This window comes from Micromonospora sp. NPDC049559, from assembly GCF_040676675.1.
GTDB lineage: Bacteria > Actinomycetota > Actinomycetes > Mycobacteriales > Micromonosporaceae > JBFAPK01.
This window is the reverse complement of sequence record NZ_JBFAPK010000023.1, coordinates 1-56326: the sequence shown is the minus strand read 5'-3', so window position 1 is coordinate 56326 and position 56326 is coordinate 1. Positions and strand designations below refer to the sequence as shown.

Annotated in this window: 53 protein-coding genes (1 of these 53 cut by a window edge); 25 read left to right on the top strand and 28 right to left on the bottom strand. The window is 73.3% G+C overall.

Annotation, left to right across the window (positions count from 1 at the left end):
- The 9 genes from cydC to deoC form a co-directional block, all read right to left on the bottom strand.
- Nucleotides 1-1366: the 5' portion of a thiol reductant ABC exporter subunit CydC gene (gene cydC / locus AB0J86_RS23455; protein WP_363859733.1), read on the bottom strand. It extends 572 nt beyond the left edge of the window; only the first 1366 of its 1938 coding nucleotides appear in the window; the start codon lies at nt 1364-1366; its stop codon lies beyond the left edge, outside the window.
- A complete protein-coding gene (gene cydD / locus AB0J86_RS23450; protein WP_363859732.1) occupies nt 1363-3063 on the bottom strand; it encodes a thiol reductant ABC exporter subunit CydD in 1701 nt (566 codons plus the stop codon). Before cydD ends, cydC begins: the two co-directional genes overlap by 4 nt.
- Nucleotides 3060-4067 carry a cytochrome d ubiquinol oxidase subunit II gene (locus tag AB0J86_RS23445; RefSeq protein ID WP_363859731.1) on the bottom strand — a complete coding sequence of 336 codons (1008 nt, stop codon included), beginning with the start codon at nt 4065-4067 and terminating at the stop codon, nt 3060-3062. Before AB0J86_RS23445 ends, cydD begins: the two co-directional genes overlap by 4 nt.
- 15 nt (nt 4068-4082) lie before the next feature.
- Nucleotides 4083-5342, bottom strand: coding sequence for a cytochrome ubiquinol oxidase subunit I (locus tag AB0J86_RS23440; RefSeq protein WP_363859730.1), 1260 nt, complete (start codon nt 5340-5342; stop codon nt 4083-4085).
- A gap of 316 nt (nt 5343-5658) precedes the next feature.
- Nucleotides 5659-6564 (bottom strand): M56 family metallopeptidase, encoded by a 906-nt coding sequence (locus tag AB0J86_RS23435; RefSeq protein WP_363859729.1) that lies wholly within the window; start codon nt 6562-6564, stop codon nt 5659-5661.
- A 3-nt stretch (nt 6565-6567) separates the two neighbouring features.
- Nucleotides 6568-6945, bottom strand: a complete 378-nt coding sequence (locus AB0J86_RS23430) for a BlaI/MecI/CopY family transcriptional regulator (RefSeq protein ID WP_363859728.1) — start codon at nt 6943-6945, stop codon at nt 6568-6570.
- Nucleotides 6946-7116: 171 nt separating this feature from the next.
- Nucleotides 7117-7941 (bottom strand): aldehyde dehydrogenase family protein, encoded by an 825-nt coding sequence (locus AB0J86_RS23425; RefSeq protein WP_363859727.1) that lies wholly within the window; start codon nt 7939-7941, stop codon nt 7117-7119.
- Nucleotides 7934-9409 carry an aldehyde dehydrogenase family protein gene (locus tag AB0J86_RS23420; protein WP_363859726.1) on the bottom strand — a complete coding sequence of 492 codons (1476 nt, stop codon included), beginning with the start codon at nt 9407-9409 and terminating at the stop codon, nt 7934-7936. Before AB0J86_RS23420 ends, AB0J86_RS23425 begins: the two co-directional genes overlap by 8 nt.
- 2 nt (nt 9410-9411) lie before the next feature.
- The gene (deoC, locus tag AB0J86_RS23415) at nt 9412-10371 is read right to left on the bottom strand and encodes a deoxyribose-phosphate aldolase (RefSeq protein ID WP_363859725.1); all 960 of its coding nucleotides are present in this window, start codon (nt 10369-10371) and stop codon (nt 9412-9414) included.
- 127 nt (nt 10372-10498) lie between these two features.
- Between deoC and AB0J86_RS23410 the strand changes: the two genes are divergently transcribed.
- The gene (locus tag AB0J86_RS23410; RefSeq protein ID WP_363859724.1) at nt 10499-11833 is read left to right on the top strand and encodes a glycosyltransferase; all 1335 of its coding nucleotides are present in this window, start codon (nt 10499-10501) and stop codon (nt 11831-11833) included.
- Nucleotides 11834-11844: 11 nt separating this feature from the next.
- Nucleotides 11845-12477: a uracil phosphoribosyltransferase gene (upp, locus tag AB0J86_RS23405; protein ID WP_363859723.1), complete on the top strand. Its 633-nt coding sequence runs from the start codon at nt 11845-11847 to the stop codon at nt 12475-12477.
- 140 nt (nt 12478-12617) lie between these two features.
- Here the strand turns inward: upp and AB0J86_RS23400 are convergent, their stop codons facing one another.
- On the bottom strand, nt 12618-13106 hold the full coding sequence (locus AB0J86_RS23400; protein ID WP_363859722.1) for an 8-oxo-dGTP diphosphatase: 489 nt from the start codon (nt 13104-13106) through the stop codon (nt 12618-12620).
- A 170-nt stretch (nt 13107-13276) separates the two neighbouring features.
- On the opposite strand from AB0J86_RS23400, the gene AB0J86_RS23395 reads away from it, so the two are divergent.
- Nucleotides 13277-13954 carry a GPP34 family phosphoprotein gene (locus tag AB0J86_RS23395; RefSeq protein ID WP_363859721.1) on the top strand — a complete coding sequence of 226 codons (678 nt, stop codon included), beginning with the start codon at nt 13277-13279 and terminating at the stop codon, nt 13952-13954.
- A 67-nt stretch (nt 13955-14021) separates the two neighbouring features.
- On the opposite strand, the gene AB0J86_RS23390 is transcribed toward AB0J86_RS23395, so the two are convergent.
- Both AB0J86_RS23390 and AB0J86_RS23385 read right to left on the bottom strand, forming a co-directional pair.
- Nucleotides 14022-15692, bottom strand: a complete 1671-nt coding sequence (locus AB0J86_RS23390) for a phospho-sugar mutase (RefSeq protein ID WP_363859720.1) — start codon at nt 15690-15692, stop codon at nt 14022-14024.
- Nucleotides 15693-15775: 83 nt separating this feature from the next.
- Entirely contained in the window at nt 15776-17914 is a 2139-nt protein-coding gene (locus tag AB0J86_RS23385; RefSeq protein ID WP_363859719.1) for a protein kinase, read from the bottom strand.
- Nucleotides 17915-18121: 207 nt separating this feature from the next.
- Between AB0J86_RS23385 and AB0J86_RS23380 the strand changes: the two genes are divergently transcribed.
- Nucleotides 18122-19705, top strand: coding sequence for a methylmalonyl-CoA mutase family protein (locus AB0J86_RS23380; RefSeq protein ID WP_363859718.1), 1584 nt, complete (start codon nt 18122-18124; stop codon nt 19703-19705).
- Between the two features lie 529 nt (nt 19706-20234).
- Nucleotides 20235-21488, top strand: coding sequence for an amidohydrolase (locus AB0J86_RS23375; protein WP_363859717.1), 1254 nt, complete (start codon nt 20235-20237; stop codon nt 21486-21488).
- A gap of 52 nt (nt 21489-21540) precedes the next feature.
- Here AB0J86_RS23375 and AB0J86_RS23370 read toward each other — a convergent pair whose 3' ends face one another.
- Nucleotides 21541-22383, bottom strand: a complete 843-nt coding sequence (locus tag AB0J86_RS23370) for a PhzF family phenazine biosynthesis protein (protein ID WP_363859797.1) — start codon at nt 22381-22383, stop codon at nt 21541-21543.
- A gap of 252 nt (nt 22384-22635) precedes the next feature.
- Nucleotides 22636-23733 (bottom strand): DUF4349 domain-containing protein, encoded by a 1098-nt coding sequence (locus AB0J86_RS23365; protein ID WP_363859716.1) that lies wholly within the window; start codon nt 23731-23733, stop codon nt 22636-22638.
- A 184-nt stretch (nt 23734-23917) separates the two neighbouring features.
- Between AB0J86_RS23365 and AB0J86_RS23360 the strand changes: the two genes are divergently transcribed.
- Both AB0J86_RS23360 and AB0J86_RS23355 read left to right on the top strand, forming a co-directional pair.
- Entirely contained in the window at nt 23918-24547 is a 630-nt protein-coding gene (locus AB0J86_RS23360; RefSeq protein ID WP_363859715.1) for an MBL fold metallo-hydrolase, read from the top strand.
- Between the two features lie 17 nt (nt 24548-24564).
- Nucleotides 24565-25596 (top strand): hypothetical protein, encoded by a 1032-nt coding sequence (locus tag AB0J86_RS23355; RefSeq protein ID WP_363859714.1) that lies wholly within the window; start codon nt 24565-24567, stop codon nt 25594-25596.
- A gap of 96 nt (nt 25597-25692) precedes the next feature.
- On the opposite strand, the gene AB0J86_RS23350 is transcribed toward AB0J86_RS23355, so the two are convergent.
- On the bottom strand, nt 25693-26148 hold the full coding sequence (locus AB0J86_RS23350) for a gamma-glutamylcyclotransferase (RefSeq protein WP_363859713.1): 456 nt from the start codon (nt 26146-26148) through the stop codon (nt 25693-25695).
- Nucleotides 26149-26254: 106 nt separating this feature from the next.
- Between AB0J86_RS23350 and AB0J86_RS23345 the strand changes: the two genes are divergently transcribed.
- The 3 genes from AB0J86_RS23345 (at nt 26255) to thrS (ending at nt 29848) form a co-directional block, all read left to right on the top strand.
- Nucleotides 26255-27658 (top strand): NAD(P)H-quinone dehydrogenase, encoded by a 1404-nt coding sequence (locus AB0J86_RS23345; protein ID WP_363859712.1) that lies wholly within the window; start codon nt 26255-26257, stop codon nt 27656-27658.
- Between the two features lie 217 nt (nt 27659-27875).
- Nucleotides 27876-28154 carry a hypothetical protein gene (locus AB0J86_RS23340; protein WP_363859711.1) on the top strand — a complete coding sequence of 93 codons (279 nt, stop codon included), beginning with the start codon at nt 27876-27878 and terminating at the stop codon, nt 28152-28154.
- A gap of 479 nt (nt 28155-28633) precedes the next feature.
- The gene (thrS, locus tag AB0J86_RS23335) at nt 28634-29848 is read left to right on the top strand and encodes a threonine--tRNA ligase (RefSeq protein WP_363859710.1); all 1215 of its coding nucleotides are present in this window, start codon (nt 28634-28636) and stop codon (nt 29846-29848) included.
- Nucleotides 29849-29895: 47 nt separating this feature from the next.
- On the opposite strand, the gene AB0J86_RS23330 is transcribed toward thrS, so the two are convergent.
- Entirely contained in the window at nt 29896-30339 is a 444-nt protein-coding gene (locus AB0J86_RS23330; protein ID WP_363859709.1) for a DoxX family protein, read from the bottom strand.
- 90 nt (nt 30340-30429) lie between these two features.
- Between AB0J86_RS23330 and AB0J86_RS23325 the strand changes: the two genes are divergently transcribed.
- Nucleotides 30430-31020, top strand: coding sequence for a TetR/AcrR family transcriptional regulator (locus AB0J86_RS23325; RefSeq protein ID WP_363859708.1), 591 nt, complete (start codon nt 30430-30432; stop codon nt 31018-31020).
- Between the two features lie 20 nt (nt 31021-31040).
- Here AB0J86_RS23325 and AB0J86_RS23320 read toward each other — a convergent pair whose 3' ends face one another.
- Nucleotides 31041-32480, bottom strand: a complete 1440-nt coding sequence (locus AB0J86_RS23320; RefSeq protein ID WP_363859707.1) for a GuaB1 family IMP dehydrogenase-related protein — start codon at nt 32478-32480, stop codon at nt 31041-31043.
- Nucleotides 32481-32568: 88 nt separating this feature from the next.
- On the bottom strand, nt 32569-34326 hold the full coding sequence (locus AB0J86_RS23315) for a biotin carboxylase N-terminal domain-containing protein (protein ID WP_363859706.1): 1758 nt from the start codon (nt 34324-34326) through the stop codon (nt 32569-32571).
- 350 nt (nt 34327-34676) lie between these two features.
- Between AB0J86_RS23315 and AB0J86_RS23310 the strand changes: the two genes are divergently transcribed.
- The 4 genes from AB0J86_RS23310 (at nt 34677) to AB0J86_RS23295 (ending at nt 38573) form a co-directional block, all read left to right on the top strand.
- The gene (locus AB0J86_RS23310) at nt 34677-35375 is read left to right on the top strand and encodes a PadR family transcriptional regulator (RefSeq protein ID WP_363859705.1); all 699 of its coding nucleotides are present in this window, start codon (nt 34677-34679) and stop codon (nt 35373-35375) included.
- A gap of 125 nt (nt 35376-35500) precedes the next feature.
- Complete coding sequence (locus AB0J86_RS23305) at nt 35501-36457, top strand: ATP-binding cassette domain-containing protein (RefSeq protein ID WP_363859704.1); 957 nt, start codon at nt 35501-35503, stop codon at nt 36455-36457.
- Between the two features lie 25 nt (nt 36458-36482).
- A complete protein-coding gene (locus tag AB0J86_RS23300; protein WP_363859703.1) occupies nt 36483-37238 on the top strand; it encodes an ABC transporter permease in 756 nt (251 codons plus the stop codon).
- Between the two features lie 99 nt (nt 37239-37337).
- Nucleotides 37338-38573 carry an MFS transporter gene (locus tag AB0J86_RS23295; protein ID WP_363859702.1) on the top strand — a complete coding sequence of 412 codons (1236 nt, stop codon included), beginning with the start codon at nt 37338-37340 and terminating at the stop codon, nt 38571-38573.
- A 120-nt stretch (nt 38574-38693) separates the two neighbouring features.
- Here AB0J86_RS23295 and AB0J86_RS23290 read toward each other — a convergent pair whose 3' ends face one another.
- The 7 genes from AB0J86_RS23290 to AB0J86_RS23260 all read right to left on the bottom strand — a co-directional run bounded on the left by AB0J86_RS23290 (nt 38694) and on the right by AB0J86_RS23260 (nt 44729).
- A complete protein-coding gene (locus AB0J86_RS23290) occupies nt 38694-39869 on the bottom strand; it encodes a glycosyl hydrolase family 28-related protein (RefSeq protein ID WP_363859701.1) in 1176 nt (391 codons plus the stop codon).
- A gap of 210 nt (nt 39870-40079) precedes the next feature.
- Nucleotides 40080-40733: an O-methyltransferase gene (locus AB0J86_RS23285; protein ID WP_363859700.1), complete on the bottom strand. Its 654-nt coding sequence runs from the start codon at nt 40731-40733 to the stop codon at nt 40080-40082.
- Nucleotides 40734-40742: 9 nt separating this feature from the next.
- Nucleotides 40743-41411 (bottom strand): nucleoside triphosphate pyrophosphatase, encoded by a 669-nt coding sequence (locus AB0J86_RS23280; RefSeq protein ID WP_363859699.1) that lies wholly within the window; start codon nt 41409-41411, stop codon nt 40743-40745.
- 31 nt (nt 41412-41442) lie between these two features.
- Nucleotides 41443-42627, bottom strand: a complete 1185-nt coding sequence (gene mycP, locus AB0J86_RS23275; protein ID WP_363859698.1) for a type VII secretion-associated serine protease mycosin — start codon at nt 42625-42627, stop codon at nt 41443-41445.
- A complete protein-coding gene (locus tag AB0J86_RS23270) occupies nt 42624-43958 on the bottom strand; it encodes a hypothetical protein (RefSeq protein WP_363859697.1) in 1335 nt (444 codons plus the stop codon). The genes mycP and AB0J86_RS23270 overlap by 4 nt, the downstream gene beginning before the upstream one ends.
- Nucleotides 43958-44413: a hypothetical protein gene (locus AB0J86_RS23265; protein WP_363859696.1), complete on the bottom strand. Its 456-nt coding sequence runs from the start codon at nt 44411-44413 to the stop codon at nt 43958-43960. Before AB0J86_RS23265 ends, AB0J86_RS23270 begins: the two co-directional genes overlap by 1 nt.
- 88 nt (nt 44414-44501) lie before the next feature.
- Entirely contained in the window at nt 44502-44729 is a 228-nt protein-coding gene (locus AB0J86_RS23260) for an acyl-CoA carboxylase subunit epsilon (RefSeq protein WP_363859695.1), read from the bottom strand.
- Nucleotides 44730-44820: 91 nt separating this feature from the next.
- Between AB0J86_RS23260 and AB0J86_RS23255 the strand changes: the two genes are divergently transcribed.
- The 7 genes from AB0J86_RS23255 (at nt 44821) to AB0J86_RS23225 (ending at nt 50786) form a co-directional block, all read left to right on the top strand.
- Nucleotides 44821-46878 carry a serine/threonine-protein kinase gene (locus tag AB0J86_RS23255; RefSeq protein WP_363859694.1) on the top strand — a complete coding sequence of 686 codons (2058 nt, stop codon included), beginning with the start codon at nt 44821-44823 and terminating at the stop codon, nt 46876-46878.
- Between the two features lie 153 nt (nt 46879-47031).
- Nucleotides 47032-47349, top strand: a complete 318-nt coding sequence (locus tag AB0J86_RS23250; RefSeq protein WP_363859693.1) for a type VII secretion target — start codon at nt 47032-47034, stop codon at nt 47347-47349.
- Nucleotides 47346-48551, top strand: coding sequence for a hypothetical protein (locus AB0J86_RS23245; RefSeq protein WP_363859692.1), 1206 nt, complete (start codon nt 47346-47348; stop codon nt 48549-48551). Before AB0J86_RS23250 ends, AB0J86_RS23245 begins: the two co-directional genes overlap by 4 nt.
- A gap of 20 nt (nt 48552-48571) precedes the next feature.
- Nucleotides 48572-48817 (top strand): hypothetical protein, encoded by a 246-nt coding sequence (locus AB0J86_RS23240; RefSeq protein ID WP_363859691.1) that lies wholly within the window; start codon nt 48572-48574, stop codon nt 48815-48817.
- Between the two features lie 81 nt (nt 48818-48898).
- Nucleotides 48899-49084, top strand: coding sequence for a hypothetical protein (locus tag AB0J86_RS23235; protein ID WP_363859690.1), 186 nt, complete (start codon nt 48899-48901; stop codon nt 49082-49084).
- Between the two features lie 1065 nt (nt 49085-50149).
- Nucleotides 50150-50338 (top strand): DUF4926 domain-containing protein, encoded by a 189-nt coding sequence (locus AB0J86_RS23230; RefSeq protein ID WP_363859689.1) that lies wholly within the window; start codon nt 50150-50152, stop codon nt 50336-50338.
- 172 nt (nt 50339-50510) lie between these two features.
- Entirely contained in the window at nt 50511-50786 is a 276-nt protein-coding gene (locus tag AB0J86_RS23225; protein WP_363859688.1) for a hypothetical protein, read from the top strand.
- A 142-nt stretch (nt 50787-50928) separates the two neighbouring features.
- Here the strand turns inward: AB0J86_RS23225 and AB0J86_RS23220 are convergent, their stop codons facing one another.
- The 3 genes from AB0J86_RS23220 to AB0J86_RS23210 all read right to left on the bottom strand — a co-directional run bounded on the left by AB0J86_RS23220 (nt 50929) and on the right by AB0J86_RS23210 (nt 53194).
- A complete protein-coding gene (locus tag AB0J86_RS23220; protein ID WP_363859687.1) occupies nt 50929-51702 on the bottom strand; it encodes a GH25 family lysozyme in 774 nt (257 codons plus the stop codon).
- A gap of 126 nt (nt 51703-51828) precedes the next feature.
- On the bottom strand, nt 51829-52791 hold the full coding sequence (locus tag AB0J86_RS23215) for a zinc-binding dehydrogenase (protein WP_363859686.1): 963 nt from the start codon (nt 52789-52791) through the stop codon (nt 51829-51831).
- A gap of 4 nt (nt 52792-52795) precedes the next feature.
- On the bottom strand, nt 52796-53194 hold the full coding sequence (locus tag AB0J86_RS23210; RefSeq protein ID WP_363859685.1) for a PPOX class F420-dependent oxidoreductase: 399 nt from the start codon (nt 53192-53194) through the stop codon (nt 52796-52798).
- Nucleotides 53195-53287: 93 nt separating this feature from the next.
- Here AB0J86_RS23210 and AB0J86_RS23205 point away from each other — a divergent pair, with 93 nt between their 5' ends.
- The 3 genes from AB0J86_RS23205 (at nt 53288) to AB0J86_RS23195 (ending at nt 56112) form a co-directional block, all read left to right on the top strand.
- Nucleotides 53288-54037, top strand: a complete 750-nt coding sequence (locus AB0J86_RS23205) for a M50 family metallopeptidase (RefSeq protein WP_363859684.1) — start codon at nt 53288-53290, stop codon at nt 54035-54037.
- Nucleotides 54038-54121: 84 nt separating this feature from the next.
- The gene (sigJ, locus tag AB0J86_RS23200) at nt 54122-55045 is read left to right on the top strand and encodes an RNA polymerase sigma factor SigJ (RefSeq protein ID WP_363859683.1); all 924 of its coding nucleotides are present in this window, start codon (nt 54122-54124) and stop codon (nt 55043-55045) included.
- 83 nt (nt 55046-55128) lie between these two features.
- A complete protein-coding gene (locus tag AB0J86_RS23195; protein WP_363859682.1) occupies nt 55129-56112 on the top strand; it encodes a 2-dehydropantoate 2-reductase N-terminal domain-containing protein in 984 nt (327 codons plus the stop codon).
- Nucleotides 56113-56326: the final 214 nt, after the last annotated feature.

Here is a 56326-nt window from a genome sequence, read left to right as displayed (position 1 = left end):
TCGTGACCTCGCCCCGGTCCGGCGGGACCGTGCCGGTGAGGACCCCCAGCAGGGTGCTCTTGCCCGCGCCGCTGGGGCCGACGACGGCGAGCCGGTGCCCGGCCGGCAAATCGAGGGTCACGGAGTCCAGCGCGGGCGGGGTGTCCGCCCGGTAACGCACACACACCGCGTCGAGCCGCACGCCCACGCCCCCGACCGGCCCGTCGGCAGGCGCGGCGGGGGCCGGCACGCTCGGCCGGTTCCGGTCGGGATCCGCGGCACCGGTCGCGGGCGGCGCCGCGTTGGGCGCCCCCGTGTGCCCCTCGGTGTGCCGACCGGCGGGAAGCAGCGCGGCGACCCGCCGCAGTCCGGTCCGGAGCTGGCTCCACTGCCGGGCCGCGCCGACGAGGGCGAGGGCGGCCTCCACGGCGGCGAGCGTGCCGACGCCGAGCACCCCGACCAGCACCCCGTCGACGCCGGCCCGCAGCGCCGTGGTCACCACGGCGGCGCTGGTCGCGCCGGCGAGGAGTACGCCGACACCGTCGATCGCCCAGCCGGCCGCGGCGAGCCGGCGCTCCAGCCCGGCGAGTTCCCGCGAGCGGGCCGCCGTACGGGCCAGCGCGGCGCCCGTGGCACCGAAGGCGGCCAGGTCGGCGGCGCCGTGGGTCAGGTCGACCGCGTCGGTGGCGAGCGCGCCGCGCAGCGGGGCGACCCGGTCGGCGGTACGCCGGGTCAGGGCGGTGGCCGCCGCCGGCAGGGCGAGGCCGGCGAGGAGCAGCCCGACGGCGAGCGGCACCGCCGCGGCGGGCGCCACCAGGGCCGTACCGCCGACGGCGAGCAGCCCCACGACGGCCGCCGCCGCGCCGGGCACCAGCACGCGCAGCAGCAGGTCCTGGACGGCCTCCACGTCGGAGACCAGGCGGCTGAGGGTGTCGCCCGAGCGCCGGGGCGGGGCGGTACGGCGCGCCGCCAGCCGCGCGAAGACCTCGGCCCGTACGTCGGTGATGATCCGCAGGGTGGCGTCGTGCCCGGCGAGCCGTTCCGTGTAGCGGAGCACGCCGCGGCCGATGGCCAGCGCCCGGACCGCGACGATCGCCACCGTGAGGACGTCCAGCGGGGGCTGCCCGGCGGCGGTGATCAGCAGCCAGGTGGCGGTGGCCATCAGGGCCAGCCCGGCGAGTTCGGTGCCGGCCGCGAGCAGCCCTGCCCCGAGTAGCCGGCTCAGGTACGGGCGGGCCAACCGGAGCACGGCGCGCTCGGCCGCGAGCGGCCGGTCCGGCGCGGCGGGCGGTCCTGGCCGCACCGGGGGCGGCTCGGTGCGCGGGGCGGCTGACGGTTCGGGGCGCACCGGGGACGGCTCGGCGCGCGGCGCGGCGGGTCCGGTCATGCCGGCACCGTCCCGCGTCCGCCGGCCGGTACCAGCTCGGTGACCCGGCCGTCCTCGATCCGCAGGACGCGGTCGGCGTCGGCCAGCAGCGCCGGCCGGTGCGCGACGAGCAGCGCCGTACGCCCGGCGACGAGCCGGCGGGTGGCCGCCAGCACGGCGGCCTCGGAGGCGCCGTCGAGCCGGGCGGTGGGCTCGTCGAGCAGCACCAGCGGCGCGTCCCGGAGGAAGGCGCGGGCCAGGGCGACCCGCTGGCGCTGCCCGCTGGAGAGCCCGTGCCCGCGCTCGCCCAGCGTCGTGTCGAGCCCGTCGGGCAGCTGGGCGAGCACCTCGTCGAGCGCGGCGGCCCGGACGGCGGCGCCGACCCGTTCCGCCTCGGCGTCCGGCGCGCCCAGGCGGATGTTGTCGGCCAGCGACGCCGCGAAGAGGTGCGCCCGCTGCGGTACCCAGGCGAGCCCGGCCCGCCAGGCGTCCGGGTCGAGCGTGGCGAGGTCGACGCCGTCGACGGTGATCCGGCCCGAGGTGGGGATGACGAAGCCGAGCAGCAGCCCCAGCAGGGTGCTCTTGCCGGCGCCGCTCGGCCCGACGATCGCCAGGTGCTCGCCGGGCCGGATGGTGAGCGTCACGTCCCGCAGCGCGGTGGTGCGCTCGTACTCGACGGTCACCGACTCGAAGCGGATCTCCCCGGCCGGCCCGCCCGTACCGGTACCGGTCGCGGCGCCGGCCGGCGGTGCGGGCGCCGCCGGCGTCGGGGCGGCGTCCAGCACGGTGAGCGCCTCGTCCAGCGCGGCCAGCCCCTCCATGCTGGCGTGGAACCGGCTGCCGGCGGCGCGCAGCGGCAGATACGCCTCCGGCGCGAGCAGGAGCACGAGCAGCGCGGTCTGCAGGGCGATGCCGCCCCCGAGCAGCCGCAGCCCGACCGGTACGGCGACCAGCGCCACCGACAGCGTCGCGACCAGCTCCAGCACCAGCGCCGAGAGGAAGGCGATGCGCAGCGTCCGCATGGTGGCGACCCGATGCCCGTCGGCCATTCGGCGGACCACCTCGACCTGCGCGCCGGCCCGACCGAACGCGCGCAGCGTCGGCAGCCCGGTCACCATGTCCAGGAAGTGGCCGCCGAGCAGGGTCAGCCGCCGCCACTGCCGCTCGGTCGCGGCCTGCGCCTGCCAGCCGAGCAGCGCGCCGAAGACCGGGATCAGCGGCAGGGTCACCGCGATGATCAGCGCCGAGCTCCAGTCCGCGAGGACGAGCCGGGCCAGCACCGCGACCGGCACGGTCACGCTGAGCACCAGCTGCGGCAAATACCCGGTGAAGTAGGCGTCCAGCGCGTCCAGCCCGCGTCCGGCGAGCGTGGCGAGCTGCCCGGCGTGCTGGCCGGCGAGCCAGCCCGGCCCGCGCCGGCCGACCGCCGCCAGCAGCTCGGTACGCAGCGCCGCCTTGACCGTCGCCGCGCTGGCCGCGGCCACCGCGCCCTGGGCCCAGAGCAGCAGTGCCCGGCCCGCCACCGCCGCCAGGAAGGCGTACAGGGCGGGCCGGTCCAGCCGGGCGCCGGCTGCGGCGGTGAGCAGGGCGGCCAGGGCGGTGGCCTGCGCGACCACCAGCGCGGCGGTGGCCACGCCGAGGAGTCCGAGCAGGGCGAGGTGACGCCGGGTCGCGGGGACCCGCCGCGGTAGTCGCGGGTCGAACGGGCGGCGGTTCACCAGTACACCGGCGTCCTGCCGTCGATCCGCCCGCGGAACGCCCACCAGCACATCGCCTGGAAGCCTAGTAGGGCGGGGAGCAGGGGTGCCATCAGCCAGCTCAGCAGCCGCAGCGTGGGCCCGCTCGCCGCCGCGTCGGCCACCGTCAGGCTCGCCGCCGGGTCGACGGTGGAGACCAGCGCGTACGGCCAGGTGGCGGCGCCGACCAGCAGCACCGGCACGGCCAGGGCCAGCGCGGTGGCGGTGAAGGCGAGCCCGTGGCGCCGCCGGGCGAGCGCGCGGCCCGCGACCAGCAGCGCCCCGGCCAGCACCGCCACCAGCAGTACGGTCGGGTACGGCTGCTGCACGGCCTCGCGTACCCGGGCGGAGAGCGCGCCCACGACGGCCGCGACGGCGAGCGTGGCGAGCGCGACCGGCACCAGCCGGCGCCCGGTCCGCGCGGCCCGTTCGGCGGCCTCACCGGGCAGCCGCAGCGCGAGGAAGCTCGCGCCGTGCACGGCGACCAGCGCGACGGTCGCCAGCGCCGTGGCCGCCGCGAAGGGCGTGGCGACGTGGCCGACGCCGGCGACGTGACCGTCGGCGTGCAGCGGCACCCCCTGGAGCAGCCCGCCGAGCACGGCGCCCCAGCCGAGGGCGGCGAGCGCGGCACCGGCGGTGACCAGCCGGTCCCACCGGCCCCGGGCCCGGTCGGAGGCGGGCCGGCTGCGCAGCTGCACCGCGGCGGTGACCACGATCACGCCGAAGAGGGCGAGCACCACGGCCGGGTAGAGGCCGGCGAGCAGTTCGCCCTCCAGCATCGGAAACGCGCCGAAGAGGATGCCGGCGGCGGCGACGAGCCAGACCTCGTTGCCGAGGAAGAACGGGCCGAGGGCGGTGAGGCTCTCCCGCCGCTGGGCCGGCCCGGCATCGCGGGCGAGCAGCAGGCCGACGCCGTAGTCGTAGCCGCCGAGCACGAGGTAGGCGGCGAAGAAGAGGCCCAGCAGGGCGTACCAGACGGTCTCCACGGATCTCCCTCCGGCTCAGACGAGGACGGGTTCGGGGACGGGGTCGGGCCGCGCGCCGTCGGTCTCCGGCGGCCGGCCGAGGGCGAGGTCGTCCGCGCCCCGGTGGGCGTGCCGCGCGAGCAGCACCCAGTTGGCGACGGCGAGGCCGCCGACGAGGAGGCTGAAGCCGATCAGCGAGGCGAGCATCATCCCGCCGCCGACCGGGCTGACCGCGTCGGAGACCTTCAGCAGCCCGTACGCGGCCCAGGGCTGGCGGCCGACCTCCCGGGCGATCCAGCCGAGGATCACCGCGACGAAGGGCAGCGGCAGCGCGAGCAGGATCAGGTAGAGCGGGAACCGGAGCCGGATGATCCAGTCCCGGAACAGGAGCGGGAGCAGGAAGACTCCCCAGACCAGGGTCATCCCGATCAGGATCATGAAGCCGAGCGCGGCCCCGGCCAGCGGCGGTGGGTTGTAGTCGCCGGGTCCGAACCGCGCCGTCCAGTCGGCGATCAGGGCGCTCTTGGCCGCCGCGTCGTTGCTGTACTTGATCGGTTGGACCGCGCCGACCGGCCCGAACTGGGCGAAGCCGAAGCCGAGCAGGAAGATCACGGCGCTCATCGCGGTGACCAGGCCGATCCGCAGCGACGTGCGGAACAGGGCGTAGTCGGCGGTACGGCGGATCAGATGCCAGGCGCTGACCGCGGCCATCAGCATCCCGCCGGTCAGGACCGCGGCGGAGACGACGTGGCCGAACGCCATGCCGAGGGTCGGGTTGGTGAGCAGGGCGGAGAAGTCGGTGAGGTGGGCGACGCCGTCGCGCACCTCGTACCCGACCGGGTTCTGGAGGAACGCGTTGGCCACCAGCACCCAGAACGCGGAGGCGTACGCGGTGAGCGCGACGCCCCAGAGCAGCGCGAGGTGTACGCCGCGCCGGAGCCGGTGCCAGCCGAAGATCCACATCCCGAGGAACGTGGATTCGAGGAAGAAGGCGACCAGCGTCTCGATGGCCAGCGGCGCGCCGAAGACGTTGCCGACGTACCGCGACAGGCCGCTCCAGTTCAGTCCGAACTGGAACTCCATCACGATCCCGGTGGCGATGCCGAGCACGTAGTTGATCACGTAGAGCGTGCCCCAGAACCGGGTGAGCCGCTCGTAGGCGGGCTTCTTGGTGATCACCCAGGCCGTCTGGAGGTAGACCAGCAGGGTGACCAGTCCGAGCGTGACGACCACGAAGAGAAAGTGGATCGAGGTGGTGGTGGCGAACTGTAGACGGGCGAGGAGCAGCGGATCCATGGCCACCCTCCGGTAGGCATCCTAGTAGTAGGCAGCCTACACGTAGGTCCCCTACTAATTTCTACTACGTACCGTCGTAATCAAGAATACGACAGTACGTAGTAGGGGTGGCTGTGAGATCCGGAACGCGTCAGGACCGGCGTCCGGCCAGGTCATACGACGCCGACGGCGCGACCCGGCGGTGCCGGTGACTGGGGCGGCGGTGGCTCGGGGAGAGCGGCGGCTCGGCTGCCGGTGACCCGGTCGGCGGTGGCTCGGGGCAGTGGTGACCGGGGCGGCGGTGACCGGGCCGGCGGCGGTCCGGGGAGCCGGGGGGTCAGCTCAGGAAGAGCGAGACCGGGACGGTCAGCAGCGCCACGGTCGTGGCGAGCGCCAGCGCGCCCCGCAGTCGGGGCGGGCGTCCGGCGGAGAGAAGTCGCTGCACGCGCGCGTCGAGGTGGTCGTCGGCCAGCCCGAGCGCACCCGCTGGCGCGATCCGCGCCCCCGCCGTGGCGAACCGCAACAGTGCCCCGGCCAGCGGCCCGTCGGCGTGCAACCGGCGCGCCTTGTCGTCGGCCCGCATCTCCACCAGCAGGGCGACCCGGTCCTGGGCGGTGCGCAGCCAGTTCGCCCAGGGCAGCGCCCGGCACAGCGCGCTGAACGGCAGCAGGACCAGGTCGTGCCGCTCGTCCGCGTGCGCCCGCTCGTGGCTCAGCACGGCCGCGAGCTGGGCCCGGTCGAGCAGGCTCAGTGTGCCGGCGCTCACCACCACCTGCGGCCGTACGCCGGGCAGGCAGTAGGCCGCGGCGCTGGGATGGTCCAGCACCAGCGCCCCGGGCGCGGCCGGATCGTCCCGGGCGACCAGGGCGAGCAGGTCCCGGTGGCGCTGCTGGGCGCGGAGCGCGCCGAGCAGGCTGCGTACCGTCGAGCCGAGCAGCGCCGCGCCGACGCCGAGTCCGACGCCGACCAGGCTCAGGTGGGTGATGCCCATCCCGGCCGGCAGGCGGCCGTGGGCCAGGTCGTCGGCGAGCCGCCAGAGCGCGGTGCCCGTACCGGTGCGGTACGGCGCCAGCCCGAGCGACATCGGCAGCCCGATCGCGGAGAGGCCGAGCGCGAGCCCGACCGCCTGCCAGCAGACGATCGCCACCCGGGGGCTGTGCCAGCTCCACCGGGCGCGGCCCAGGACCAGCGCGGCGAGGTAGCACGCCACGGTCGTACCGGCGAAGTGCGCGGCGAGCAGCACCGGTCAGCCCTTTCGGTCCGACGCCTCGTCGGTCAGGGCGGCGCGGAGCACCTCGGCCTCGGTCCCGGTCACCGACCGGGCGAACCGGACCAGCGCGGACTCGCGGCTGCCGGCCAGGTCGAGCGCGTCGAGCATCAGCTTGGCGATGTGCGCCTCCCGGCTGGCCGCCGGGCGGTAGCTCCACGCCCGACCCGTCCGCTCACGCTCGACCATGCCCTTGCCGGCCAGCCGGTCCAGCACCGTCATCACAGTGGTGTAGGCCAGCTCACGCTCGCTGAGCGCCTCGGCCACCTCGCGTACGGTCAGGCCGGCCGCCGGACCGGGGAACCGGTCCCACAGCACGTCCATCACCGCTCGTTCGAGGTCACCCAGGCGCGTCACGCATCCACCCTACTACTTCTCGTCGTACCCCGGCCGCCGCTGAGTCGATCATGGACTTGTGGTCAAAAAATTGCCGGTATTCGCGGCTTTTGTCCCCGCCGCAACTCCATGATCGACGCGGCGGCCAACGCGGCGAACGCGACGGCCAACGTGGCGAACGCGGCGGCGGGGTCAGCTGCCCTTGGGGTGCCAGACGGTCTTGGTCTCCAGGAACGCCGTCATCCGGCCGATGCCCGGGTCGGCGTACCAGTCCGGCGCGTCCGCCGGCGGGCGCAGCACCCGCTTGAGGTTCGTCGCGGCGGTCGCCTCCAGCGACCCGGCCAGCTCCGGGTCGCCCACGCCGGTCAGGTCCAGCGCGTTGACGTCCAGGTGCCCGGCGAGCCAGGGCGCCGTCTCGGCGTACCCGCCGGTCAGCAGGTTCACCACGCCGCCCGGCAGGTCCGAGGTGGCCAGCACCTCGGCCAGGGTGATCGCCGGCAGCGGGGCGTCCTCGGCGACGAGGACCACCGTGGTGTTGCCGGTCACGATCGCCGGGGCCACCACGCTGACCAGCCCGAGCAGCGCGGGTTCGGCCGGCGCCACCACGCCGACCACCCCGGTCGGCTCGGGGGTCGAGACGTTGAAGTAGGGGCCGGCGACCGGGTTCGCGCCGCCGTACACCTGGGCGAGCTTGTCGGCCCAGCCGGCGTACCAGACCCACCGGTCGATCGCCTCGTCGACCTCCGCGGCGCCGACGCCCAGCGCGACGAACTGCTCCCGCCGCCCCTCCAGCATCTCGGCCACCCGGTAGAGCACCTGGCCGCGGTTGTAGGGGGTGGCCCCCGACCAGCCCTTCACCGCCGCCCGCGCGGCGAGGACCGCGTCCCGGACGTCCTTGCGCGAGGCCAGCGCCACGTTGGAGTTCTGCACCGGATACGACCGCCCCGACTCGCTGCGCGGGAACTTCCCGCCGATGAAGAGCTTGTACGTCTTGCGCACCGCCACGCGCTCAGACATCGAGGTACGCCTCCAGCCCGTGCCGACCGCCCTCGCGGCCGTAGCCCGACTCCTTGTACCCGCCGAACGGGGAGGTCGGGTCGAACTTGTTGAACGTGTTGGCCCAGACCACGCCGGCCCGCAGCCGGTCGGCCATCCACAGGATCCGCGAACCCTTGTCGGTCCAGATCCCGGCCGACAGCCCGTACGGGGTGTTGTTGGCCTTCTCCACCGCCTCGGCCGGGGTACGGAAGGTCAGCACCGACAGCACCGGGCCGAAGATCTCCTCCCGGGCGATCCGGTGTGCCTGGGTGACCCCGGTGAAGATGGTCGGCGCGAACCAGAAGCCCCGATCGGGCAGGTCGCACGGGGGCGACCAGCGCTCGGCGCCCTCCTGCGTACCGATCGCCGAGAGCTCGCGGATCCGGTCCAGCTGCGCGGCCGAGTTGATCGCCCCGATGTCGGTGTTCTTGTCCAGCGGGTCGCCGACCCGCAGCCGGGCCATCCGGCGCTTGAGCGAGGCCAGCACCGGCTCGTAGACCGACTCCTGGACCAGCAGCCGCGAGCCGGCGCAGCAGACGTGGCCCTGGTTGAAGAAGATGCCGTTGACGATGCCCTCGACCGCCTGGTCGATCGGCGCGTCGTCGAAGACGATGTTGGCGGCCTTCCCGCCCAGCTCCAGCGTGAGCCGCTTGCGGCTGCCGGCCACCGACCGGGCGATCGACCGGCCCACCTCGGTCGAGCCGGTGAAGGCGACCTTGTCGACGCCCGGGTGCTCGACCAGCAGCCGGCCGGTTTCGCCGGCGCCGGTGACGATGTTGACCACGCCCGGGGGCAGCTCGGCCTGCTGGCAGATCTCGGCGAAGAGCAGCGCGGTCAGCGGGGTCGTCTCGGCCGGCTTGAGCACCACCGTGTTGCCGGCCGCGAGCGCCGGGGCGATCTTCCAGGCGAGCATCAGCAGCGGGAAGTTCCAGGGGATCACCTGCGCGGCGACGCCGAGCGGGCGGGGCTCGCCGGCGCCGGGCCCGCCGCTGAGTCGACCCGTCGGCGTCCCGCCGAACGCACCGTAGCGCAGCTTGTCGGCCCAGCCGGCGTAGTAGAAGAAGTGGGCCGCGACCAGCGGGAGGTCCACGTCGCGCGACTCGCGGATCGGCTTGCCGTTGTCGATCGACTCCAGCACGGCCAGCTCGCGGGAGCGCTCCTGGATGATCCGGGCCAGCCGGAACAGGTACTTCGCCCGGTCCCGCCCGGGCATCGGTCCCCAGACCCGCTCGTACGCGGTGCGCGCCGCCCGTACCGCCCGGTCGACGTCCTCGGCGCCGGCCTCCGCGATCTCGGCCAGCACCTCCTCCGAGGCGGGGTTGACCGACTTGAACGAGCCGCCGCCGGCCGGGTCGACGAACTCGCCGTCGACGAAGAGGCCGTACGACGGCCGAAGGTCCACCACCGCGCGCGACTCGGGCGCGGGGGCGTACTCGAAGAGGCCCATGATCAGTCCAGCGTGAAGTAGTCGGGACCGGAGTAGGCGCCGGTCGTGAGCTTGGTGCGCTGCATCAGCAGGTCGTTGAGGAGGCTGGAGGCGCCGAACCGGAACCAGTCCGGGTGCAGCCAGTCCTCGCCGGCCGTCTCGTTGACCGTCACCAGGTACTTCATGGCGTCCTTGGTGGTACGGATCCCGCCGGCCGGCTTGACCCCGACCTGGCGGCCGGTGGCGTCCCGGAAGTCGCGCACCGCCTCCAGCATGACCAGCGTGACCGGCAGGGTCGCGGCCACCGGCACCTTGCCGGTCGAGGTCTTGATGAAGTCGGCGCCGGCCAGCATGGCCAGCCAGGAGGCGCGCCGGACGTTGTCGTAGGTGGCCAGCTCACCGGTCTCCAGGATGACCTTGAGGTGCGCCGGGCCGCAGGCCCGCTTGACCGCGACGATCTCGTCGTAGACCTCGCGGTACCGGCCCGAGAGGAACGCGCCCCGGCTGATCACCATGTCGATCTCGTCGGCGCCGGCGGCGACCGCCGCCTCGGTGTCGGCGATCTTCACGGCCAGCGGCGCCTGACCGGACGGGAACGCCGTCGCCACGCTGGCGAGATGGACGCCGCTGCCGCGCAGCGCCTCGGCGGCCACCGGGACCATCGACGGGTAGACGCAGACCGCCGCGACGGCGGGGCAGGACGGGTCGGCCGGGTCCGGCCGCTGCGCCTTCGCGCTCAGCGCGCGGACCTTGCCCGGGGTGTCGGCCCCCTCCAGCGTGGTCAGGTCGACCATGCGGATCGCCAGGTCGATCGCCCAGGCCTTCGCGGTCGTCTTGATCGACCGGGTGCCGAGCGTCGCCGCGCGCTGCTCGACGCCGACCTGGTCCACGCCGGGCAGGCCGTGCAGGAAGGTCCGCAGCGTCGCGTCGGAGCGGGCCAGCTCGGCCAGGTCGGACGCCGCCGACGTCGTTGTCGCCGTCATGGCGGCAAGTCTACGCACCCGCGTCGCGATGTGATCTTGCCCACTGGACCGACCGGACCGCCAGACTTAACCAACCTGTCGAATCCTGGCCATCCACCGTTGACGGCGAACCCCGACCGTCCCAGGCGTGCGAGCAGTGCACTTCACCGATACGTACCTTCCCCGGCGGGACGGGGTGGTCACCTCGATCCGTACGTTGGTCCGGGCGCTGGCGGACCACGGACATCCCGGCCTGACCGTCGTGCCCCGCCACCCTGGCCAGGCCGACGAGCCCGACCTGCTGCGGCTGCGGGCCCTGCCGTGCGGCGTGGCCGACCTGCGGTTCTCGCCGTGGCTGCTGCGCGGCGCCGGCGCCACCGGCACGATCGAGGCGGTCGCCGCCGCCGAGCCGGAGATCGTCCACGTGCACACCCCCGGACCGGTCGGGCTGCTCGGCGTCCTGGCCGCGCGCCGGCTCGGCCTGCCGCTGGTGCAGACCTACCACACCGACCTGCACGCGTACGCCGACGCGTACCGCCTGCCGGCCCAGGCGCTGCGCGCGACCGTACGCCTCTACGCCCGCCGCCTCGGCGTCCCCCACCCGCCGGTCGGCCCGGTCGGGGCCCGCGCCCGCGGGCGGTGGCCGGTCGGCCGGGCCGGACGCGGCCCGGCCACGCTGCACCGGCGCGCCGCCCTCGACGCCACCAACCTGCTGCTCCTCGGCGACGCCGACGCGGTGGTGGTGCCGACCCGGGCCGTGCTCGACCGGATCAGCCTGCCGGTCCCCGACGAGCGGGTCTTCCTGGTGCCGACCGGGGTGGCCGGCCGGCGGCCGGAGCCCGGCCAGGTGGCGGCGTTCCGGGCCGCGCACGGCATCGCCCCGGACGACCGGGTCGTCCTCGCCGTCGGCCGGGTCAACCGGGAGAAGGGCGTCGACCTGCTGGTCCCCGCCTTCGCCCGGGCGCTCGCCGGCTGCCCACAGGCCCGGTTGGTGCTGGTCGGCGCCGTCTTCGACCCGCGCTGGCTCACCGGCCTGTTGAAGTCCGTCGGACCGGCGGTGGCCGCGCGGATCACCCTCACCGGGCAGCAGCCGGCCGAGACGGTGGCCGCCGCGTACGGCAGCGCCGAACTGCTCGCCTTCCCGTCCCGTACCGACACCCAGGCGCTGGTGCTACAGGAGGCCGCGCTCGCCGGCGTGCCGGCGGTGCTGGTCGATCCGGTGCTGCACCGGCACGGCCCGCTGGCCGGCGCCGCGGTGCAGACCGCCCCGACCCCGGAGGACTTCGCCGCGGGCATGCTCCGGCTGCTCGACGACCCCGCCGAGGCCCGCCGGATCGGCGCGACGGCGGCGAGCCGCGCGGCCCGGCACACGCCGACGAGCTACGCGGCGGCCATGTGCGAGGTGTACGACCAGGCCGCGCGGCGGCAGCGCGCGGGCGCGCGAACGACCGGGGAGGTCGGCCAGCCCGCCGTGAACAGGTAGGTTGTGCGTCCGTGGACGTACTCGTAGTTGACCATCCGCTCGCCCAGTCGCGACTCACCGCGATGCGCGATGCCCGTACCGATTCGGCGTCGTTCCGCGCCGCGCTGCACGAGCTCACCACGATGCTGGTGTACGAGGCGGCCCGCCCGTTCCCCGTGGAGCGCTACGGGATCGAGACCCCGGTCGCCGCGACCGAGGGCACCCGGCTGGCCAACCCGCCGCTGCTCGTACCGGTGCTGCGGGCGGGGCTCGGCATGGCGGACGCGGCGCTCGCGCTGCTGCCCGAGTCGTCGATGGGCTTCGTCGGGCTGGCTCGCGACGAGCACACCTTCGAGCCGCGCGCCTACATGGAGTCGCTGCCCCGGGACCTGACCGGCCGCCCGGTGCTGGTGCTCGACCCGATGCTCGCCACCGGTGGCTCGCTGGAGCACTGCTGCCGGCTGCTCGCCGAGCGCGGCTGCACCGAGATCACCGTGATCTGCGTGCTGGCCGCGCCGCCCGGCGTCGAGCGCCTGGAGCGGTCCGGCCTGCCGCTGCGGCTGGTCACCGCCTCGATCGACGAGCGCCTCAACGACAAGATGTTCATCGTCCCCGGCCTCGGCGACGCGGGCGACCGCCAGTTCGGCGGCATGCCCCGGTTCTGAGTTTCTGGCCCTCGCTTCGCTCGGGCGGCTCGCGCGCCTGGAGAGCCGCCGCCCGCAGGCGCCAGTCGCTTCAGTCGCTTCGCTCCCTCCGCTTGATGGCGCCTGCGGGCGGCGGCGCGACTCGCGCCCGGGGGCAGGGGTCACATCTCGGTGACGCTCCAGGTCAGCGGCCGGCCGGCGGCGAAGGGCTGGACGCCGTGGAAGACGCGGGGACGCTCGGCGAAGACCAGCGGCAGGAAGTTCCGGTCGCTGGCCCACATGGGGACCCGGCCGGCCAGGATGTCGTCCAGGTCGGTCCAGACCAGGGTCCCTTCCGGGCAGCGGTCGGCGGGTTCGCCGGACCAGGCGGGGATGCGGAAGAGGAAGCCGAACCAGTTCTCCCCGGCCCGGCCGAAACCGGGCCAGGAGACCGTACCGGCGAACTCCATCCGCTCGCATTCGAGTCCGGCCTCCTCGCGGATCTCCCGCCGCATGCCGGCCGCGACGTCCTCGTCCGGTTCGACCTTGCCGCCGAGCCCGTTGTAGTACCCGAAGTGCAGGTCGTCGGGGCGCTTGTCGCGGCGCAGCATCAGCACCTGCCGCCGGTCGGGGGAGAGGACGTAGCCGAGGGTCGCGATGATCGCCTGCACGGCGCCACCATACGACCCGGCGGCGCGGGTACGGCGGAGGCGCCCGAGGTCGCGGCGGCGGCGCCCGAGGTCGCGGCGGCGGTCGCGGCGAGGCAGGCCCGACGACCCGGAGGCGGTCGGGGCACCCGGTTGCCCCCACGGCGTGCGGCCACCCGATAACGTCTCGGGCCATGACAGGTGTTGCGCTCGCCGAAGAGTTGCTGCTACTCGCCTACGACGACGAATCCGGCCGGGCGACCGGGTCGCGCATCGGGCTCGACCTCGGCATGGCCGCCGCGGTGCTGGTCGAACTCGCGCTGGCCGACCGGCTCGCGTACGTGGACGGTTCGCTTGAGGCGATCGACCGGACCCCGACCGGGGTACCCGTCGCCGACGAGGTGCTGGCCCGGATCGCCGCGGACACCCCGCAACCGGCCGCCTCCTGGGTGCAGCGGCTCCGGCACAGGCTGCGCGAGCGCGTCCTGCGCGACCTATGCGACCGCGGCGTGATCCGGGACGTCGACGAGACCGCTCTCGACGTCATCCACCTGCACCGCTACCCGGTGCTCGACGCGGCGGTGGAGACCGAGGTCCGGGTGCGGCTGGCCGCCGCGCTCACCGGCGAGCGGGAGCCGGACGAGCGCACCGCCGCGCTGGCCGCGCTGGTCGCCGCCGTACGAATGGAGCCGAGCCTGGGCCTGACCGACGCGGCGGCCCTGGACGCGCGCCGCCGGCTGGAGGAGATCGCGGGCGGCGCGGGCTTCGGCGACGCCGCGAACCTGGAGCGGTCGAACGTCCGCCCCTCGGTGGCGCTGGTGCTCGCGGCGCTGACCCGGGCCATCGACGCGGCGCTGGGCAGCCGCGCCTGACCCCCGGACGGGCCGTTCGTCAGCCACCGGCGCCTGGGGTCGCGAGCGGCGACCCCGGGCGCCGTGCTCAGGCGATCCCGAGCGCCGCCGCGGTCTCTCCCCGCAGGGCGCGCAGCGCGGCGTCCGCCCGCTGCCGGGCCGCGGCGACGTCGCCCTCGCCGACCGGCTCGACCACCTCCAGGTACGCCTTCAGCTTCGGCTCGGTACCGGACGGGCGGATCACCACCCGGGCGCCGGCGGTACGCAGGATCAGCACGTCGGCCGCGGGGAGCAGGTCCTGCGCCGAGGTGACCGGCGAGCCGAGCAGGGCGGCCGGGGTGGCGGCCCGGACGCGGGCCATCGCCGCGGCGATCTCGCCGAGGTCGTCGACCCGGACGGAGAGCTGGTCGGTGGCGTGGACGCCGAACTCGGCGGCCAACTCGTCGAGCCGGTCGAGCAGCGTGCGGCCCTGTGCCCGGAGCGCGGCGGCCAACTCGGCGACGATGAGCGCGGCCGTGATGCCGTCCTTGTCCCGTACCTGGTCCGGCGCGACGCAGTAGCCGAGCGCCTCCTCGTACCCGTAGGCGAGCGGCTCGTCCCCGGTGCCGGCCCGGACGATCCACTTGAACCCGGTCAGCGTCTCGTCGTAGGGGCGGCCACGGGCCGCGCAGAGCGCCCGCAGCAGCGACGAGGAGACGATCGTGGTGGCGTAGAGGCCGGGTACGCCCCGGCGCATCAGGTGGTCGGCGAGGAGGACGCCCAGCTCGTCGCCGCGGAGCATCCGCCAGCCGTGGGCCGGGTCCGGTACCGCCACGGCGCAGCGGTCGGCGTCGGGGTCGTTGGCGATGGCGATGTCCGCCCCGACGGTACGGGCCAGTTCGAGCAGCAGGTCGGTGGCGCCCGGCTCCTCCGGGTTGGGGAACGAGACGGTGGGGAAGTCCGGATGCGGCTCGGCCTGCTCCGCCACGATGCCCGGTACGGCGAAGCCGGCCCGCGCGAACGCGGCGGTGAGCACCGGCCCGCCGACGCCGTGCAGCGGCGTGTACGCGACCGTCAGCTCCCGCGGGCCGTCCGGCTCGACCACGGCGGCGGCCCGGTCCACGTACCCGGCGACGACCTCGCTGCCGAGCACCGTGCCGGGGGGTCCGAGCGGTACGTCCCGCAGCGCGCCGACCGCCCGGATGGCGGCCTCGATCTCGGCGTCGACCGGCGGGACGATCTGCGCGCCCGCGCCCTGAGCCCCGCCGAGCGCGGCGCCCAGGTAGACCTTGTAGCCGTTGTCCTGGGGCGGGTTGTGGCTGGCGGTGACCATCACCCCGGCGACGGCGTCGAGGGCCCGTACGGTGTGCGCCAGGACGGGGGTGGGCAGCGGCCGGGGCAGCAGCACGGCCGGGCGGCCGGCCCCGGTGGCGACCTGAGCGGTCCGCTCGGCGAACGCCTTGGAGCCGTGCCGCGCGTCGTACCCGATGACCAGCGGCCCGGTCGCCTCCCGGGCGGCGAGCCAGGCGACCAGCCCGGCCGCCGCGCGGGTGACGACGGCGAGGTTCATGCCGTTGGGGCCGGCGCGCAGCGCGCCGCGCAGGCCGGCGGTGCCGAAGGTCAGCGGCCCGGCGAAGCGGTCCGCCAGCTCGGGCGCGCTCTCCGGCAGCCGGTCGAGCAGCGCCCGCAGCTCGTCGCGGGTCGCCGGGTCCGGGTCGTCGTCCAGCCAGCCCTGGGCCCGCGCGCGCAACTCGTCGATCTTGATCGTCTCCGCCGCCATGCCGTCGTTGATAGCACGGCGGCGGGTACCGCCGGCCGGTCGGGGCAGGTCGACCGGCCGGCGAGGCCCGTTCGGAGCGCCGCTCAGCCCGCGTCGGTGAGCTGGAACGACCGGACCATCTCGTCGAAGATCGGCTTGCTCTCGGCGAACTTGCCGTCGTTGCTGGTCAGGTAGAACGAGTACGCCTTGCCGCCCGAGACCACCCCGCGCCAGACGCCGTGCCGCATCGCGTCGCCCTGGCCGCAGTTGTACTCGAACTCGGCCGCGGCCTTGCCGGCCAACTCGACGTCGGTGAACGCCAACCGGGCGTAGGGCCGGGCGCAGGACTTCGAGTCGGGCTTCTTGAGGCCGTTCTCGGCGATCTCGGCCCAGCGGTGCGACGAGCTGCCGCTGAACTTCTCCACGATGATGCGCACCTTGCGGCCGCTGTCCTGCGGGTCGACGTAGTCGACGTAGGTGCCGGCGCCGTTGCGCGTCCAGCCCTTCGGGACGTTGACCGCCACGCCCCGGTCGGCGTAGGGCTGCGTCTGGACCGCGGGCGCGCTCGGGGTCAGCGAGCCGGCCTGCGGCGCGGGCCGCTCGGGGTCGCCGCCGCTGAACAGCAGCACGGTGCCGAGTACCAGCACGAGCGCGACGCCGCCGGCCGCCGCGAGCTGGACCTTGCGCGGCCAGCCCTTGATCGTGCCGAGCAGGTTGCCGCCGGTCTGGCGGGCACCGGTTGGGGCGCCGCCACCGCCGGGCGCCCCCGGCGCGGCGGCCGGGATGCCGTAGCCGTGGCCGGGCGGCGGCTGCTGGTGCGGCCAGGACGGCATCGCCGTGGTGGCGTCGCCGCCGGGGCCCGGCCCGCCGGACCGGGCGGCCATCGGCGGCAGCGCGGTCGTGGTCTCGCCGTACGAGGCCGGTCCGGCGCCCGCGGGCCGCGTGCCGGGCTGGGCCGGCATGGCGCCGGTGGGGGCGGACATCGCGCCGGTGGGGGCGCTCAGACCGGTCAGGCCGTTCGGCGTGGTGCCGGCGGGGCCCGTCGCTCCGGTCGGGCTCCCCGGTGCCGTGGGGTGACCGGCCGGGGCGCCCGGCGGGATGGGGGCGGTGACGTCGGCGACGGGACCCTGGGCACCCGTCGCCTCCAGCGCGGCGGCGTTCTGCCCGGCCGTCGCGGCGGCCGCGCCGTCCTGCTCGCCCCGGCGCAACTCGGCCAGGCGGTCGGTGAGCGACTCGCCCGGCGCGAGCATCGCCCGGCCGCCGATCTGGCCGGACGGCTGCGGCGGCGCGACCGGCGGTTGCCACGGCGCGCGCTGCGCGGGCACCACCGCGTACGGATCGGTCATCTGGTCCGTCGGCGCCTTGCTGGCCAGCACCCCGCCGAGCAGGTCGCGCAGCATGCTGCGGGAGGCGTTCACGTCCAGCCGGCGAGCCGGGTCCTTCTCCAGCAGCCCCATCAGCACCCGGGTGAGCGGGCCGGACTTGACCGGCGGGGCCGGCGGGTCCTCGACGACGGAGTGCATGGTCTCGATCGGGTCGCCCTTGTCGAAGGGCGGGCGCCCCTCGACCGCCGTGTAGAGGGTGACGCCGAGGGAGAAGAGGTCGCTGGGCGGGCCGAAGTCCTGGCCCATGGCCCGCTCGGGGGAGATGAAGTGCGGCGAGCCGAGCACCATGCCGGGGGTGGTGAGCTGTACGTCGGTGGGCATCCGTGCGACGCCGAAATCGGTGAGGACGCACCGCCCGTCGTTGCAGATCAGCACATTGGCGGGCTTCACGTCCCGGTGCAGCACGCCGATCGCGTGCGCCACCTCCAGGGCGCCGAGCAGCGCGATACCGATCTTGGCTACCGCGCGGGGCGCCAGCGGCCCGTCCTCGATCACGATGTCGGCGAGGCTGCGCGCATCCAGCAGCTCCATCACGATCCAGGGCCGGCCGCCCTCGGTCACCACGTCGTACACCTGCACCACGGCGGGGTGCTGGAGCGCCGCGGCGGCCCGGGCCTCGCGAAGGGTGCGCTCGTACAGGGCGTCCCGGTCACTCGGGGCGAGCCCCGGCGGCAGGACGACCTCCTTGACCGCGACGTCGCGGCGGAGCAGGGTGTCGGCGGCCCGCCAGACGGTGCCCATGCCGCCGTGACCGACCGCCGCTCGTAGTTCGTAACGGCCGCCGATGGTGGAGCCGGGGGCGGCGCGTCCGCTGGGGGTGTTGACTGGTCCGCCGCTCCACGTCGGAATCTGAGTCACAGGAATAGCCACCGGAGAGAATCGAGGGGCTGGGACACAACTCCCCTATCTTGAGGGTTCCGGTGCCAGAAGGGAAAGTTCGGTCGGCGCGCCTTCTGCCGGAGTCGGCCCTCGGGTATCAAGTTTCTCACTCTGAGTGCTTCTTTTGAGCAGAATTGTACGGGATTGTTCGACCGGCCGGCCGGTGCCACGCCCTACCATCCCGTCATGAGCGAACCCCGGTCGAGCGAATCCGGCTTTCCGATCAAGCCTGTCTACTCGGCGACGGACGCGCCCGAGAAGCTGGACGAGCGGCTGGGCGCACCGGGTGAGTATCCCTTCACCCGTGGGGTCTACCCCACCATGTACACGTCGCGCCCCTGGACCATGCGCCAGTACGCCGGTTTCGGTACCGCCACCGAGTCGAACGCGCGCTACCACCAACTGCTGCGGGCCGGGACGATGGGCCTCTCGGTCGCGTTCGACCTGCCCACCCAGATGGGGTACGACTCCGACGACCCGGTCGCGCACGGCGAGGTCGGCAAGGTCGGGGTCGCGATCGACTCCATCGAGGACATGCGGCTGCTCTTCGACGGCATCCCGCTGGACCAGGTCTCCACCTCGATGACGATCAACGCGCCTGGCTCGGTGCTGCTGCTGCTCTACCAGCTGGTGGCGGAGGAGTCCGGGGTGCCCGGCTCGGCGCTCAAGGGGACGATCCAGAACGACATTCTCAAGGAGTACATCGCCCGGGGGACGTACATCTTCCCGCCGAAACCCTCGCTCCGGCTGGTCGCGGACACCTTCGGCTACTGCCGCCGGGAGGTTCCGAAGTGGAACACCATTTCCATCTCCGGCTACCACATGGCGGAGGCCGGCGCGACGCCGGTGCAGGAGATCGCCTTCACCCTCGCCAACGGCCTCGACTACGTACGCGCCGCGCTCGCGGCCGGGCTGCGGGTGGACGACTTCGCCCCCCGGCTCTCGTTCTTCTTCGTCGCCCGCACCACGCTGCTGGAGGAGGTGGCGAAGTTCCGGGCGGCGCGCCGGATCTGGGCCCGGCTGATGCGTGAGGAGTTCGGCGCCACCGATCCCCGCTCCTGGATGCTGCGGTTCCACACCCAGACCGCGGGGGTGCAGCTGACCGCGCAGCAGCCGGAGGTGAACCTCGTCCGGGTCGCCGTGCAGGGGCTCGGCGCGGTGCTCGGCGGCACCCAGTCGCTGCACACCAACAGCTTCGACGAGGCGATCGCGCTCCCCACCGAGAAGGCCGCCCGGTTGGCGCTGCGTACCCAGCAGGTGCTCGCGTACGAGACAGACCTGACCGCCACGGTCGACCCGTTCGCCGGCTCGTACGTGGTGGAGGCGATGACGGACGAGATCGAGTCCGGCGTCACCGAGCTGATGGCGCGGGTGGCCGAGTACGGCTCCGCGGTCGACGCGATCGAGAGCGGGTTCCAGAAGCGGGAGATCGAGGCGTCGGCCTACCGGATCGCGCAGGAGATCGACTCGGGCGAGCGGGTCGTGGTCGGCGTCAACCGCTTCACCGTGGCCGAGGAGGAACCGTACGAGCCGCTGCGGGTCGACCCGGCGATCGAGCGGGCACAGGCGGAGCGACTGGCGCGGCTGCGGGCCACCCGTGACTCCGGCGCCGTCGAGCGTGCCCTCGCCGATCTGCGTACGGCCGCCGCGGGCACGGAGAACGTGCTCTACCCGATGCGGGAGGCGCTGCGGGCGAGGGCCACCGTGGGCGAGGTCTGCGGCAGTCTGCGCGAGGTCTGGGGCACGTACCAGCCGACCGAACGCTTCTGACCTTCCCGTCGATCATGGAGTTGTGGTCGGAACGGGAAGGGTGAAAACGGGCCATACCGTCGACCACGACTCCATGATCGACGCGGACGGTCCGGGAACGTTTCGGGCTGGTGTTCCTGTGGGTACGTTCCGCCCAGGCTGACGGATATGACGGACATGGTGTCCGTACCCGGGTGATTCGCGCGTGCCAGGGTGGGGTCCCGCCCGCGCCCGACCGGCGTGACGATCGTCGACGGCGGCGGTCGGATCCCGCCGATAATCCGACAATTCGGGTGCGGAGCCCTCGGGGTGCGAGGGAAAATCGTGACTGACGGAACCGTCACGCGTTGTAGGAGGTGGCGGGTTGATGTCGGCGTCGGATGGCGATCCACGTGCGATCCCGTACGGTCTCGAGCGCTCCTACCAGGGATTTCGTGACGCTGCGCGTTCCGATCACTACCGTAACGAGGTTGCGCAGCGTCACCGTCGGAGGTCTAGGCTGTCTGCTGTTCCCACTGACCCATCCACGACTAGTGATCGAGAATTCGACGTGACGAGTGCGTTGACGCTGCCGACAGGCGGCCCGCTGGCGTCGGTCTGGCCCGAGATGCCGCCCGAGGCCGAGCCTCTCCCATCCGACCTCGACCAGCTGCTCGCACTGCGGGTACCCGACCTGATCGTCACGAGACGCACCATCCACGCGCATCCCGAACTCTCCGGCCAGGAGTTCCAGACCGCCGCGCTGATCGCCCGCGAACTCGCCGGCGCCGGGCTCGACCCGCGCCTGCTGCCCAAGGGCAACGGCGTGATCTGCGACATCGACGGCGAGCCGAGCGGTCCGGTGATCGCCCTGCGGGCCGACATCGACGCGCTCCCGCTGGTCGACGTCAAGGACGTCCCGTACCGCTCGACCGTGCCCGGGGTCTGCCACGCCTGTGGCCACGACGTGCACACGACCGTACTGCTGGGCGTGGGCCTGCTCCTCGCCCAGCTCGCTCAGCGCGGGGAGCTGCCCGGGCGGGTCCGACTGATCTTCCAGCCGGCCGAGGAGATCCTGCCCTGCGGCTCGCTGGAGGTGATCGAGGCCGGCGGGCTGGAGGACGTGGCCCAGATCTTCGCGCTGCACTGCGACCCGAACCTGCCGGTCGGGCAGGTCGGCCTGCGGGTCGGCCCGATCACCGCCGCCGCGGACAACGTCACCGTACGGCTGAGCGGCCCGGGCGGGCACACCGCCCGCCCGCACCTGACGGTCGACCTCGTCGACGCCCTCGGCCGCCTGGTCACGGAGGTGCCGGCGCTGGTCGGTCGCCGGGTACCGGCCAACAGCGGACTGCTCCTGGTCTTCGGCCAGGCCTCGGCGGGCACCCAGTACAACGTGATCCCCTCCGAGGCGGTCGCCTCCGGCACGCTGCGCGTGCTGGACCGGGACACCTGGGAGCTGGCCCCGAAGATCGTCACCCAGGTGGTCCGGGACGTGATCGCCCCCACCGGCGCGACCGTCGACGTCGAGTACCTGCGGGGCCGCCCGCCGGTCGTCAACGACGCCCAGGCCATCCGGGTGCTCACCGCGGCCACCACCGCCGCGCTCGGGCCGGCCGGCGTCGCCGAGACGCCGCAGAGCATGGGCGGCGAGGACTTCTCCTGGTACCTGGAGTACGTGCCCGGCGCGCTCGCCCGCCTCGGCGTCGGCCGTACCGCGCCCAACGCCGACCTGCACCGGCCCACGTTCGACGTGGACGAGCGGGCGATCGCCGTGGGCGTACGGCTGCTGGTGCACACGGTCTTCAGCGCGTTCGCCGCCTGACGGCGCCAACCGCAACGGCCGACGGCCGCGTCGACGGCGCCGGCCGCGACCGTCAGCCGACCAGCGTGCCCCGCACCACCGTCACGGCCTGACCGGCGAGCGTGACCCGGTCGCCCCGCAGCCGGGTGCGGAGCCGGCCGCCACGCGGCGACGCCTGCTCCGCCCGGAGCTCGTCCCGCCCGAGGCGAGGGGACCACCAGCTGGCCAGGGTGCAGTGCGCCGAGCCGGTCACCGGGTCCTCCGGCACGCCGACGGAGGGATAGAAGCAGCGGCTCACGATGTCGCTGTCGCCGCCATCGGCGCCGCCCGTCGCCTCCGCCGCGGCCGTGACGATGATCCCGCGCGCCGGTACCCGGGCCAGCGCGGCCAGGTCGGGCCGCAGCTGTCGTACCTGCGCGGCCGAGCCGACCTGCACGAGTACGTCGGAGACGCCCCGTCCCGCCGCGACCAGATCGGCCCCGGGCAGCGCCTCCCGCAGCTCCGGGCCCGGATCCAGCGGTACCGCCGGATCCGCCGGGAAGTCCAGCTCGATCCAGCCACCGGCGCCCACCGCGCAACGCAGCTCGCCGCTGAGCGTCTCGAAGACGCAGTCGGCGGCGAGCACGTGCGCGGTGGCCAGGGTGGCGTGCCCGCAGAGCGCGACCTCGGTGACCGGGGTGAACCAGCGCAGCGACCGGGTGCCGTCGGGGCGTACCGGGCCGACGAAGGCGGTCTCGGAGTGGCGCAGTTCGGCCGCGACGGACTGCATCCAGGCGTCGGTACGCGCCCCGTCGAGCAGTACGACCCCGGCCGGGTTGCCCGCGAACGGCGTGTCGGTGAAGGCGTCCACGACGTGCAGCTCGGCGCCGGTCATCGGCCGGCCCCCGCGCCGCGTCCCGCCCGGCGCCACCGCCATCTTCCGCACTGCCCCACCCCTCCGCCGTCGCGGCGCCGCCGCGCCGTCCGTCGTCCGTCGTGCCGGGTCGCACACCGGCGCGTACCGGCGGCCGCACATCCGGCTGTCGCACCTCGTGGGGTACGCGCGCGGCGTACCCACCGCAAGATCCTGCCGGGTCGGTCCCGGCCCCCGCCGCGGGCCCCCGGGAAGCGGCCCCGGGCCCGCCGCGCCGTGCTCCGGCGCGGCGGTCGCCGCGCCGGAGCGGCCACGTCAGCTTCCGGGCGGCGGTACCCGGGGCGCCGCGATCTCCGGCGCCGTCGCTGTGGCCCGGCCCGGCGCGGTCTCGCCGGGCGGAGCCTGCCCGGGTACCGCCTGCCCGGGTGTGGCCTGGACCGGCGCGACCACCGGGGCCCCGGGCTCGGTGGGGCGGCTCGTACGCCGGCGTCGCCGGAGCAGCCACACGACCACCAGCGCGGGTACCCCGAACGCCACGAGCCACGGCAGCAGGGCGCCCAGTACGGCCGAGAGCACGCGCACCGTGGCGACGAGGGCCCGCCAGCCACCGTCGAGACCGGCCAGGAACCCGACCGGCTCGTCCTGCCGCTTCTCCTCGACGATCTTGGCCTCGTGGCGGAGCAGCACCACCGTGACGGTGGAGAGCGCGGTGAGATCCGCCAACCGCCGCTTCTTCGCCTCCAGCGACGCCAGGTCGGCCTCCCGCTTGGCCAGCTCACCCTCCAGCGTCACCAGCTCGCCGAGCGTCTTCGCCTGGGCGAGCAGCCGCCGGCCGCTCTCCACGCGGGCCCGCTGGGTGCTGATCCGGGCATCCAGGTCGACCACCTCCTCGGTGACGTCCTGGGTGCTGATCTCACGCCGTTCCGGGGTGCCCAGCCCGGCGAGCTGCTCCACGACCCCGGCGAAGCGCTCGGCCGGTACCCGCAGTTGCAGGGACGCCTCGGCGCCGTCGGCGGTGCTGCTGCGGTTGTCCGCGCCGACGAAACCGCCGGCGGCGGTGGCGATCGAGGCGGCACGGCCGGCCGCGGCGTCGACGTCGTCGACCCGTACGTTCATGGAGCCCCGATAGATGATGGAGCGCTGGTCGACCCGCAGGTCCGGCGCCGCCCCCGGCTGTCCTGGCGCCGCCGCCCCGGGCTGCCCCGGCGCCGCCCCGGCGGCCGGCGGCGCGGCCTTCTCGCCGGCCCCGGGTGCCGCCGCCCCCGGCCCTCCCTGGTCGTTCGCATCCGCCGGCGCCGCCGAGCCGGCGCTGTCCTCCGCGCCGCCCGAGCAGCCGCCGGCCACCAACAGTGCGATGGCGAGGCCGGCAATGCCGAGGCCGGTCGCCAGTCGCCGTCTTCGCGTCCCGTCCATCTCTCCTCCTGTTTCCCGGGCGCTGCCTGCTCCGGCCGGGCCCGGGGCGCCGGAACCCGGGCCGGGGTCCGGCGCGCCGTCGGTGTGACCATTGGCAAAGCGATCCGTCAGACGAGCCGCGACGAGCGGCTGGTTCCGGCAGACTGCGCTTGGAACGTCACGATTCGGCTCTGAGGGGGTCACGGTGCGGTTGACCAAATTCGGCCACGCCTGCGTACGGTTCGAACAGGACGGTGCGGTGCTCGTCATCGATCCCGGTTCGCTGACCGCCCGGGAGGCGCTCGACGGCGTGGACGCGGTACTGGTGACGCACGAGCACCTCGACCACCTCGACGTGAACGCCCTGGTCGACGCGCTGGAGAAGCGCCCGTCGGTGACCGTCCACACGCATCCGGCGGTGATGCCCAAACTGGACGCGCTGCGGGACGTGGTGACCGCGGTCGACGCGGGCGACGAGTTCACCGCCGCCGGCTTCGGCGTCCGGGCGTACGGCGGTTGGCACGCCGAGATCCATCCCGACATCCCCCGGGTACCCAACCTCGGCTTCCTCGTCGACGACTCCGTCTACCACCCGGGTGACTCGTTCGACGTACCGGTCGGGGCCCGGGTGGAGACGCTCTTCGTACCGGTCTCCGGCCCGTGGCTGAAGCTCTCCGACTCGGTCGACTTCGTCCGGGCGGTCGGGCCCCGCCGGGCGTACGCGCTGCACGACGGCCTGCTCAGCGACGCCGGGATCGCGGTCACCGACTCGAACATGACCCAGCTCTCCCGCTGCGAGTACGCCCGCCTGACCCCCGGGACCAGCGTCGACTGAACCGGCGGGCAGCGGCGATGGCACGGGTATCCCGGGACGTGGTGGACCGGCTCTACACCAGCCCGCCCGAGGGCTTCGTCGCGGCGCGCAACGAGGCGGTGGCGGCGGCCCGCGCCGCCGGTGACGCCGACACCGCCCGCGAACTGGCCAAGCTGCGCAAGCCGACGCTCGCGGCCTGGCTGGTGAACCTGCTCGCCATCCGCCGGCCCGACCTGGTTGCGGAGCTGGCCGAGCTGTCGGCCGCGCTGCGCGCCGCCCAGCGGGAACTGCGAGGCCCGCGGCTGCGGGAACTCTCGGGACAGCGGCGCGCGGCCGTGGCGGGCCTGGTCGCCGAGGCGCGCTCGCTGGCCGCCGAGGCCGATCCGGGGCTGCCGGCCGCCCGGCTGCCCCTGGCCGAGGTCGAGTCCACGTTGCAGGCCGCGCTCTCCGACACGGACATCGCCGAGCAGGTCCGCTCCGGCCGGCTGGTGCGGGCAGCCTCGTACGCGGGCTTCGGCGAGGTGCCCCGGCCGCAGCTGCGCCTGGTCACCGGGGGACTGGAGGAGACGCCGGCCCGCCGGGAGCGGCCGGGGGGCGATACCCGGGCCGGCGGCGGCCGTACCGGTCCGGAGCGGGCCGCGACGGCGGGCCGGCGGGCGGCCGGGGCGCGGCGGGAGGAACGGGCGGCCGGGAGGCGCACGGCCGCCGCCGAGCGGGCCGGCGCGGCCGGGACGCGGGCCGCCGAGGCCCGAGAGCGGGAGGCGCGGGCCGCCCGGGCCGGCCAGCGGCGGGCGCTGGACCGGGAGCTGACCCAGGCGCGTACCGGGCAGGAGCGGGCCGAGTCGGAGCTGGCGGCGGCCGTCACCGCCGAGCAGGAGGGTGCCGGCGAGCTCGCCGAAATCGAGACCGCCCTGGCCGAGCTGGAGCGGCGCCGGACCGCGGCGGAGCAGGAGGTCAGCCGCCGCAAGCTCGCCCGCCGGGCCGCCGAGCGGGCCGTGGTCGCCGCCCGGCGTCACACGGGCGACGTGGAGGCCGCGATCGAGGCGTTCGAGGCGGAGGGGGAGCCCTGAGCGGAGATCCGCCGTCGCGACCGCTGTGGCGCGCTCAGGCAGAGGCGGTGCCCGGTCTGAGATGGGGCAGCCGGGAGAGCGACCGCTGTGGCGCGCTCAGGCGGAGGCGGTGCCCGTGGGACGGGAGCGGAGCTCGGCCACGTAGTCGTCCGGGGCGCCGGCCTTCTCGGCCGCGTTGGCGATCTCCGACAGGTACCACGAGGTCGGCATGCCACCCTCGTACCCGTCGAAGACGTAGACCCAGGCGGTGACCTCGCCGTCCAGCGTGACGACCCGTACGTGCAGCTTGCGGTACGTGCCGGAGACCACGCCCTCGATGTCGTCGAGCTGGGCGGCGTCGCGCGGGTGCACGTCGTAGAGGGCGACGAAGACCCGGTCGCCCGGGGACTCGACGATGGTGGTGACGGCACCCTCCCAGCCGATCACCCCCTCGCCGGCGAAGGTGAGCCGCCAGCCCTCCAGCCAGCCGGTGCCGACCATGGGCGAATGCGGACAGTAAGCCCGCATCCGGGCGGGATCGAGGTTCGAGCCGTACGCGGCGTAAAGACGCACGGCGATGACGATAGCCCGATTTGGCGGTGGTGGAGAATACGACCGTGCGTGTCGGACGGCTCAGGGAGGAGAAAGTCACCGTGAGCATCGAGGGAAGGCTGGGGCTGTGAGCCAGATCGTGATCATCGGCGGGGGGCCGGCGGGGTACGAGGCGGCACTGGTCGCCGCCCAACTGGACGCCGACGTCACCGTGGTCGAGGCGGACGGCGCCGGCGGGGCCTGCGTGCTCTCCGACTGCGTACCGTCGAAGACCTTCATCGCCAGCTCGGAGGTGGTGACGGGGTACCGCGACACCGAGGAGTTCGGCGTGCACTCCGACGGCCTGGAGGCCGTCACCGTGGACGCCACGGCGGTGCACGACCGGGTGAAGCGGCTCGCGCTCGCGCAGTCCGCCGACATTCAGGCCAAGCTGATCAAGGCCGGCGTGGTCTTCGTGCACGGCCGGGCCCGGCTCGGCGAGGACACGCTCGGTCACACCCACCGGGTCATCGTCACCCCGGCGCATGGTGACGCTGAGTACTCGATCAACGCCACCACGGTACTGGTCGCCACGGGCGCGACGCCCCGGGTGCTCCCGAGCGCGGTGCCGGACGGCGAGCGGATCCTCACCTGGCGCCAGGTCTACGACCTGCCCGAGCTGCCGGATCACCTGGTGGTGGTCGGTTCCGGCGTGACCGGTGCCGAGTTCGCCAGCGCGTACCTGGCCATGGGGGTCCAAGTCACGTTGGTCTCCAGCCGGGACCGGGTGATGCCGCACGAGGACGCCGACGCCGCCATGGCGATCGAGCGGGTCTTCCGCGCCCGCGGGATGAGCATCCTGAACAACTCCCGGGCCGACGCGGTACGCCGTACCGCCGACGGCGTCGAGGTGGAGCTCTCCGACGGGCGGGTGGTCTACGCCTCGCACGCGCTGATGGCGGTCGGCTCGGTACCGAACACGGCGAACCTCGGCCTGGCCGAGTACGGCGTCGAGGTGGCTCCGGGCGGCTACGTCACCGTGGACCGGGTCTCCCGTACGAACGTGCCGGGCGTCTACGCCGCCGGGGACTGCACCGGCGTGCTGCCGCTGGCCAGCGTCGCCGCCATGCAGGGCCGGATCGCGATGTGGCACGCGCTCGGCGAGGCGGTCGCGCCCCTGCGGCTGCGTACCGTGGCCGCCAACGTCTTCACCGACCCCGAACTCGCCACGGTCGGGGTCTCCCAGCACGAGGTGGACAGCGGTCGGGTGCCGGCGCGCCAGGTCATGCTTCCGCTCGCCGGCAACGCCCGGGCGAAGATGGCCGACCTCTCGGACGGTTTCGTCAAGCTCTTCTGCCGGCCCGCCAGCGGTCAGGTGATCGGCGGTGTGGTGGTGGCGCCCAAGGCCAGCGAGCTGATCCTGCCGATCACGATGGCGGTGGAGAACCACCTGACGGTGGACCAGATCGCCCACACCATCACGATCTACCCGTCCCTCTCCGGCTCGGTCACCGAGGCAGCGCGCCAGCTGATGCTGCACGAGCTGGAGTGACGCGGCCCGCCGCCACCGGCACCCGTGCGGTCCGGCGCTGGTCGCGGTGGCGCCCGCCACTCACAATGGGGTGAGTCCCGCTGACGGGACTGCCCGTGGCCGTCCGGCCCCGGTGCGGCACGTACCGCGATCGCTCCGGGGGCGGCGGGTGGCCGGCAGGCCTCGACCGGCGAGCGCGTCGCGCCGGCCGGTGCCGCCCCACAGAGAGGCATCGGACATGACCAACCCGGCGAACCAGCCGCGGAACGAGGCGGCCCGAGCCCGACAAAACGCCCAGCGGATGACGGACCAGGCCAACCGGCACCACCGGGAGGCCGTGCCGGGGTATGCGGAGCAGCGGCGCCGCCGGCAGGTCGGCCACTTCGACCGGTCGGTTCCCGGCGGCCGGCCACCGCCGCCCGAGCCGCGCCCGGCCAGGCTGAGGATCGTGGTGGCGCTCGTCGTGGCCCTGCTCGCCTCCGGTGCCCTCATTTGGATCATCCTGGCCAACCGATGAGCCGGCCCCAGCCGATCATCCGCGATCATGTACCGGTCGTCCGGTCCTGCCGGGCGTGCCGGATGTCGGCGTACCGTTGACTGCGCGGAAACCGCTCACCTCAGGTCCCCCGTTCCTGACGTACGCGGATCGCCATCAGGGCCGTCGGCGGGTCCCGCGCCGGCGGCCCACCCCCGGCCGGGCCGAGATCCCGGGTCCGCCGCCGCGGCGGCCGTACCCGCGTGCGGACCGCCCCGGGTGGAAATGCGCTGGCCGGTCCGGGCGGCACGACGTAACCTTCCCGCCATGCGTATGGCAGCGGTACTGACGACGACGCCGGGAGACCCCGGCGTGCCGCGCTGACGCACCTCACCGTCGACGAAGCCCCGGGCGATCCGCTCGGGGCTTCGTCGTGTTCCTGGTCGAGTGGCCGGCCCCGGGCGGTGGCGGCGACGAGCCTCGTCGCGCCGGCGCCGGGCGTACCAATCCAGGAGAACGCCATGTCCGACCACCGCAAGCTCGGCCGCGAGCTTGAGCTGTTCCACGCCGACCCGCTCGCCGGCGCGGGCCTGCCGATCTGGCTGCCGGCCGGGGCCGCCGCCCGGCACGCCGTCGAGGAGTACGTCCGTGAGCTGGAACGGCGGGCCGGCTACCAGCACGTCTACTCGCCACCGCTGGGCAAGCGCGAGCTGTTCGAACTCTCCGGGCACCTGGGCTACTTCGCCGAGGACATGTTCCCGGTGCTGCGCCTGAGCGCCGACGACGAGTTCGTGCTCCGGCCGGCGCTCTGCCCGCACCACGCGCTGGTCTACCGGGCGCGGGGGCGCTCCTACCGGGAGCTTCCGCTGCGCATCGCCGAGCTGGGCGGGATGTACCGGTCCGAGCGGTCCGGGGTGCTCGGCGGGCTCAGCCGGGTACGCGCCATCTCGCTCAACGACGCGCACAACTTCTGCGCGCTGGAGCAGGTCGGGCAGGAGGTCGCCGAGATCCTCGACCTGATCCGCCAGGCCCACGCCGCACTGGGCGTACGGCCCGCCGGGTTCCGGCTGTCGCTGCGCGGGCCCGGGGCCAAGTACATCGGCGACGAGGGGATGTGGCGGGTCGCCGAGGAGTTGCTGCGCGAGGCGCTGGCCGGGGTGCCGTACGAGGAGGCGCCGGGCGAGGCGGCCTTCTACGGGCCGAAGATCGACATCCAGATTCGGGACGACGCCGGTCGCGAGTCGACCCTCTCCACCATCCAGCTCGACTTCGACAAGCCGGAGAAGTTCCAGCTCTCCTACGTGGACCGGCACGGCGGGCGGAGCCGACCGGTGATGGTGCACCGCAGCCTGATCGGCAGCATGGAGCGGCTCTTCGCGTACCTGATCGAGGTGCACGACGGAGCCTTCCCGGCCTGGTACGCGCCGGAGCAGGTGCTCGTGCTGCCGGTCGCGGGGGAGCAGGCGGGGGCGGCGCGGGAGTTCGCCCGAGCCTGCGTCGAGGCGGGACTGCGGGCCTCGGTCGCCCCCGACGGGTCGCTCGGCGCCCGGATCCGCGCCGGGGTGCGGCGCCGGGTGCCGTACCTGGCGGTGATCGGCGCCCGGGAGGCGGCGGCCGGTCGCGTGGCCCTGCGGCTGCGCGACGGCCGGTCCCTGGACCCGGTGCCGGCGGTCGAGGCGGTGCGCCTCGTCGCCGGGGTGGTCGCCAGCCGGTCGCCGGAGCTGCTCCCCGCCTGAGCGCCCGGGGCGTCCGGAACCGCTCCCCGCCGGACGCCCCGGGCGGCTCACGGGCCGACCAGTACGGCCACCGCCAGCGCGAGGTAGCAGACCTGCTCGACGGTGCGTCGGCCGATCGGAGTGACCGGGCGACCGCCCAGCGTCAGCCCGCGGCGGGCGGCCGAGACGTTCGCGGGGAACATGGCGAGCAGCAGCAGGGCCAGGCCGGCGGCGGCCCACCGGCTGGTCGCCGGGATCAGCAGGCCCACGGCGCCGGCCAGCTCCAGCAGGCCGGTGACGGTGACCAGCAGCTCGGGTCGGGGCAGGGCCGGCGGCACCATCGCGACGAGGTCGGCGCGGAGCTTGACGAAGTGCGCGCTGGCGGTGACCAGGAACATCAGGGCCAGGCCGACGCGGAGCGCGGGGTGCCAGCCGTCGAGCGCGGCGACGCCGGCCAGTCCGGCCAACCGGGCGGCCACGAAGCCGGCGACCAGGGCGATGAGGGGAGCCATGGCTCTCTCCGTTCCGGAGCGGGGAAATCTTGTCACCGACAAGATGGCAGCCGGGTGCACATCTTGTCAATGGAAAGATATGCTGGCCACATGGGAGCGAAGAACGCCGCCGTCGGGCGGCCGTACCACCACGGTGACCTGCGCCGGGCGCTGCTCGCCGCCGCGGTCGAGGCGATCGAGGAGTCCGGACCGGCGGCGCTGAGCCTGCGCGACCTGGCCCGCCGCGCGGGCGTCTCGCACGCCGCGCCCACGCACCACTTCGGCGACAAGGCCGGGCTGCTCGCCGCGCTGGCCGCCGAGGGGTTCAACCTCTTCGCCGACGAGCTGAACCGGATCCGCGAGCGGACCGGCAGCCTGGTGGAGATCGGCGTCGGCTACATCCGCTTCGCCGTGGAGCACCGGGCGCACTTCGAGGTGATGTTCCGCCCCGACCTGCACGCCCCCGACCACGCGGAGCTGACGGCCGCCCGCGAGCGCGCCGGCGAGACGCTGCGCGCCGGCCTCGCGACGCTGCCCGACGCGCCCACCGGGGCCGACGCCCGGTTCGCCGGGCTCTCCGCCTGGTCGATCGTGCACGGCTTCGCCACGCTCTACCTCAACGGCGCGCTACCGCCCGAGGTCGACGCCGACCTCGACGGGACCAGCCGCGCCGTCATCGGCCGCCTCTTCGCCCCGCGCTGACGCCCCGGCCCGGGCGGCGGTCACCAGCTCGTCGGCAGCGCCATGCCCTCGGCGTACCCGGCGGAGCTCTGCACCCCGACCACCGCCCGGGCGTGGAACTCCGCCAGGTTGGCCGCCCCGGTGTACGTGCAGGCGCTGCGCACCCCGGCGACGATCTCGTCGATCAGGTCCTCCACGCCAGATCGGGCCGGGTCGAGGAACATCCGCGCGGTCGAGATCCCCTCGTCGAAGACCGCCTTGCGGGCCTGGTCGAACGGGCTGTCGTCCCCGGTACGGGCGCTGACCGCCCGCGCCGAGGCCATGCCGAAACTCTCCTTGTACCGCCGGCCGTCCGCGTCGGTGTAGAGGTCCCCGGGCGACTCGTACGTGCCCGCGAACCAGGAACCGATCATCACGTTGGACGCGCCCGCGGCCAGCGCCAGGGCCACGTCCCGCGGGTGGCGTACCCCGCCGTCCGCCCAGACGTGCCGGCCCAGCTCGCGGGCCGCGGCCGCACAGTCCAGCACCGCCGAAAACTGCGGGCGCCCGACACCCGTCATCATCCGGGTGGTGCACATCGCACCCGGCCCGACGCCGACCTTGACGATGTCCGCACCGGCCTCGACCAGGTCCCGTACCCCCTCGGCGGTGACCACGTTCCCCGCCGCCACCGGTACCGGCGGGTCGAGCGCGCGCACCGCCCGCAGTGCGGCGAGCATCCGCTCCTGGTGCCCGTGCGCGGTGTCCACCACCAGCGTGTCGACGCCCGCGTCGAGCAGGGCGGCCGCCTTGCCGGCGACGTCGCCGTTGATCCCGATCGCGGCGGCCACCCGCAGCCGGCCCTTGTCGTCCAGCGCCGGTCGGTAGAGCGTGGCCCGCAGCGCGCCCTGCCGGGTGAGCACGCCCACGAGCCGTCCCTCGACGTCGACCACCGGCGCCAGCCGCCGCCGGGTGGCGGCCAGCCGGTCGAAGCCGGCGCGCGGGTCGGCCTCGGCCGGTACCGTGTGCAGCTCGGTCGACATTACGTGCCGCAGCTGGGCGAACCGGTCGACCCCCACCGTGTCGGCCTCGGTGACCACGCCCAGCGGCCGGCCGTCGGGGTCGACCACGATCACGGCGCCGTGCGCGCGCTTCGGCAACAGGTGGATCGCGTCACCGACGGTGTCGGTGGGCCCCAGCGTGATGGCCGTGTCGTGCACCAGGTGCCGCCGCTTGACCCAGGCCACCACCTCGGCGACCACGTCGATCGGGATGTCTTGCGGCAGTACAGTGATCGCTCCCCGCCGGGCGGCCGTCTCGGCCATCCGCCGCCCCGCCACCGCGGTCATGTTCGAGACCACGATCGGGATGGTGGTACCCGTGCCGTCGCTCGTGGCGAGGTCGACGTCGAGCCGCGACGCCAGGTCGGAGCGGGTCGGCGCCATGAAGACGTCGTTGTACGTCAGGTCGTGCGCGGGGGCCGCGCCGGAGAGAAATCGCACCTGGCAATCATGGCCGCCCCGCGACGATCCCGCCGGGGCCGCGACGGAACCGGTCGGGCCGGCCCGCCCCGTGGCGGGCCGGCCGGCGTCAGGAAATGGTGCAGATGGTGGCACCGGCACTGATCACGGCGCCCACGTCGGCGCTCAGGCCGGAGACCACGCCGCCCTTGTGGGCGTGCAGCGGCTGCTCCATCTTCATCGCCTCCAGGACCACGACCAGGTCACCCTCGGCTACGGTGTCCCCGTCGGCGACCGCGACCTTCACGATCGTCCCCTGCATGGGGGAGGTGAGCGCGTCCCCGCCGGCGCCGCCGGCCGCCTTGCCGCCGGTACCGCGCCGGCCCGGCCGTCGGCCACCGGTCGCGGCGGCGGGGGCGGTGCCCGTACCGGCGCCGAAGCCGGCGGGGAGGCTCACCTCCAGCCGCTTGCCGCCGACCTCGACCACGACGGTCTCGCGCTCGGCCGGCGCCGGCGCCGCGGCGGGCGCGGCGTACGGGGCGATGGTGTTGTCGAACTCGGTCTCGATCCAGCGCGTGTGCACGGTGAACGGCTCGGCGGTGAAGGCCGGGTCCCGGACCACCAGGCGGTGGAACGGCAGCGCGGTCGCCATCCCGTCGACGACCATCTCGTCCAGCGCCCGCCGGGCGCGCTCCAGCGCCTCGGTCCGGGTCTCGCCCGTGATGATCACCTTGGCGAGCAGCGAGTCGAAGTTGCCGCCGATCACGTCCCCGGCCGAGATGCCGGTGTCGACGCGTACGCCGGGGCCGGTGGGTAGCCGCAGCGCGGTGACCGTACCGGGGGCGGGCAGGAAGCTGCGTCCCGGGTCCTCGCCGTTGATCCGGAACTCGATCGAGTGCCCGCGCGGCGCCGGGTCGGCGTCCAGCCGCAGCTTCTCACCGTCGGCGATGCGGAACTGCTCGCGTACCAGGTCGATGCCGGAGGTCTCCTCGGTGACCGGATGCTCCACCTGGAGCCGGGTGTTGACCTCCAGGAAGGAGATGGTCCCGTCGGCGCCCACGAGGTACTCGACCGTACCGGCGCCGTGGTAGCCCGCCTCGCGGCAGATCGCCTTGGCGCTGGAGTGGATCTGCTCGCGCTGCTCGGCGGTCAGGAACGGCGCGGGGGCCTCCTCGACCAGCTTCTGGTGCCGCCGCTGCAACGAGCAGTCCCGGGTGCCCACGACGATCACGTTGCCGTGCTGGTCGGCGAGGACCTGCGCCTCGACGTGGCGGGGCCGGTCCAGGTAGCGCTCGACGAAGCACTCGCCCCGGCCGAAGGCGGCGATCGCCTCCCGGGTCGCCGACTCGAAGAGGGCCGGGATCTCCTCCATCGTGCGGGCCACCTTGAGCCCGCGCCCGCCGCCGCCGAAGGCGGCCTTGATCGCCACCGGCAGGCCGTGGTCGATGGCGAAGGCCATCACCTCGTCGGGGCCGTTGACCGGGTCGGGGGTGCCGGGCACCAGCGGCGCGCCGGCGCGCTGGGCGATGTGCCGCGCGGTCACCTTGTCGCCGAGGTCCCGGATCGCCTGCGGGGTGGGCCCGATCCAGGTCAGGCCGGCCTCGATGACGGCCGCGGCGAAGTCGGCGTTCTCCGAGAGGAACCCGTACCCGGGGTGGACGGCGTCGGCGCCGGCCCGCGCCGCCACGTCCAGCAGCTTGTCGATCCGCAGGTACGTCTCGGCCGCCGACTCGCCGCCCAGGGCGTACGCCTCGTCGGCGAGCGTGGTGTGCAGCGCCTCCCGGTCGGAGTCGGCGTAGACGGCGACGCTGCCCAGGCCGGCGTCGCGGCAGGCACGGATGACCCGGACGGCGATCTCGCCCCGGTTGGCGATGAGTACCTTGCGCACGCTCTTCCCTCTTGCTCGCGGCGTTGGGGGCTCGCTCCTGCTCGCGGTGCCGGGGATCGCGAACCGCCCCTCCCCGTTACTGACAGGGCAGTTTATCGGCACGTTTCCCGGCCCGAGCCCCCCGTGCTTGTGGCATGCCACACTGACACCGCTGGTGGCCGCCAGTTCGGCCGCCGCTTCTCCGCGCCGCCGCGCCCGGTCGCCGGTCCCGCGTCGGCCGGCCGCCGCTTCTCCGCGCCGCCGCGCCCGGTCGCCGGTCCCGCGTCGGCCGGCCGCGACCGGGGAGCCGGCACGCCCGTGCCGTCCAGGGCATACCTCGAATAGTCAAATTTGGCTATTACGCTTGTGGGGTGTCTGCGACTCGAATGATGATCCTTGGCCTGGTCAACTGGATGCAGCCGGTGCACGGCTACGACGTACGCCGCGAGCTGCTGAGCTGGGGTGCGGAGCGATGGGCCAACGTGCAGCCCGGCTCGATCTACCACGCCCTGCGCAAGCTGGCCGAGGAGGGCCTGCTCCGGGCCGTCTCCACCGAGCAGGTGGGCGCGCGTCCGGCCCGTACGACGTACGAGATCACGGCGAAGGGCGTGGACGAGTTCGAGTCGCTGCTGCGCGACCTGTGGTGGCGGTTCCAGGAGACGCACGACCCGTTCGTGGCGGCCTTCTCCTTCCTGCCGGCGCTGCCGCGCGAGGAGGCGGTGGCTGCGCTGCGCAACCGGGCGCGGCTGCTGCGGGCCAACGCCGAGTCGATGCGCACGGCGCTGGAGTCGGACTGGATCAGCAAGTCGAAGCCGCTGCACGTGGCCTGGATGTTCGAGCTGTGGATCGCCCGGGCGGAGGCCGAGATGGCCTGGTGCGAGCGGGTCGCCGGGCTGGTCGAGTCGGGAGTCTCGTACGTGCCGGACGAGCTGGCCGGCACGCAGGGTTGGAACAACTGGTCGCCACCGGGTGAGGCCGGGGCGGCGTCGGGTGAGGCTGATCCGGCGTCGGGTGTGGCTGATCCGGCGTCCGACGGCGGGTCCGGTCGGGTGGGCGACAACAAGAAATAATCAACCTTGACTAAAAAAGCTATATCGCGTTAGCCTCGGCCGAGCGTTGGGGTGGGCGCCTCTTGGCGTGGTCCCCGGGGGACGTGGCCGGCGGTTCGACCGGCCTGACCGACCAGGAGCAGAAAATGATCGAGACCAGAGGGCTGCGGAAGTCGTTCCGCTCCCGACAGGGCAAAGAGACGAAGACGGTGGAGGCGGTGCGCGGCGTCGACCTCGTCGTGGCCGAGGGGGAGATCTTCGGCTTCCTCGGCCCGAACGGCGCCGGCAAGACGACGACCCTGCGCATGCTCGCCACGCTGATCGAGCCCGACGGCGGCGAGGCCACCCTGGCCGGCGCCGACCTGCGGAAAGACCCGGCGGGGGTGCGGCGGCGGATCGGCTACGTGGCCCAGGGCGGCAGCACCTGGGACGACTCGACGGCGCGCGAGGAGCTGGTGCTCCAGGCCCGGCTGTACGGGCTCGGCAAGGCCGAGGCGCAGGCGCGTACGGTCCGCGCCCTGGAGGCGTTCCAACTGACCGAGTACGCCGATCGCAAGTGCAAGACCTACTCCGGCGGGCAGCGCCGCCGGGTCGACATCGCCCTCGGGATCATCCACGAGCCGAAGATCGTCTTTCTGGACGAGCCGACCACCGGGCTCGACCCGCAGAGTCGGGCGCACATGTGGGACGAGATCCGGCGCCTCCGTGACGAGGGGATGACCGTCTTCATCACCACGCACTACCTGGACGAGGCCGACGCGCTCTGCGACCGGATCGCGATCATGGACCATGGCGAGATCGTCGCCGAGGGGACGCCCGCCGAACTCAAGCGCGAGGTCTCCGGCGACGTCGTCATCGTGGGCGTCGACGGTGCCGCGTCCCGGGCCGCCGAGGTCTTCGACACCGAGCCGTACGTGACGAAGCTGGAGACCCCCGACGAGGGCGGGCTGCGGCTCTACGTGGAGGACGGCACCACCGTCATGCCGCAGATCCTGCGCACGCTCGACGCCGCCGGTATCGCGCTCAGCTCCATCGAGCTGCACCGGCCGAGCCTCGACGACGTCTTCCTCACCAAGACCGGCCGCTCGCTGCGCGAGTCCTGACCCCGCCCCCACACAGGAGAATCCGATGAAACTCGCCCGGGACACCTGGCTGATCTTCCAGCGGCAGTTCCTGCTGCTGATCCGCAACCCCATCTGGATCTTCGTCGGCGTCTTCCAGCCGGTGATGTACCTGCTGCTCTTCGCCCCGCTGCTCAAGCCCGCGCTGAACGCCCCCACCCAGGCCGAGGCGTACCGGATCTTCGTACCGGGCCTGCTGGTGCTGCTCGCCATCTTCGGCGGGTTGTTCCAGGGATTCGGGTTGATCGCCGAGCTGCGGGCCGGCGTGATCGAACGGTCGCGGGTCACCCCGGTCAGCCGGCTCGCCCTGCTGCTCGGGCGCTCGCTGCGGGACGTGGTCTCGCTGATCGCCCAGGCCATCATCATCACGCTGCTGGCCCTGGCCTTCGGGCTCACCGTCTTCATCGGGGACCTGCTGCTGGCGTACCTGATGCTCGCGCTGATCGCGCTGATGACCTCGGCGGTCTCGTACGGCATCGCGCTGCGGGTCAAGAGCGAGGACGCGCTGGCGCCGCTGATGAACACGATCGCCCAGCCGGTGCTGCTGCTCTCCGGCATCCTGCTGCCGCTGACCTTCGCACCGTCCTGGCTGCGCCACGTCGCCGACTGGAACCCGTTCTCCTGGGCCGTCGACGGCACCCGGGCGCTCTTCGCGGGAGACCTCGGCAACGACCGGGTGTGGCAGGGGCTGACCATCGTGGCCGTACTGACCGCCGCCGCCGTCTGGTGGGCCGCCCGCGAGTTCGCGCGCAGCGTGCGGTAGTTCGTCCCCGTCGCCGCCGGGCCGGAACCCGCTGGTTCTGGCCCGGCGGCGTTCCGGCCCGGCGGCACCGCGAGCCGGTGACCCGGTAACGTCTCGACCGTGCCTCGCCTCTTACACGACCGGCTCACGTGGCTCAGCTACGCGCAACTCGGCGTGTGGGGCTTCTTCCTCTACGGCTTCGGTCCGGTCGTGCCGCTGCTCCGCGACGAGCAGCACACCAGCGCCGCCGTCGCCGGCCTGCACAGCACCGGGCTGGCCGTCGGCGGGGTGCTCGGCGGGCTGCTCTTCCCGGTCCTGTCCCGGCGGCTCGGCCGGGGCTGGGCGACCTGGTGCGCCCTCGCCGGTGTCGCCGTCGGCGTGGCCGCGCTCTGCCTGCTCCGGCCCACCGCCGCCACCCTCGCCGCCACGGTCTTCACCTCGACGGCCGGCACGCTGCTGGTCAGCGGCATCAACACCACGCTCGTGGCGCACCACCGGTCGGCGGCGCCGGCCGCGATCAGCGAGGCCAACGCCGCCTGCGCCGGCATGGGAATCCTCGCGCCCATCGTCATCGGGCTCGCCGTCGGCGCCGGCGCCGGCTGGCGGCCGGCACTCGCCGCCGAGGTCGGGCTGATCGCGCTGGTCGCCCTGGCCGCGCTCGCGTTCCGGGTACGCCCGGGGCGCGGCGCCGACCCGACGACCGGTACGGCCAGCGCCGGCCGGCTGCCCCGGGCGTACTGGATCGCCTGGTGCCTGCTCGGCGTCACCGGCTCGATCGAGGTCTGCCTCTCGCTCTGGTCGGCCGACGTGCTGCGTACCCATGCCGGCATGTCCGCCGGCGCGGCCTCCGCGGCGCTCGCCTCCATCGTCGCCGGGATGTGCGTCGGGCGGATCGCCGGAGGCCGCGTCGCCCTGCGGGTCCCGCCGATCCCGCTGCTGGTCGGGGCCCTGGGCGTCTCCCTCGCCGGGTTCGCCGTCTTCTGGCTCGCCACCGTCGGCTGGCTCGCCGTCCTCGGGCTGCTGCTCGTCGGGCTCGGCAACGGCATGCACTACCCGCTCGGCATCTCGGTCGCGCTGGCCGCCGCCGAGGGGCAGGCCGACCGGGCGTCGGCCTACTCGTCGTACTCGGTGGCGGTCGGGTTCGGGGTCGCTCCCGTCGTACTCGGTCGTCTCTCCGACGTGGCCGGACCGCACCTGGCGTTCCTGCTGGTCCCGGGCCTCATCGCGGTGGCCGCGCTGCTCGCGGTACGCCTCGGGCGGGCGCTGCGGCTGCGCGCCGCGGCCCTGCCGCCGCTAGACGCCCGCATCGACGGGCCGGCCGCGCCCGCCGTCCAGGCCGCGGAGGCGGAGGCGTAGCGACCGCACTCGCCGCGCCGCTAGCCCACGTCGATCTAGGGCATATCCCTGTGGTTCGATCTCCAATCACGACGATTTGCCCTAGATCGGCGAGCGTGCGAGTCCCGGTGGCCGGGCCGCTCAGACCAGGACCGTGACCGACGATTTGGCGCCCACCGTGCCGCTCACCCCGCCCACGAAGGGAGCGGGCCGGTTCGGGTCGCCGACGACGCGGGCCATCACGTAGTCCACGCCGGACGCGAGGTACAGCGCCCACATCATGCCCTTCGCAGGAATCCACGACCCGCCGCCACCGGCCCGCTGGTACGCGTTGCCGTCGACGCTCACCGCCGAACTGCCCACGTAGAAGCCGGCCGAGTAGCGGTCGGTACCGGGGTCGCCGACGCCGGTGGAGTCGGCCGTGCAGCCGGAGACGGTGGCACCCCGCCCCACGATCTCGAAGCCGCAGCCGCGAGTGTCCTGCGCCTCGCAACCCACCACGGTGGCGCGGGTGCCGACGCGGAAACCCGGCCCGGGGGTGGCGCCGGACCCCGAGCCGTACACCTTCGAGCCCCAGACCTTGATGTTGCCGCCCGCCAGGTGGTAGCCGCCCAGCGTGCCGCCCTGGGCGGAACAGCCGCTGACGAACCCGTCGGAGGAGTCCAGGTGGTACGCCCAGCCGCCGGCGTTCTCGACCCGGCAGTCGGTCACCTTGAACTCCCGCTGCCCGCCGGAGTAGGCCCCGCCCAGGAAGATCCCGTCGCCCGTGGTCTGGGCGACGAAGACCCGGGACAGCCAGGGCGCCGGGTCCGGCCCGTACGTCGTGGGCTTCGCCGAGATCTGCAGGTTGATCCCGTTGGCGGCGAGCTTCGCGGCGTCCAGCCCGATGTCGCGTACCGAGACGCGCGAGCCGGTGAAGGTGCCCGACGGAGTCTGGACCAGCGCGCTGCCGGCGAAGCCGGGGGCGGCCTTCAACAGCGTGGAGAGCGGGCCGGCGCCGACGAGGCTCTGCCGGTCGCCGAGGACGATGGGCCCCTTCACCGGGTACGTGCCGCCGGCCACGAAGACCGCGCCCTGGCCGACGGCCGCCAGCGCGTCGTTGATCGCCTGCTGGGCGCCGACGGCCGGATCGACCTCGAACGGGGCGCCCGAGCCGGCGGGACCGACCCAGGGAAGCCCGGAGACGACGACCGCGTACGCCGGCGAGGGCGCCATGCCGGCCACCATCGGTACCGCCGCCGCCGCCGCCGCGGCGGCGAACGTGCCACCCGCCGCCCGCAGCAGCGCTCGCCGGTTGGACTCCGGAAACTCCAGCATGCCGACCCTCCTCCGGTGCCGCTCGGCCGCCGTACGCGGCTGCGAAGGCGTCGCCCGCTCGCGGCCGTTTCGATCACGAGATGTGCGCCCACGGCACCGACGGTGCCGTGGGCGCGAGCTATCCGTGATCGTGGATGGGTACGGCGGCGCGCGCAAGGGCGGAAGAGGACAACCCGGACGGCCGGCCCGACGTTCCGGAGTCCGACCCCGTCAGCGGCGCCGGGCGAGCGTCAGACCGTCGGCGACCGGCAACATCACCACGTCGACCCGTACGTCGTCGCGGACCGTCTCGTTGAAGGCGGCGATGGCCCGGTCGGCTTCGTCCTGCGGCGCCAGTACCCGGCCGTGCCGCAGCACGTTGTCGACGGCGATGACCCCACCGGGCCGCATCCGGGGCACCAGTTCCGACCAGTAGAGCGGATAGCCGGTCTTGTCCGCGTCGATGAACGCCAGGTCCAGGTGCGGCTCCGTCGGCAGCGACCGCAGCGTCTCGGCGGCCGGCCCGATGCGCAGCTCGATCCGGTCGCTCACCCCGGCCCGCTCCCAGTACCGCTGGGCCACCGAGGTGAACTCGGAGGAGATGTCGAAGCAGGTCAGCCGCCCGCCCTCGGGCAGGCCACGGGCGATGGCGAGCGAGGACATCCCGGTGAAGGTGCCGATCTCCACCGCGTGCCGGACGTCCAGCAGCCGGGTCAGGAACGTGAGGAACGCCGCCTGCTCCGGGGCGACCTGCATGCCCGCCTCGTCCGGCAGCGCCGCCTGCGTCTCCTCGGCGAGTTCCTGAGCCAGCTCGTCCGGCGGCGTACCGTGCGCCACGATGTAGGAGTGCAGCTCGTCGGTGAGTGGCAACGACTTCCTGGTCATGAGCCGACGTTAGTCCAGTGGGGCCGGACCGGGCTGACCCGGCCCGGGCGCGGGCCAGACGCCCGTCCACAGGTCCGTGATCTGTACGCCCAGGTCGCCGAGGAGGGTACGGAACAGCGGCAGCGACAGCCCGATCACCGTACCCGGGTCGCCCTCCACCCGTTCCACGAACGGGCCGCCCAGACCGTCGATCGTGAAGGCGCCCGCGACGTGCAACGGCTCGCCCGTGGCGACGTACGCGGCGATCTCGGCATCGGTGATCTCGGCGAAGTGCACCGTGGTGCTGGCGGCCGTCGCCGCCTCCTTGCCGCTGGCGAGGTCGAGCAGGCAGTGCCCGGTGTGCAGCACCCCCGCCCGGCCGCGCATCCGCCGCCAGCGCGCGGTCGCGTCGGCGGCGTCGGTCGGCTTGCCGAGGACCGCACCCTCGAACGCCAGGACCGAGTCGCACCCGAGTACCAGCGTTCCAGGCGCCGCGCTGCCGCGAATCGTGTCCGCCACGGCGTGTGCCTTCCGGCGGGCAAGCTCCAGGGACAAATCGTCTGCCCGTTCGGTCTGAACCTGTGACTCGTCGATGCCGCTGACGATCACCTCAGGCTCGATGCCGGCGGCACGCAGCACCTTCAGGCGGGCCGGGCTGGCCGAGGCGAGGACGAGGTGGGGAGCAGGTGTCGTTCGCACGACCGGTGACGCTACCCGTTCGGCAACCGGTTCAGCCGTCGGTCCCGCCCGCGGCGGGTCCGCCACCGGACCCGGCCGAGCCGGTGACCCGGCCGGCGCCGGCCGCCCTGCGGCGGCGGTGCGAGAGTACGACCAGCAGCCCGATCGCGAGCGCGACCACGAGCAGGAGCCCGGCGACGAGCAGGAGAGTGTCCCCGCTGCCGTTAGAGGGCTGCCTCGGCGGCGCGGCGACCGGGTCGCTCTCCGCCGGGCTCGGGTCCGCGCTGGGCGTACCGGTCGCCAACGGCGGTACGTCCGCGGTCAGCGCCGCGACCAGGTCGAGGATGCCGTAGCCGTACTCCTCGTCGCGTCCCGGGGCACCCTTGTCGACCGCCGTCGCGGTGAGCCGGTGTACGACCTCCTGCGCGGACAGGTTCGGGTACTTGCTCCGTACCAGCGCCGCCGCCCCCGAAACGATAGCGGCGGAGTCGGAGGTGCCTGTTCCCGCGCGGTAGGCGCCGTTGGGTCTGGTGGTGTAGATGTCGGTCCCGGGCGCTGCTATCGCTATCTTCCGGCCAGTAACCGAAACGTTTGAAAGGTTACTATTGCGATCCGTTGCGCTTACTGCCAACACTCCTGGAAGGAAGGCGGGGAAAGTTACGCCAAAATCGCGAGGCTTATTGCCGGCGCCGGCGACAATCAAAACGTCTGCCCTAACTGCTGCTGTCACGGCCTTGTCGAGGGATGGCGACGGTCCGCTGCTTGAAGAGATGTTGATGACCCTTGCGCCATGTGAAACAGCGTAATTTATTCCCTGTGCAATGTTGTCTGCATTTCCTGCCTGAGAGCTTGTTTCGTCTCTGATTGGCAAGATCTTAGCTTGGGGCGCAATTCCAAGCGCCCCGCTGTTGCCGTGGCCGTGGGCTGCAATAATTCCGGCCATTCCGGTGCCGTGTGAGTCTGTGTCGCCTTGACCGTTACCACGTCCACCCGCAATAACGTCCGTTCCTTGCAAAAGGTTATTGCGGAGGTCCGGGTGCGGGTCGACGCCGGTGTCGATGACCGCGACGGTGACGCCCTCGCCTTGGCTGATCTTGTGTGCCTCGGCTACGCGGAGGTACCGCAGGTGCCACTGGTCGTCACGGATTCGGTCCGCCTGGGCGGGACCGGCGGGCAGCACGGCGACGGCCGTGGCGGTCAGCACCGCCACGGCCGTCTTGATGGCACGCAAACTCACCGATCGAAGCCGATCGCCGGCCCCGGGTCGATTCGGCCGTTCTCCCTGGACGGCAGCACGACCGGGGCGACGCCCTCGTCGGTCGCCCAGGGGTTGTCCGGATCCCACCGCTGGCCGGTCTCTTCCTCACCGTGCTGGAACTTGCGCCCGGTTGGAGCCATGCCGGCCGCCCCGCGTTGGCCGCCCATCGGCATGCCGGACGCGCTGCCGTTGCCACCGATCACCCCACCGATCGGGTTGATCCGTCGCGCGGCAGCCCCGGCACCCCCGGGCTGGCCGAGGCCCATGCCGGGCTGCCCGCCGATCAGCCCGCCCGGCGGCATCGCCCGAGGCGTGTTCATCAAGCCCATTGGGCCCGGCTTCGCCATCGGGCCCGTGGTCGGGTTGTACGGCAGCCCCGTGACGTAGTTCGTCGGCGGCAGCGGCCCGGGCGGTATCGGCGGCAGGCCGATGGTGGGCGGCGGAGGCGGTGTCGGCGGGAAGGGCGCCGGCGGGGTGGGCGTGATCGGAGGCGCCGGCGGCGGGAGCACCGGCTGAGCTCCGCCCAGGATCGGACCAGTCGACGGAGGAGTCGGCGTCGGCACCGGCTGCAGGTTCGTGGGCATCGACCCGTGCGACGGCGCGTGCGTGGGCGTCGACACCGTCATGATCGGCGGGATCGGCGGCGGTGCGGACCCGCCGCCCCCTCCCCCTCCGCCTCCGCCATAGACATCCGGGTCGGACTCAATCCCACCCTTGGACGGCTTGTACGTCGGTGGCGGCTTGATCTGAACCTGGGCCGAGGCGAGTTCACCGCCCAGTTTCGACATGATGCCGCGGGCCTTGTTGTTCAACCGCTCCAGCTCGGCCTGGTCCGTGGGCGACGGACCGGGCGACGGTGACGGCGTCGGGGTTGCGATCTCCGAGCTGGGCACCGAGGGCATGGAAGAGGCCGACGAGTTCGCCGACTGCTTCTTCTGGGCGTACTCCTGGTAGACCTTTTCGAGGTCGTACCGGGCCATGCTGATGGCGCTGATCGCGCTCGAAGAGGTGGTGTAGTTCGCGATCGCCACGTCGTACGTCTGCTGGACGTTTTCGATCAGATAGTCCAGCCGCTCGACGTACGCCTTGGCAGCATCACTCTTCTCCGGGTTCCACGCCTCGATCAGCTTGTCGCGGTATTCCTTCAGCCGGAAGAGGTGCGTCGAGGTGAGCTCGTACGTCTTCTTCCAGCCGGCGACCTGCTTCCAGTGGTTGTCGGTCTGCTGGTCCTTCAGCATGGCCCACATGTCCGACACCTCGTAGGCGTACCAGTTGGTGCCGGAGCTGCCTCCGCCCTCTGCGGGGATCATCAGTAGTTCACCTCCGGGATGTCGGTGTCGGTCGCCGCGTAGGGATCGGTGGTCACCGGCGCCGTGGGCTTCGCGGCGGCCGTCTTGTCCAGCGCGACCTCGACATCCTTGACGCGTGCGGCCGAGAAGGCGTCGGCGTTGCCGTAGTTCTTGCTCACCTCGTCGGCGGCCGTGGCGAAGCCGCCCGTCGCGTCCCGGTAGTGGTGCACGATCTCGTTCGTACCCGCGAGGGACTCCCGATGGACCGTGAGGAACGAGTAGAGCTCGCCGAACCGGGGGTCCACGGGAGGGAGCTGGACGCTCATGTCCTCGTTCACGTACTCGAGGTGCGGCGCGTAGTTCTTCGTCACCTCGTCGCGCAGCTGTTTGGCGAACTCCTCCATCTTGGAGATGTCGGCCTCGATCGCGCTGTAGTCGCGTAACCAGGCCGGTCCGCGGTCTTCCTCAGGTATCACCGTTGCCCCTCCCCAGGCATGACAGCCGATCTACCCCACCGTGAGATTAGTAGGTCACGGCCAGCGGGGCAGCCCCGTTCGGGCCGCGTTAGTGGGGGAGTCCGGACGTCCGCCAGGCGTCGACACCGGGCCGCGCCGGAACTCCGGACGCGGACACGGTACCGGGTCGGGCGCGCGTGGCCCAGACCGAGGGCGTGGGGGCGGCGGCCGGTGCGGCCGGACGGGGCCGGGCGAAGATCACTCCGACCAGTGCCGCCAGCTCCTCGTCGGTAGGAATGCCGCGAATCACCCGGAACACTGGCTCATGCTCAGACATTGGACCAGCGTACGACGGTGTCAACTGACCGACGTCTCATAATGGCGTGCCGCAGGTATGACGTTGGCGGCGGCCGGGTACCGTCACCGGGATGGCCAACGCGTCCCCCCAACTCGTCGCTGACCGATATCGGCTAGTGGAGCCGCTCGGTCAGGGCGGCATGGGCCGCGTCTGGAAGGCCCGTGACGAGGTGCTGCACCGCGATGTGGCGATCAAAGAGCTGGTACCGCCGCCGGGCCTGACCGACGACGAACGCCGGGAGATGCGCGAGCGGTCCCTGCGTGAGGCCCGTGCCATCGCCCGACTCAACCATGCCAACGTGGTCCGCGTCTTCGACGTGCTCCGCACCGACGGCGATCCGTGGATCGTCATGGAGTACATCCCGTCGCGCTCGCTCCAGGACGTCCTCGCCAACGACGGGCCCGTCCCACCGGCCCGCGCGGCGGAGATCGGCCTGGGTGTGCTGGGCGCACTCCGGGCCGCGCACCGCGCCGGCGTGATGCACCGTGACATCAAGCCGGGCAACGTGCTGCTCGGCCACGACGGCCGGGTGGTGCTCACCGACTTCGGGCTGGCCACCGTACCCGGGGACCCGAACGTGACCCGGACGGGGCTGGTGCTCGGCTCGCCGGCGTACATCGCACCGGAGCGCGCCCGGGACGGCACGGCCGGTCCCGAGGCGGACCTGTGGTCGCTCGGCGCGACGCTCTACGCGGCGGTGGAGGGGCAGTCGCCGTACGCCCGTCCCTCCGCGATCGGGACGCTCGCGGCCCTCGCGACCGAGCCGTTGCCGCCGCCGAAGAACGCCGGCGCGCTCAAGCCGGTGCTCGTCGGACTGCTCCGCAAGGATCCCACCCAGCGCATCACCGCGGAGACGGCGGAGCGGTTGCTGCGCAAGGCGACCGGTCGTACGCGCGGGGCGATGTCGCTGCTGGACGGGGTACGCCGACCCGGGCCGAACGGACCGCGGGAGGCGCGCGGCACCCTGGTACCGCAGCCGCGCCCGGCCGAGGAACGTCCTCCGGCGCCGCCCGTGACGCCACCGGCGGCCCCGGAGCCGACGCCGGCGGATCCGACGGAGGCGGCGACCCGCGTCGACGTCGGCGGGCCGGTGCCCGAGACGTCCGCTCCGGCCGGCGCCGGCGGGGCGGAGCCGACCGCGAAGGTACCCACCCCGGCGCCCCGCGACGCCGGTGCGTCGTCCGAGGACAGGCAGAGCGGCTCGACCGCACGTCCCGCTGCGAGCGGGTCCGGTACCGCCGAGCCTCCGACCCAGCTCCTGTCGGGCTCGCAGAAGCCCGCCGAGCCCACCCAACTCGTGCCCGGGCCGGGCCGTACCGCCGAGGAGCGGAAGGCCGAGCCTCCGGCGGCGGCCGCGAGCGCACCGGTGCTCGGACCGCCGGCCACCGTCGCGCGCGGCGACCGGGAGAACCCGGTCGGTGCGGCCCTGGCCGGGCTGCCCGGGCCGCGCCGCAACTGGATCATCGGCGCGGTGGTCGTGCTGATCCTGCTCGCCCTGGTCATCATCGTCCCGCTGGCCACTCGCGACTCCGGGAACAACACCGGGGCTCAGACCGGTACGGACAACTCGCCGTCCGCGTCGAGCCCGTCGGCGGCTCCTACCTCCGCGCCGGCCCCGCCCCCGCCGACCAGCGCCGCGCCCACGGTCACCGCGTCGGCGACCCCGTCCGGTCCGGGCGAGCCCGTGATCCCTGCGGGCTGGAAGCTGTACCGGGACCCGCAGGAGGGCTTCTCCGTTCCGGTGCCGGACGGGTGGCGGGTGGAGCGGCGCAACGACGGCAACATCTATTTCCGTGGCGGCGACGGCCGGTGGTTCCTGGTGGGTTGGACCGACAGCCCGAAGTCGGACGCGCTGGCGGACTGGCGGGATCAGGAGCGCAGGCGCAAGGGAGACTATCCCGGCTACGAGCTGGTCGCGATGCGCCGCGTCGACTACTGGAACGAAGCCGCCGACTGGGAATGGCGCCAGAACCGGGACGGCGTCCGGGTCCACACCATCAACCGGGGCTTCGTCACGGGCCCCAAGCACGGGTACGCGATCCGGTGGGAGACGCCCGAGTCCGTCTGGCAACAGAACCTGCCGAACTTCCAGGTGATCGTGGACGGATTCCGGCCCGCAAGCAACTAGGGTCTCATCGCCGTCCGACGGTCCGACGCCGACTCTGGTCTCGCAGTGCGAGCGTGGGGTCGCGGCGGGTGACGAGGTTTGACTAGTCTGGTCCGGCTCAACGGATCGGGCTGGTGCGGCCCGGTACGGATTCGACCGCTGGGAGGGTCGCCGATGGCTCGTGGCGTTGCGGTTCCGGCCGACGCGCTGGTCGGTCACGCCGGCGCCGTCGACCGGATCGGCGGCGAGGTCCTGCGCGGCCTGGACGCCGCCCGGCAGGTGCGCCTCGGCTCGGACGCGTACGGTCAGCTGTGCCGGATGCTTCCCGGCATGCTCGACCCGTTGCACGACCGGCTCGATCACGTGCTCTCCGAAGCACGCGGGGCGCTGGACGAGTCGGCCCGATCGTTGCGTACGGCCGCCGTCCGCTACGAGGCCTCGGACGCCGACGCGGCGGTCCGGCTCGGTTCGCCGGGATCCGGGGACCGGTGACGGGTACGGCCAATCCGCTCGTCGAGGCGCGGGTGGACAGTACCGGCGGTTGGACCGGCATCGGTCTGGCCGAAGACATCCAGCTGCTGGTCTCCGCCTTCGAGGGCGGGTCGTGGATCGACGGAACCATCGGCGGGTTCGCCGCGGGCTTGGACGTGCTCGCCACGGTCACCGACCCGCTCGGTCAGCTCGTCTCGTGGGGCGTCGCCTGGCTGATCGAGCACGTCAAGCCGCTCTCCGACGCGCTCGACCGGTTGGCCGGCGATCCGGATCAGATCACGGCGTACGCGGGAACCTGGACGAACGTCGCGGCCGCGATGCGGGACGCGGCGGCGGATCTGGACCAGGCGGTACAGGCCGATTTGGCCGGTTGGCAGGGCGCCGCCGGGGACGCGTACCGGCGGTATGCCGGGGAGCAGCACGAGGCGCTCGTGACGGCCGGGTCGGGCGCGGAGGCGATGGCGACCGTCACGCTGGGCGCGGGGCTGGTCGTCGCGCTGGTACGTGAGGTCGTGCGCGACCTCATCGCCGAGTTCGTCTCGGTGTTGGCGGTACGGCTCTGGGAGTGGTTGGCCATCGCCGGCGGCACCCTCGGCGCGGGCCTGCCGTGGGTGGCCGCGCAGGTCTCCTCGCTGGCGGCGAAGTGGGCCGCGAAGATCGCCCGATTGTTGACGGGCCTGATCAGCAGTCTGCGCCGCCTCGCCCCGATGCTGTCGCGGCTGGACGACATCCTGCGGCAGCTCCGCGACCTCCTGGCCCGCCTGGCCCGCACCGAGCCCGCATTAACCCGCCCAGCGGTGAGGCGGCAACCGGGGTTACATTCTCGATCAGGCGCCCTCACTAATCGTCAGGTATTGGACGGCGGCCTTGGGCTGCCACGTACACGAGAAATGGTGGACCACTACGCACGGTTGGCCGAGGTCGACCTTGACGGGGTCAACCTTGAGATCATTGAAAGTTCTGACGACGCGGCCTACCTCGATTTCGCGCAGGCCGCAGCACGTACAGATGATAAGGGTATCCAGTTGGGGCCGGCGGCTTTCCAAGACGAAGAGACGCTCGTACGCACGATTGCCCATGAGCGGGTGCACGTAGACCAGTACCGTGAGGGCAGGATCAGTACCCTCACAGGGCCCCTGGAAGACGAGGCGTACGCCGTCGAGGACCGTTACGTGGAAAATTGGCGGAGGAACAAGGGTTGAGCGCGTTGACTGGTTCGCGGATGACGGTGGAGTTCGTTCACAGGATCTCCGGACGTTCCTTAGTGCTGGTTTCCGGGCGGCTTGAAGGGGCTGCCCTGCGCATCGGCGACGAAATCGCGGTACGAACCGGGGACGGGCCGGAGATCCGAACCGTCGTCCGGACCGTTGAGATGCACGGGCCGCCCGGCGTAGCCACTATCGGCGTCGACGGCAGTCTGTCGGACCGTATCGAGGTCGGCAGCTCCATAACTGCCCACCCAAGCTGATTCGATCCCGCGGTGCGAGCGTGGGCCTGCGGCGGGTGACGGGACTTTACTAGCCTGGGTCGGCTCAAGGATCGGGCCGGCATGGCTCGTGGCGTTGAGGTCTCGGCGGACGCGTTGGTTCGGTCACACTCCGATTCCGGACCGGCGAGCTTTGCAGACGAGGAGGTCCTCGCGGCGACCATCGCGCGCGAGTACGACCATGTGCTGCAGCAGCGTGCCGGCGAGCACCTGCGGCGTCCGCTTGCCGCGCTTGAGGACGAGGCGTAGCGAGTGGAGACCGACGCTCTCGAACGCTTAGGAGACACAAATGACGCCTGTCAGATTCAGAGTTGACAAGGTGTTCGATATCCCCGCTCGCGGTGGTCTACTTGCCTGTGGCGCGGTGCTCAGTGGCGAAATCGTCGGAGTGTCATCTCTGATGGACGAGGAAACGTATCAGCCTATACGCATTTTGGGAGTCGACTTTCCTACTCCGAAGACTCGACGTACCGGTCAAGTTGTTCTCGTCGTCGCCCGGGAAGACGCCGGATGCGCCATCCCGGGTAGGGTCTGGCGGGAAGAGACCGTCCCATTTGGCTAGAGCTGGTGCTGGTTCCCAGGGCGGCTCGAAGGGGCTGACCTGCGCGTCGGCGACGAGATCGCGGTACGAACCGGGGGTGGGTTGGAGATCCGAACCGTCGTCCGGACCGTCGAGCTGCACGGGCCGCCCGGCGTGGCCACTATCGGCGTCGACGGCAGTCTGTCGGGCCGCATCGAGGTTGGTAGCTCCATAACTGCCGCCCCAAGGTGATCATCTCTTGAGCCGCCGCGAGGCTGAAGGGAGGTGAGTCCGTGGCGAGTCTCTGGGAGGCGTGGGTCGATGCGTACGAGCAGGTCTATCGGGCACTTCCGGCGCGGAGTGTGGTTGTTTGCCCCAGCTGCGGTGACGGTTTTGTGAGGGTTTCCTTCACGGGTGACGACCAGGATCGGGTGGCGTACGCCTCGGTCTGGTGCGACAGTTGCTTGAACGGAATCCTGATATCTCGTACTCGGGCGCCCGTAGGGGTGCCGATGATTCCACCGGGTTTGCCTGCCGAGGAACGCAGGCTGCTCATCCCGAACTATCGGATCATCCCGCCTGAGCCGAACGAGGACGTCGCTGGCGATTCGGCGGTCTTGTAGGCGCGGATAGTAGGACCTGATCGCGGCCGGTCCTCCATGCGTCCACAGGACTTCGGGCGTCCTGGTGCTGGTTTCTTGGCGGCGGGCCGCCGAGCTAGATGGTCCGGAGGACTGGGCGTCCAAACAGGCCGGAATGGTCACGGTTGTTTTCCGCCCAAGAATGGCTGACCGATGAACTTGTTCGACATGGTCGCGCTGACGGTAGGACTGCCCGACGAAGGGCTTCCTGCCGGGAGCGTCGGGACGATCGTGCACGTCTTCGATCAGCCGAGGCGGGCCTACGAGGTGGAGTTCGTCGACGAGGACGGGGAGACCATCGCGACGGCTGCCGTGCGCCCCGAGCAGTTGCGGCAACTGTGAGGGCTGTCCGCTCGCGGGCATCCGCGCCGTGGCGGGCGGGCATCGTCGCCGTTCGGAGTCATCACGTGAGCCCGTTCCTGGCGTGACGAGTGTGCAGGCTCGTTGCCGTCGGGATGCGTGAACTCTGTCCTGGCTGGGTACGAACGATGGCACGACGGAAGGAGGTACGACGATGAGTTACCGCCGACGTGCGGCGAAGCCGAGTGTGGCGCTGTGGATGCTCGTCGCCATTGGCGACGCGGCACTGTTCGTGGCGCATCTGGGCATGGTCGCGTTGGTCGCGCTCGCGAGTGTCGTGACCGTGGCCGTCGCTGCGGCGGGTACGTTGCTCGCGCTGCGGCGCGGCGTATCCGAAAGGCAGACCGCCCCCGCCAGGGCTTCGCTCGCCCCACGTAATTCGTTCGCCATGCGGGTGCCGGTGACGGCGGGTCCGCGTCGGAGGGCGTGAACCACAGGACGGCGAACCACAGGACGGCGTCAGCGGCGGCGGGACCAGCCATCGACCGGATGGCGATAGCCGATCCCGCTGCCGCTGAGTCTGTCTGTCCTCCCACGAATTCCCAGGCGAGGGCGCAGCTTCGAAGAGGATGTCAAGCGGTGTTGTTCGCGAGCGCGACCAGGCGGTCGCGGCTGCCGTTCCAGTAGTCGCGGTCGACGTTGCCGGCGATGCCGGAGACGGCGCCGGTGCTGGTGTACTGCCAGAAGCTCCAGACCGGCGCGCCGGCCGGGAGGGTGCCGGGCGCGCTGGCCCAGCGGGCGAGCCAGAGCGGGTGGTTGGCCCAGAAGCCGGTGTAGCTGCCGGTGCAGGTGTTCCACCAGTTCGTCGTGGTGTAGATGACCGCGTACCGGCCGGTGCGGGAGCGGTACGTGTTCAGGAAGTCGGCGATCCAGTTACGCATCGCGGTCTGGCTGAGGCCGTAGCACTGGGCGCCGCTGGGGTTGTTCTCCAGGTCGACGGCCGCCGGCAGGGTACGGCTGTCGGCGGACCAGGCGCCGCCGTTGCTGGCGAGGTAGTTGGCCTGTACGGCACCGGAGGAGGCGTTCGGCCGGGCGAAGTGGTAGGCCCCGCGGATGACGCCGGCGTTGTAGGCGGCCACGTAGTTGGTGTTGAACTGCGGGTCCTTGTAGTTCGTGCTCTCGGTGGCCTTGATGTAGGCGAACTCGATGCCGCTGTTCCGCACGCTGGTCCAGTTGATCGAACCCTGGTAGTGCGAGACGTCGACGCCGGCCGTGGTGGCGGCCTGCGCCGTACCGGCGGTCACGCCCACCACCGTGCCGGCGGTGGCGGCGATGGCCACGGCGGTGGCCACCAGCCGCCGTACGCGCCGCGATCTGCGCTCGGGGTCCGCTCCGTTGCTGTTCATCGTCCCTCCCAAGGCTGACGAAGCATTGGGATTCATCTTTGAAGGTAAATATCGATGATCGCAAGACTGTTTAAAGATTTCTTCACCAACGGAGCGTGAAAACCTGGTACCGCCAGCCCGGACCGATCACTCGACGAGCAGCAGGGTCTTCCCGATCGTCTGACGGGCCTCGATCGTGGCGTGCGCCCGGGCGGCCTCGGCCAGCGGGTAGGTCTGGCCGATCACCGGCCGGAGCCGCCCGGCCGCCGCCTCGGTCAGGGCCGCCGCGGCCAACTCGTGCGGCGACAGGCCCTGGGAGCCGAAGTCCGCCATCCCGATCACCCGCACGCCCCGGACCTCGGCGTCGCCGGTCTCGGTCATGCTGCCGCTCGCGAGGCCGTGCGGCAGGAAGCGGCCGCCGCGGGCCACCGCCTCGAAGACGGTACGACCGGTCTCGCCGCCCACACCGTCGAAGGCGACGTCGAGCCCCGCCGGCGCCTCCGCCGCGAGACGGTCCGGCCAGCCCGGCGCCGTGTAGTCGACGGTCGCGGTCGCGCCGAGCGAGCGGGCCAGTTCGAGCTTGGACGCGCCGGAGGCGGCGGCGATCACCCGGGCGCCGGCCGCGCTGGCCAACTGCACCAACAGGCTGCCGACCCCGCCGGCGGCCGCCTCGACCAGCACCGACTCCCCGGGCGCCGGGGCCGCCAACCGGTGCAGGCCGAGCGCGGTACGCCCGTCGGCGAGCAGCGCCACCGCGTCGGTCAGGCTGAGCCCCTCCGGTACCGGATGCACACCGTCGGCGGCGGCCACGGCCAGTTCGGCGTACCCGCCCCGGCCGCGGAGGCTGCTCACGACGAGCCTTCCGACCAGCGCCGGATCCACCCGGTCGCCGACGGCGGCGATCGTGCCGCCCACCCCGTTGCCGAGGATGCCGGGCGGGGGTGGGACGGGCCAGGGGGCGCGCCCGGCCCGGACCTGCGTCTCGACGAAGGTCACCCCGGCCACCGCGACCCGGATCAGCACCTCTCCGGCCTCCGGGCGCGGGTCCGGCGCCTCGCCTTCGACGAGCACCTCGGGCCCGCCGGCCCGCCTCCACCACACCGCACGCATCCCGCTACCGCTCCCTCTGCTCGGGGGACGGCACCGGTGCGTCCAGCCCCCAGGACCGGACCCGGCGCGGGTGGATCCGGATGATCTCGCCGCTCATCCCCGGCCGGAGCGGGTCCTGTTCGGTGAGCGCCTCCGCCACCCCGCGGATCTCCACCCCGCGCACCCGCCACGGGTCCAGCGAGGCGATGTCGTCCACCACGAACGAAACCTTCGGGTTGGCCCGTACGTTGCCGAACTTGCGGCTGTCGCCCATCCGGTACCCGCCGATGTCGATGGTGCCCAGGCCGGGGTTGTACCGGAAGCCGACCGGATTGTTCTGCGGAAAGCCGTCGGGCGCGAGCGTGGCGAGCCGGCCCAGGCGCTGGCTCGCGAGGTAGGCCAGCTCCAGCTCCGAAATCTTCATGCGCCCAGCCTGCGACCACAACTTTGGTTGAGGTCAAGCCCAGCCACGCTCGCCATCGTGAATGTTCTTCCGAGTGAGCTACGCTCGCCCCCTATGTCGTTCGACGGGCTCACCGAATTCTGGAACCGGCTCTTCGGGGCGCAACCGGATCCGCCCGCGGCGATCGTCCTGATCACCGCGGTGCTGGCGCTCGTCGTGGTGCTCACCCGGACGCCGTGGCGGATCAGCCGTAACGCGATCACGATCGCCCACGAGGGGGGTCACGCCCTCGCCGCCGTGCTGACCGGGCGCCGGCTGCACGGCATCCGGCTGCACTCCGACACCTCCGGCCTCACCCTGTCGGCCGGCCGGCCGAGCGGCCCCGGCATGATCTTCACGCTGCTCGCCGGCTATGTCGCCCCGTCGCTGATCGGGCTCGCCGGCGCCTGGCTGCTCGGCGCGGGCCGGATCACCCTGCTGCTCTGGGTGGCGGTGGCGCTGCTGCTCGCCATGCTCGTGATGATCCGGAACTTCTACGGCGTGCTCTCGATCCTCGTCACCACCGGCGTGGTCCTCGCCATCTCCTGGTACGCCACGCCGCAGGTGCAGGCCGCGTTCGCGTACGCGGGGGTCTGGTTCCTGCTCTTCGGCGGCGTACGCCCCGTGGGCGAGCTGCAGATCCTCCGGCAGCGCGGGCGGATGCCGGAGTCGGACGCGGACCAGCTCGCGGGCGTCACGAGGGTGCCGGCCCTGCTCTGGGTGGGGCTCTTCTGGGTCGTCAACCTCTTCGCGCTCGGCCTCGGCGCGGGGCAGCTCATCTGGCCACTCCTGACCGGCCTCGGGGTGGACACCGCCGCCCCGTAGCGGGGTGGACACCGCCACCCCGTGGAACGGTGAACACCGCCACCCCGTGGACCCCGGCCGGACGTCCGGCCGTACGGTCGACGGATGACGGATCCGGCCGCCGAGTTCGAGACGCACCGCCGGTACCTGACCGCGGTCGCCTACCGCCTGCTGGGCAGCCGCACGGAGGCCGAGGACGTGGTGCAGGAGGTGTGGCCGCGCTTCGCCGCCGCCCGCCCCGGCATCGACGACCCGCAGGGCTGGCTCACCACCGTCACCGCCCGGCTCTGCCTCGACCTGCTGCGCTCCGCCCGGGTACGCCGGGAGGCGTACGTCGGGACGTGGCTGCCCGAGCCGGACGTCTCCCGCCTGCCCGACCAGAGCGGGTCGACCGCCGACCCGGCGGAGCTGGCGGTACGCCGCGACGAGGTGAGCTACGCCCTGCTCGTGGTGATGGAACGGCTCAGCCCGGAGCAGCGGGTGGCGTTCGTCCTGCACGACGTCTTCGCCGTCCCGTTCGCCGAGATCGGCCGCCTGCTCGGCGGCACCACCGAGGCCGCCCGCCAGCTCGCCTCCCGGGCCCGCCGGACGGTGACCGACCAGGGCGCGTCGCCGTCGCAGCGACCGGACCCCGCCGAGCAGCGCCGCCTGGTCGCCGCGTTCGTCCAGGCCGCCCAGGGCGGGGACCTGGCGGCCCTGCTCGCCGTACTCGCTCCCGACGTCAGCGCGACCGGCGACGGCGGCGGGGTCTTCCCCGCGGGCCGGCGGCCGGTCGTCGGCGCGCAGCAGGTCGCCCGCCTCGTCCTGGGTCTGTTCCGGCAGGTCCACCGCCGGGCGATACGCCTCGCCATCGAACCGGTGCTCGTCAACGGCGACCCGGGCCTGCTGGTCGACGTCGTGACCGGCGCCGCCACGATCCGGGTGAGCATGGCCTTCGCGAGCGCGGGGGGCCGGATCACCCGCATCTACGACCAGCTCGACCCGGCCAAGCTCACGAACCTGCCGCCGATGACCGCGTCACCCCGCTGATCCGGGGAGGCGCGATGACCGCGTCGCCGGGCTGATCGGGGGACGGCCGGTCCGCGCGGATCCGTCCGGAGCAGAATGGTGCGGTGCGATATTTGATCATCGGCGCCGGGGCGGTCGGCGGCACCATCGGCGTGGGACTCAGCCGGGCCGGACACGACGTGACCCTGGTGGCCCGCGGCGCCCACCTCGCCGCGTTGCGGAGCAGGGGCCTGACGTTGGCCACCCCACGGGACGAGTACACCGCCCGCCTCCCCGCCGTCGGCGACCCGGCGGACCTGGTCCTGCCGGCGGACACCGTACTGGTGTTGACGGTCAAGTCGCAGGACACCGAGGCGGCGCTGCGCACCTGGGTGGACGTGCCGGTGCACGGCGGCGGTACGGCCGGCGAGCGGTTGCCGCTGCTGACCGCCCAGAACGGCGTCGCCAACGAGCGGGCCGCGCTGCGCCTCTTCGACCGGGTCCACCCGGTCTGCGTCTGGCTGCCCGCGACCAACCTCGAACCGGGCTCGATCGTCGCGAGCGGCCACCCGCACCCGGGCCTGCTGCACATCGGGCGTTACCCGGCGGGCAGCGACCGTACCGCCGCGGAGATCGCCGCCGAGCTGGCCGGCGCCGGCTTCGTCGCGCCCGTCCGCGACGACGTGATGCGCTGGAAGTACGGCAAGCTGCTGCGCAACCTCGGCAACGGCGTGGAGGCGCTGTTCGGGCGGGGCGCCGCCCCGGACCTCGCCGCCCGGGTACGGGACGAGGGGATGGCCGTCCTGGCCGCCGCCGGCATCGCCCACACCTCCGAGGCGGAGGAGGCGGCCGAGCGGGGCCACCGGGTGGACGTGCACCCGGTACGGGGCCACGAGCGGGCCGGCGGCTCGACCTGGCAGAGCCTGGCCCGGGGCGCCGGCTCGGTGGAGACCGACTACCTCAACGGCGAGATCGTCCTGCTTGGCCGGGAGCACGGCGTACCGACCCCGGCCAACCACGCGGTGCAGCAGGCGGTCCGGCGCGCCCTACGCGACCAGATCCCCGCCGGCCACTTCCCACCCGACCAACTCCACCTGCCACCAGGCTGACCCCGCCGCAGCACCCCGCATTCCGGGCGGCAAGCCCTGACCGGGCCACCCCTGAGCTGCTCCCCCCAACCATCCCCCTCTGTGCGGGGCGGCGCGCTTCAGTGGGGCCGGCCCGCCGTGCCACGCGAAGACATCAAGCCTGACGGGCTTCGCGGGGTACGGCGGCGCCCCCCGCCGCGGGACTTTCCGGTGCTGGAGCCGAGCCGCCCGGTCC

Excerpts from the sequence above, each read along its gene's own strand:
- AB0J86_RS23440 (WP_363859730.1), bottom strand. The coding sequence starts at position 5,342 with ATGGATCCGCTGCTCCTCGCCCGTCTACAGTTCGCCACCACCACCTCG.
- AB0J86_RS23425 (WP_363859727.1), bottom strand. The coding sequence starts at position 7,941 with ATGTCTGAGCGCGTGGCGGTGCGCAAGACGTACAAGCTCTTCATCGGC.
- AB0J86_RS23420 (WP_363859726.1), bottom strand. The coding sequence starts at position 9,409 with ATGGGCCTCTTCGAGTACGCCCCCGCGCCCGAGTCGCGCGCGGTGGTG.
- deoC (WP_363859725.1), bottom strand. The coding sequence starts at position 10,371 with ATGACGGCGACAACGACGTCGGCGGCGTCCGACCTGGCCGAGCTGGCC.
- AB0J86_RS23395 (WP_363859721.1), top strand. The coding sequence starts at position 13,277 with ATGACAGGTGTTGCGCTCGCCGAAGAGTTGCTGCTACTCGCCTACGAC.
- AB0J86_RS23390 (WP_363859720.1), bottom strand. The coding sequence starts at position 15,692 with ATGGCGGCGGAGACGATCAAGATCGACGAGTTGCGCGCGCGGGCCCAG.
- AB0J86_RS23380 (WP_363859718.1), top strand. The coding sequence starts at position 18,122 with ATGAGCGAACCCCGGTCGAGCGAATCCGGCTTTCCGATCAAGCCTGTC.
- AB0J86_RS23370 (WP_363859797.1), bottom strand. The coding sequence starts at position 22,383 with ATGGCGGTGGCGCCGGGCGGGACGCGGCGCGGGGGCCGGCCGATGACC.
- AB0J86_RS23365 (WP_363859716.1), bottom strand. The coding sequence starts at position 23,733 with ATGGACGGGACGCGAAGACGGCGACTGGCGACCGGCCTCGGCATTGCC.
- AB0J86_RS23355 (WP_363859714.1), top strand. The coding sequence starts at position 24,565 with ATGGCACGGGTATCCCGGGACGTGGTGGACCGGCTCTACACCAGCCCG.
- AB0J86_RS23340 (WP_363859711.1), top strand. The coding sequence starts at position 27,876 with ATGACCAACCCGGCGAACCAGCCGCGGAACGAGGCGGCCCGAGCCCGA.
- thrS (WP_363859710.1), top strand. The coding sequence starts at position 28,634 with ATGTCCGACCACCGCAAGCTCGGCCGCGAGCTTGAGCTGTTCCACGCC.
- AB0J86_RS23330 (WP_363859709.1), bottom strand. The coding sequence starts at position 30,339 with ATGGCTCCCCTCATCGCCCTGGTCGCCGGCTTCGTGGCCGCCCGGTTG.
- AB0J86_RS23325 (WP_363859708.1), top strand. The coding sequence starts at position 30,430 with ATGGGAGCGAAGAACGCCGCCGTCGGGCGGCCGTACCACCACGGTGAC.
- AB0J86_RS23305 (WP_363859704.1), top strand. The coding sequence starts at position 35,501 with ATGATCGAGACCAGAGGGCTGCGGAAGTCGTTCCGCTCCCGACAGGGC.
- AB0J86_RS23300 (WP_363859703.1), top strand. The coding sequence starts at position 36,483 with ATGAAACTCGCCCGGGACACCTGGCTGATCTTCCAGCGGCAGTTCCTG.
- AB0J86_RS23290 (WP_363859701.1), bottom strand. The coding sequence starts at position 39,869 with ATGCTGGAGTTTCCGGAGTCCAACCGGCGAGCGCTGCTGCGGGCGGCG.
- AB0J86_RS23285 (WP_363859700.1), bottom strand. The coding sequence starts at position 40,733 with ATGACCAGGAAGTCGTTGCCACTCACCGACGAGCTGCACTCCTACATC.
- AB0J86_RS23270 (WP_363859697.1), bottom strand. The coding sequence starts at position 43,958 with ATGATCCCCGCAGAGGGCGGAGGCAGCTCCGGCACCAACTGGTACGCC.
- AB0J86_RS23260 (WP_363859695.1), bottom strand. The coding sequence starts at position 44,729 with ATGTCTGAGCATGAGCCAGTGTTCCGGGTGATTCGCGGCATTCCTACC.
- AB0J86_RS23255 (WP_363859694.1), top strand. The coding sequence starts at position 44,821 with ATGGCCAACGCGTCCCCCCAACTCGTCGCTGACCGATATCGGCTAGTG.
- AB0J86_RS23250 (WP_363859693.1), top strand. The coding sequence starts at position 47,032 with ATGGCTCGTGGCGTTGCGGTTCCGGCCGACGCGCTGGTCGGTCACGCC.
- AB0J86_RS23240 (WP_363859691.1), top strand. The coding sequence starts at position 48,572 with ATGACGGTGGAGTTCGTTCACAGGATCTCCGGACGTTCCTTAGTGCTG.
- AB0J86_RS23235 (WP_363859690.1), top strand. The coding sequence starts at position 48,899 with ATGGCTCGTGGCGTTGAGGTCTCGGCGGACGCGTTGGTTCGGTCACAC.
- AB0J86_RS23230 (WP_363859689.1), top strand. The coding sequence starts at position 50,150 with ATGAACTTGTTCGACATGGTCGCGCTGACGGTAGGACTGCCCGACGAA.
- AB0J86_RS23225 (WP_363859688.1), top strand. The coding sequence starts at position 50,511 with ATGAGTTACCGCCGACGTGCGGCGAAGCCGAGTGTGGCGCTGTGGATG.
- AB0J86_RS23220 (WP_363859687.1), bottom strand. The coding sequence starts at position 51,702 with ATGAACAGCAACGGAGCGGACCCCGAGCGCAGATCGCGGCGCGTACGG.
- AB0J86_RS23215 (WP_363859686.1), bottom strand. The coding sequence starts at position 52,791 with ATGCGTGCGGTGTGGTGGAGGCGGGCCGGCGGGCCCGAGGTGCTCGTC.
- AB0J86_RS23210 (WP_363859685.1), bottom strand. The coding sequence starts at position 53,194 with ATGAAGATTTCGGAGCTGGAGCTGGCCTACCTCGCGAGCCAGCGCCTG.
- AB0J86_RS23205 (WP_363859684.1), top strand. The coding sequence starts at position 53,288 with ATGTCGTTCGACGGGCTCACCGAATTCTGGAACCGGCTCTTCGGGGCG.
- sigJ (WP_363859683.1), top strand. The coding sequence starts at position 54,122 with ATGACGGATCCGGCCGCCGAGTTCGAGACGCACCGCCGGTACCTGACC.